Source organism: Amphritea atlantica (assembly GCF_900111095.1).
Taxonomy (GTDB): Bacteria; Pseudomonadota; Gammaproteobacteria; order Pseudomonadales; family Balneatricaceae; genus Amphritea; species Amphritea atlantica.
In genome coordinates, this window is sequence record NZ_FOGB01000018.1 from 1 (window position 1) to 57671 (window position 57671).

The 57671-nt window shown below is 51.3% G+C and carries 53 protein-coding genes (1 of these 53 running past the window's edge); 15 read left to right on the forward strand and 38 right to left on the reverse strand.

Annotation, left to right across the window (positions count from 1 at the left end):
• Positions 1–491 precede the first annotated feature (491 nt).
• The 6 genes from clpB to rluD all read right to left on the reverse strand — a co-directional run bounded on the left by clpB (position 492) and on the right by rluD (position 7348).
• Positions 492–3068: an ATP-dependent chaperone ClpB gene (gene clpB, locus BMY09_RS19795; protein ID WP_091361733.1), complete on the reverse strand. Its 2577-nt coding sequence runs from the start codon at positions 3066–3068 to the stop codon at positions 492–494.
• A gap of 137 nt (positions 3069–3205) precedes the next feature.
• Positions 3206–3370 carry a FeoB-associated Cys-rich membrane protein gene (locus tag BMY09_RS19800; protein WP_091361735.1) on the reverse strand — a complete coding sequence of 55 codons (165 nt, stop codon included), beginning with the start codon at positions 3368–3370 and terminating at the stop codon, positions 3206–3208.
• 16 nt (positions 3371–3386) lie between these two features.
• Entirely contained in the window at positions 3387–5342 is a 1956-nt protein-coding gene (gene feoB / locus BMY09_RS19805; RefSeq protein WP_091361737.1) for a ferrous iron transport protein B, read from the reverse strand.
• On the reverse strand, positions 5342–5569 hold the full coding sequence (locus BMY09_RS19810; protein ID WP_091361739.1) for a FeoA family protein: 228 nt from the start codon (positions 5567–5569) through the stop codon (positions 5342–5344). The genes feoB and BMY09_RS19810 overlap by 1 nt, the downstream gene beginning before the upstream one ends.
• An 85-nt stretch (positions 5570–5654) precedes the next feature.
• A complete protein-coding gene (gene pgeF / locus BMY09_RS19815; protein WP_091361742.1) occupies positions 5655–6383 on the reverse strand; it encodes a peptidoglycan editing factor PgeF in 729 nt (242 codons plus the stop codon).
• Positions 6380–7348: a 23S rRNA pseudouridine(1911/1915/1917) synthase RluD gene (gene rluD, locus BMY09_RS19820; RefSeq protein WP_091361744.1), complete on the reverse strand. Its 969-nt coding sequence runs from the start codon at positions 7346–7348 to the stop codon at positions 6380–6382. The genes pgeF and rluD overlap by 4 nt, the downstream gene beginning before the upstream one ends.
• A 186-nt stretch (positions 7349–7534) precedes the next feature.
• Here rluD and BMY09_RS19825 point away from each other — a divergent pair, with 186 nt between their 5' ends.
• Positions 7535–8464, forward strand: a complete 930-nt coding sequence (locus BMY09_RS19825) for an outer membrane protein assembly factor BamD (protein ID WP_091361745.1) — start codon at positions 7535–7537, stop codon at positions 8462–8464.
• Between the two features lie 161 nt (positions 8465–8625).
• Positions 8626–9459: an ammonia-dependent NAD(+) synthetase gene (gene nadE, locus BMY09_RS19830; protein ID WP_091361746.1), complete on the forward strand. Its 834-nt coding sequence runs from the start codon at positions 8626–8628 to the stop codon at positions 9457–9459.
• Between the two features lie 62 nt (positions 9460–9521).
• Here nadE and thiO read toward each other — a convergent pair whose 3' ends face one another.
• The 18 genes from thiO to murJ all read right to left on the reverse strand — a co-directional run bounded on the left by thiO (position 9522) and on the right by murJ (position 30285).
• Positions 9522–10613, reverse strand: coding sequence for a glycine oxidase ThiO (gene thiO / locus BMY09_RS19835; RefSeq protein WP_091361748.1), 1092 nt, complete (start codon positions 10611–10613; stop codon positions 9522–9524).
• 105 nt (positions 10614–10718) lie between these two features.
• Positions 10719–11123 carry a type IV pilin protein gene (locus BMY09_RS19840; protein ID WP_275991312.1) on the reverse strand — a complete coding sequence of 135 codons (405 nt, stop codon included), beginning with the start codon at positions 11121–11123 and terminating at the stop codon, positions 10719–10721.
• Positions 11120–15646 (reverse strand): pilus assembly protein, encoded by a 4527-nt coding sequence (locus tag BMY09_RS19845; RefSeq protein ID WP_091361750.1) that lies wholly within the window; start codon positions 15644–15646, stop codon positions 11120–11122. Before BMY09_RS19845 ends, BMY09_RS19840 begins: the two co-directional genes overlap by 4 nt.
• Before the next feature lie 29 nt (positions 15647–15675).
• On the reverse strand, positions 15676–16107 hold the full coding sequence (locus BMY09_RS19850; RefSeq protein WP_217647478.1) for a pilus assembly PilX family protein: 432 nt from the start codon (positions 16105–16107) through the stop codon (positions 15676–15678).
• A complete protein-coding gene (locus BMY09_RS19855) occupies positions 16104–17084 on the reverse strand; it encodes a PilW family protein (RefSeq protein WP_091361751.1) in 981 nt (326 codons plus the stop codon). The genes BMY09_RS19850 and BMY09_RS19855 overlap by 4 nt, the downstream gene beginning before the upstream one ends.
• Before the next feature lie 3 nt (positions 17085–17087).
• Positions 17088–17525, reverse strand: a complete 438-nt coding sequence (pilV, locus tag BMY09_RS19860) for a type IV pilus modification protein PilV (protein WP_091361753.1) — start codon at positions 17523–17525, stop codon at positions 17088–17090.
• 2 nt (positions 17526–17527) lie between these two features.
• A complete protein-coding gene (locus tag BMY09_RS19865) occupies positions 17528–18022 on the reverse strand; it encodes a GspH/FimT family pseudopilin (RefSeq protein ID WP_275991314.1) in 495 nt (164 codons plus the stop codon).
• Between the two features lie 227 nt (positions 18023–18249).
• Positions 18250–18738, reverse strand: coding sequence for a GspH/FimT family pseudopilin (locus tag BMY09_RS19870; protein WP_091361757.1), 489 nt, complete (start codon positions 18736–18738; stop codon positions 18250–18252).
• A gap of 20 nt (positions 18739–18758) precedes the next feature.
• Positions 18759–19187, reverse strand: a complete 429-nt coding sequence (locus BMY09_RS19875; RefSeq protein ID WP_091361759.1) for a type IV pilin protein — start codon at positions 19185–19187, stop codon at positions 18759–18761.
• Entirely contained in the window at positions 19187–21982 is a 2796-nt protein-coding gene (locus BMY09_RS19880) for a PilC/PilY family type IV pilus protein (protein ID WP_139203226.1), read from the reverse strand. Before BMY09_RS19880 ends, BMY09_RS19875 begins: the two co-directional genes overlap by 1 nt.
• A 20-nt stretch (positions 21983–22002) precedes the next feature.
• On the reverse strand, positions 22003–22587 hold the full coding sequence (locus BMY09_RS19885) for a pilus assembly PilX family protein (RefSeq protein ID WP_091361762.1): 585 nt from the start codon (positions 22585–22587) through the stop codon (positions 22003–22005).
• On the reverse strand, positions 22584–23321 hold the full coding sequence (locus BMY09_RS19890; protein WP_091361764.1) for a PilW family protein: 738 nt from the start codon (positions 23319–23321) through the stop codon (positions 22584–22586). The genes BMY09_RS19885 and BMY09_RS19890 overlap by 4 nt, the downstream gene beginning before the upstream one ends.
• A complete protein-coding gene (pilV, locus tag BMY09_RS19895) occupies positions 23318–23827 on the reverse strand; it encodes a type IV pilus modification protein PilV (RefSeq protein WP_175483608.1) in 510 nt (169 codons plus the stop codon). Before pilV (BMY09_RS19895) ends, BMY09_RS19890 begins: the two co-directional genes overlap by 4 nt.
• Before the next feature lie 98 nt (positions 23828–23925).
• Entirely contained in the window at positions 23926–24381 is a 456-nt protein-coding gene (locus tag BMY09_RS19900; RefSeq protein ID WP_091361767.1) for an FKBP-type peptidyl-prolyl cis-trans isomerase, read from the reverse strand.
• 12 nt (positions 24382–24393) lie between these two features.
• Complete coding sequence (gene lspA / locus BMY09_RS19905; RefSeq protein ID WP_091361769.1) at positions 24394–24888, reverse strand: signal peptidase II; 495 nt, start codon at positions 24886–24888, stop codon at positions 24394–24396.
• Positions 24889–24898: 10 nt separating this feature from the next.
• Positions 24899–27727, reverse strand: a complete 2829-nt coding sequence (gene ileS, locus BMY09_RS19910) for an isoleucine--tRNA ligase (protein ID WP_091361771.1) — start codon at positions 27725–27727, stop codon at positions 24899–24901.
• A gap of 38 nt (positions 27728–27765) precedes the next feature.
• The gene (gene ribF / locus BMY09_RS19915; RefSeq protein ID WP_091361772.1) at positions 27766–28698 is read right to left on the reverse strand and encodes a bifunctional riboflavin kinase/FAD synthetase; all 933 of its coding nucleotides are present in this window, start codon (positions 28696–28698) and stop codon (positions 27766–27768) included.
• A 93-nt stretch (positions 28699–28791) separates the two neighbouring features.
• Positions 28792–30285, reverse strand: coding sequence for a murein biosynthesis integral membrane protein MurJ (murJ, locus tag BMY09_RS19920; protein WP_245756642.1), 1494 nt, complete (start codon positions 30283–30285; stop codon positions 28792–28794).
• Between the two features lie 414 nt (positions 30286–30699).
• Between murJ and rpsT the strand changes: the two genes are divergently transcribed.
• A complete protein-coding gene (rpsT, locus tag BMY09_RS19925; RefSeq protein WP_091361774.1) occupies positions 30700–30966 on the forward strand; it encodes a 30S ribosomal protein S20 in 267 nt (88 codons plus the stop codon).
• Positions 30967–31084: 118 nt separating this feature from the next.
• Here rpsT and proB read toward each other — a convergent pair whose 3' ends face one another.
• The 4 genes from proB to rplU form a co-directional block, all read right to left on the reverse strand.
• Positions 31085–32209 carry a glutamate 5-kinase gene (proB, locus tag BMY09_RS19930; RefSeq protein WP_091361775.1) on the reverse strand — a complete coding sequence of 375 codons (1125 nt, stop codon included), beginning with the start codon at positions 32207–32209 and terminating at the stop codon, positions 31085–31087.
• 70 nt (positions 32210–32279) lie between these two features.
• The gene (gene cgtA, locus BMY09_RS19935; RefSeq protein WP_091361777.1) at positions 32280–33476 is read right to left on the reverse strand and encodes an Obg family GTPase CgtA; all 1197 of its coding nucleotides are present in this window, start codon (positions 33474–33476) and stop codon (positions 32280–32282) included.
• A gap of 162 nt (positions 33477–33638) precedes the next feature.
• Complete coding sequence (gene rpmA, locus BMY09_RS19940) at positions 33639–33896, reverse strand: 50S ribosomal protein L27 (RefSeq protein ID WP_091361779.1); 258 nt, start codon at positions 33894–33896, stop codon at positions 33639–33641.
• Between the two features lie 24 nt (positions 33897–33920).
• A complete protein-coding gene (gene rplU / locus BMY09_RS19945) occupies positions 33921–34232 on the reverse strand; it encodes a 50S ribosomal protein L21 (protein WP_091361781.1) in 312 nt (103 codons plus the stop codon).
• Positions 34233–34464: 232 nt separating this feature from the next.
• Here rplU and ispB point away from each other — a divergent pair, with 232 nt between their 5' ends.
• Positions 34465–35433 (forward strand): octaprenyl diphosphate synthase, encoded by a 969-nt coding sequence (gene ispB, locus BMY09_RS19950; RefSeq protein ID WP_091361783.1) that lies wholly within the window; start codon positions 34465–34467, stop codon positions 35431–35433.
• Positions 35434–35807: 374 nt separating this feature from the next.
• Here ispB and BMY09_RS19955 read toward each other — a convergent pair whose 3' ends face one another.
• Positions 35808–36440, reverse strand: coding sequence for a thiopurine S-methyltransferase (locus BMY09_RS19955; RefSeq protein WP_091361785.1), 633 nt, complete (start codon positions 36438–36440; stop codon positions 35808–35810).
• A gap of 135 nt (positions 36441–36575) precedes the next feature.
• Between BMY09_RS19955 and fabA the strand changes: the two genes are divergently transcribed.
• Together fabA and fabB are read left to right on the forward strand one after the other, a co-directional pair.
• The gene (gene fabA, locus BMY09_RS19960; protein WP_091361787.1) at positions 36576–37091 is read left to right on the forward strand and encodes a bifunctional 3-hydroxydecanoyl-ACP dehydratase/trans-2-decenoyl-ACP isomerase; all 516 of its coding nucleotides are present in this window, start codon (positions 36576–36578) and stop codon (positions 37089–37091) included.
• Positions 37092–37171: 80 nt separating this feature from the next.
• Positions 37172–38389, forward strand: a complete 1218-nt coding sequence (gene fabB / locus BMY09_RS19965; RefSeq protein WP_091361789.1) for a beta-ketoacyl-ACP synthase I — start codon at positions 37172–37174, stop codon at positions 38387–38389.
• A 58-nt stretch (positions 38390–38447) separates the two neighbouring features.
• On the opposite strand, the gene BMY09_RS19970 is transcribed toward fabB, so the two are convergent.
• The 4 genes from BMY09_RS19970 to moaA all read right to left on the reverse strand — a co-directional run bounded on the left by BMY09_RS19970 (position 38448) and on the right by moaA (position 41966).
• Positions 38448–39257, reverse strand: a complete 810-nt coding sequence (locus BMY09_RS19970) for a lysophospholipid acyltransferase family protein (RefSeq protein WP_091361791.1) — start codon at positions 39255–39257, stop codon at positions 38448–38450.
• Positions 39254–39733 (reverse strand): cyclic pyranopterin monophosphate synthase MoaC, encoded by a 480-nt coding sequence (gene moaC / locus BMY09_RS19975; RefSeq protein ID WP_091361793.1) that lies wholly within the window; start codon positions 39731–39733, stop codon positions 39254–39256. The genes BMY09_RS19970 and moaC overlap by 4 nt, the downstream gene beginning before the upstream one ends.
• Complete coding sequence (locus tag BMY09_RS19980) at positions 39730–40854, reverse strand: 1-acyl-sn-glycerol-3-phosphate acyltransferase (RefSeq protein WP_091361795.1); 1125 nt, start codon at positions 40852–40854, stop codon at positions 39730–39732. The genes moaC and BMY09_RS19980 overlap by 4 nt, the downstream gene beginning before the upstream one ends.
• 101 nt (positions 40855–40955) lie before the next feature.
• A complete protein-coding gene (gene moaA, locus BMY09_RS19985) occupies positions 40956–41966 on the reverse strand; it encodes a GTP 3',8-cyclase MoaA (protein WP_091361796.1) in 1011 nt (336 codons plus the stop codon).
• A 97-nt stretch (positions 41967–42063) separates the two neighbouring features.
• On the opposite strand from moaA, the gene BMY09_RS19990 reads away from it, so the two are divergent.
• A complete protein-coding gene (locus BMY09_RS19990; RefSeq protein WP_245756638.1) occupies positions 42064–42429 on the forward strand; it encodes a SirB2 family protein in 366 nt (121 codons plus the stop codon).
• 6 nt (positions 42430–42435) lie between these two features.
• On the opposite strand, the gene rfbD is transcribed toward BMY09_RS19990, so the two are convergent.
• Positions 42436–43368: a dTDP-4-dehydrorhamnose reductase gene (rfbD, locus tag BMY09_RS19995; protein ID WP_091361799.1), complete on the reverse strand. Its 933-nt coding sequence runs from the start codon at positions 43366–43368 to the stop codon at positions 42436–42438.
• Positions 43369–43588: 220 nt separating this feature from the next.
• Here rfbD and BMY09_RS20000 point away from each other — a divergent pair, with 220 nt between their 5' ends.
• The 6 genes from BMY09_RS20000 (at position 43589) to BMY09_RS20025 (ending at position 50502) form a co-directional block, all read left to right on the forward strand.
• Positions 43589–44245, forward strand: a complete 657-nt coding sequence (locus BMY09_RS20000) for a TetR/AcrR family transcriptional regulator (protein WP_091361801.1) — start codon at positions 43589–43591, stop codon at positions 44243–44245.
• A 273-nt stretch (positions 44246–44518) separates the two neighbouring features.
• Positions 44519–46066, forward strand: coding sequence for an ABC transporter ATP-binding protein (locus BMY09_RS20005; protein WP_091361802.1), 1548 nt, complete (start codon positions 44519–44521; stop codon positions 46064–46066).
• Positions 46063–47172, forward strand: coding sequence for an ABC transporter permease (locus tag BMY09_RS20010; protein ID WP_091361804.1), 1110 nt, complete (start codon positions 46063–46065; stop codon positions 47170–47172). Before BMY09_RS20005 ends, BMY09_RS20010 begins: the two co-directional genes overlap by 4 nt.
• A 4-nt stretch (positions 47173–47176) precedes the next feature.
• Positions 47177–48103, forward strand: a complete 927-nt coding sequence (locus tag BMY09_RS20015) for an ABC transporter permease (RefSeq protein WP_091361805.1) — start codon at positions 47177–47179, stop codon at positions 48101–48103.
• 249 nt (positions 48104–48352) lie between these two features.
• The gene (locus tag BMY09_RS20020; RefSeq protein WP_091361807.1) at positions 48353–49444 is read left to right on the forward strand and encodes a BMP family ABC transporter substrate-binding protein; all 1092 of its coding nucleotides are present in this window, start codon (positions 48353–48355) and stop codon (positions 49442–49444) included.
• A 95-nt stretch (positions 49445–49539) separates the two neighbouring features.
• Entirely contained in the window at positions 49540–50502 is a 963-nt protein-coding gene (locus BMY09_RS20025) for an isopenicillin N synthase family dioxygenase (RefSeq protein WP_091361808.1), read from the forward strand.
• Positions 50503–50538: 36 nt separating this feature from the next.
• Here BMY09_RS20025 and BMY09_RS20030 read toward each other — a convergent pair whose 3' ends face one another.
• From BMY09_RS20030 to BMY09_RS20040, 3 genes are read right to left on the reverse strand one after another with little or no spacing between them, the layout of a single operon-like run.
• The gene (locus tag BMY09_RS20030; RefSeq protein WP_091361810.1) at positions 50539–52050 is read right to left on the reverse strand and encodes a DHA2 family efflux MFS transporter permease subunit; all 1512 of its coding nucleotides are present in this window, start codon (positions 52048–52050) and stop codon (positions 50539–50541) included.
• Positions 52047–53252: an HlyD/EmrA/EmrK family protein gene (locus tag BMY09_RS20035; RefSeq protein WP_091361811.1), complete on the reverse strand. Its 1206-nt coding sequence runs from the start codon at positions 53250–53252 to the stop codon at positions 52047–52049. The genes BMY09_RS20030 and BMY09_RS20035 overlap by 4 nt, the downstream gene beginning before the upstream one ends.
• 51 nt (positions 53253–53303) lie before the next feature.
• Positions 53304–53783 carry a MarR family transcriptional regulator gene (locus BMY09_RS20040; protein WP_091361812.1) on the reverse strand — a complete coding sequence of 160 codons (480 nt, stop codon included), beginning with the start codon at positions 53781–53783 and terminating at the stop codon, positions 53304–53306.
• Positions 53784–53955: 172 nt separating this feature from the next.
• Between BMY09_RS20040 and BMY09_RS20045 the strand changes: the two genes are divergently transcribed.
• Positions 53956–54432 carry a tellurite resistance TerB family protein gene (locus BMY09_RS20045; RefSeq protein ID WP_091361814.1) on the forward strand — a complete coding sequence of 159 codons (477 nt, stop codon included), beginning with the start codon at positions 53956–53958 and terminating at the stop codon, positions 54430–54432.
• Between the two features lie 43 nt (positions 54433–54475).
• On the opposite strand, the gene ssb is transcribed toward BMY09_RS20045, so the two are convergent.
• The gene (gene ssb, locus BMY09_RS20050; protein ID WP_091361815.1) at positions 54476–55024 is read right to left on the reverse strand and encodes a single-stranded DNA-binding protein; all 549 of its coding nucleotides are present in this window, start codon (positions 55022–55024) and stop codon (positions 54476–54478) included.
• 172 nt (positions 55025–55196) lie between these two features.
• Between ssb and uvrA the strand changes: the two genes are divergently transcribed.
• A protein-coding gene (uvrA, locus tag BMY09_RS20055; protein WP_091361817.1) for an excinuclease ABC subunit UvrA crosses the window boundary here: on the forward strand, positions 55197–57671 show its 5' portion. 360 nt of this gene lie beyond the right edge of the window; only the first 2475 of its 2835 coding nucleotides appear in the window; its start codon is at positions 55197–55199; the stop codon falls past the right edge of the window.

Sequence of the window (57671 nt, forward strand, 5' to 3'; positions counted from 1 at the left end):
TGTTTGAGAATTTTAACTAAATTTTCAAACCGCCTGATCCACTTCCTGTTTTGTTTATCGCCACCTGAAAAACCGTGTAAACACTGATTTATCAAGGCGTTAAACTCAACAGCCTCACCTGTTTCAGAGACCGTTTCCGGTGGCTGTCTCAAGCGAGGAAGCGCATTCTACATTCTGGGGCAGAGGAGTCAACAGGGGATGCGAAAAAAGTTTCAATTTGATGAACAGTATTGGAGTTTTTAACAGCAAGTGGCTAGAACGCGGCTGCGCCGCTGCTAGACGCTTCGCTTGCTAGTGGTTAGCAGAGCCTTCTTTATCAGTGTTGTGAAAACCCACTTCGTACGCGCGTCCGTAGAATAAAATCTCTTAAACCTTAAACATAAAACCGCCTCGCGGCGGTTTTTATGTTTTGTCTTTGCTTTTTCTAGCAGGAAACGCAGTTTCCGTTCTCGCCACTAGCAAGCGACGAAGTCTCGTCTAGCCACTGCTCTTCACCGAAACGTAAACTTCCCGGCTTCGACATCTACTCCGATTATTGATCCTGGGAGATATTTACCCGCTAGTAGCTCCTGCGCTAAGGGGTTTTCTATCCATTGCTGGATTGCCCGCTTCAGTGGTCGTGCGCCATAGATCGGCTCGAAACCAACATCGACCAGTTTATCCATCGCAGTGGATGTCAGCGTCAACGTCAGTTCACGTTCAGTCAGACGCTTACGGAGACGGTTAAGCTGAATCTCTGCGATACCTCTGACCTGCTCTTTACGCAAACTATGGAAGACCACCACTTCATCAATACGATTGATCACCTCTGGACGGAAGTGATTGCCCACAACCTCCATCACTGATGCTTTCATCAGTTCATAATCCTCATCATCACTAAAGTTCTGAATCAGATCAGAGCCCAGATTGGACGTCATGACCACTATCGTGTTGCGGAAATCGACTGTGCGTCCCTGACCATCAGTCAGTCGGCCATCTTCCAGTACCTGCAGAAGGATATTGAATACATCGGGATGCGCTTTCTCCACCTCATCCAGCAGCAATACAGAATAAGGCTTACGACGAACCGCTTCCGTCAGATAACCACCTTCCTCATAACCCACATATCCGGGAGGCGCGCCGATCAACCGGGCGACGGAGTGTTTCTCCATAAACTCAGACATATCGATCCGCACCATCGCCTCTTCGGTATCGAAGAGGAAGCCCGCCAGCGCTTTACATAACTCGGTCTTACCGACGCCGGTAGGTCCCAGGAAAAGGAACGAGCCATTAGGCCGGTTGGGATCGGCCAACCCAGCACGGGATCGACGCACCGCATTGGACACCGCCAACACCGCCTCGTGCTGACCGATCACCTGCTTATGCAGGGCATCTTCCATACGCAGCAATTTGTCCCGCTCACCTTCGAGCATTTTTGATACAGGAATACCGGTCCATTTAGACACAACTTCCGCCACTTCCTCTTCACCAACCCGGTTACGCAGTAACTGATTCTGCTGAGGCTGATCTTCAACATCCGCGGCAGCCTGTAACTGCTTCTCCAGCTCTGGAATGACGCCATACTGCAGTTCGGACATACGACTCAGGTCACCCGAGCGGGTTGCCTGTTCCAGTTCGGTACGCGCATGATCAAGTTTTTCTTTAATCTGCTGCGACCCCTGCAACATAACTTTCTCTGCTTTCCAGATCTCTTCAAGGTCAGAGAACTCTTTCTCCACTGATTCGATATTGGTTTGCAGTTCTTCCAAACGCTTTATCGCAGCCTGATCTTTCTCTTTCTTCAGCGCTTCACGCTCCATTTTCAGCTGAATCAGGCGGCGCTCCAGCCGGTCCATACTTTCAGGTTTGGAATCGATCTCCATACGAATCCGGCTACCGGCTTCATCGATCAGATCGATCGCTTTATCCGGCAACTGACGGTCGGTGATATAACGCTGTGACAGTTTGGCTGCAGCGATAATGGCTGAGTCGGTAATATCCACACCATGATGGATCTCATAACGCTCTTTCAATCCACGCAGGATAGCAATGGTGTCCTCTTCGCTGGGCTCATCCACCAGAACTTTCTGGAAACGGCGCTCAAGCGCGGCATCTTTTTCGACGTATTTACGATATTCATCCAGGGTGGTAGCACCGACACAGTGAAGCTCACCACGGGCAAGCGCGGGCTTGAGCATGTTTCCGGCATCCATTGAGCCTTCACCTTTGCCCGCACCCACCATAGTATGCAGCTCATCAATAAAGAGGATCACCTGACCTTCCTGCTTGGCCAGCTCATTGAGCACCCCTTTCAGGCGCTCTTCAAACTCTCCGCGAAACTTAGCACCCGCAATCAGAGCTCCCATATCAAGGGAGAGAACCTTTTTATTCTTCAACCCCTCTGGTACTTCACCGTTAATAATGCGCTGCGCCAGCCCCTCAACAATCGCAGTTTTACCTACACCGGGCTCACCGATCAATACCGGATTGTTTTTAGTCCGGCGCTGTAACACCTGAATGGTACGGCGGATCTCATCATCACGGCCAATCACCGGGTCCAGTTTGCCCGATTCAGCGCGCTCAGTCAGATCAATGGTAAACTTATCCAGCGCCTGACGGCTTTCCTCCGCATTAGGGTCATTCACGCCATCTCCTCCACGCATCTGAGTAATCGCCTGTTCCAACTGCGGTTTAGTAACACCTGCGTCTTTAAGGAGTTTGCCTACGCCGCTTTTATCATCCAGCATCGCCAGTACAAACAGCTCACTGGCGATATACTGATCGCCACGCTGCTGCGCCAGCTTATCGGTAAGATTAAAAAGTTTGCCCATGTTCGGCGAGAAACGCAGCTCGCCATCATGGTTTGCCACCTGCGGCAGATCGTTGAAAAGCTGCTGTACCGATGAGCGTAACTGATTCACATTAGCGCCAGACTGAGACAACAGAGGTCTGACCGAGCCCCCCTGCTGATCCAGCAACGCCAATAACAGGTGCACCGGTTCGATATAGTTGTGATCTTTGCCAACAGCAAGGGACTGAGCATCCCCCAGGGCTGATTGTAATTTGCTGGTAAAACGTTCGGGTTGCATGATCCCCTCCTGATCTGTTTAACCCTGCCGGTTTTGAGCTTTCATTAAAGCGGACGGCGGGTTGCTTGATTCATACTACCTATAAGTATGGGTAGATCGGGCGGATTTCAAGGCTATATCAGCATTTGCTTATGTATTTATCGTGACTTAGAGGAAGACCGGTCATTCACACCACAACCAGAGCAGTTGCTGCACCCTCCACCACTGCACTTTTTATTAAAGGTGCGGTAGAGATAGCGACAGAACCACAGAACCACAAGGGCTACAACCGCCACCAGCACTATCCAGTCAAACACAGTCATAGATTCACCTTAGACACTATATCCACAGAGAGGCCAGGGTATAGACCAGCCAGGCACCGATCCAGGCCAACACCAACCCCATCATGACCGATACACCTGCCCAGCGCCAACTGCCAGTTTCTCTGCGAATGGTTGCGATAGTTGCGAGACAGGGCATATACAGCAGGGTAAAGACCATCAGCGCCAAACCGGATGCCGGAGCCAGGGCGCTACCCAGAGCCGCCTGCAATCCGGCCATGTCATTCATATCGGTTTGATAAACAACCACCAGCGATGCGGCAATCACCTCTTTAGCAATAAATCCGGAAAGCAGGGCGACCGTTTCCTGCCAGCCAAACCCCATCGGAGCAAACAAGGGCGCAACAAAGTGACCCAGTTGCTCCAGCCATGGCGTACCTTGCTGCGGAAAACTCTGCAGCAGCCAGATAAGGATTGAACCGACCAGAATAACGCCACCAATTTTGCGCAGGAAATCACCAGCCTTGTCCCACACATGCAGCAGCATTGAACGAGGAGAGGGAAACCGCCAGGGCGGCAACTCCATAATAAACGCCTCATCATGTTGCTCAGGAATCGTCCGGGCCAGCAGTGCAGCAATGGCAAACGCCACCAGAACTCCCAACATGTATAAGCCAAACAGCACAGTACCTGCATGCTCGGTAAAAAAGATTCCCGCCAACAGCACATACACCGGCAAGCGGGCAGAACAACTCATAAACGGGTTGATCAGAATCGTGATCAGCCTTGCCCGGGGCTCTTCGATGGTTCGCGCTGACATGATGGCAGGCACGTTACAGCCAAACCCCATCACCAGCGGTACAAATGCTTTGCCATGCAGACCAACTTTGCTCATCAGATTATCAGTGAGGAACGCAGCCCGGGCCATATAGCCACTCTGCTCCAACAAGGCGATGAAAAAGAATAGCAGAACCACATTCGGCAGGAACACCAACACCCCGCCGACACCAGCAATCAATCCTTCCACCAAGAGATTTTTCAGTAACGACTCTGGCATGAAAGCGCCGACCTGCTGCCCAATCCAACTGACACCCGCATCGATCCAGTCAGCGGGATAGCTGCCCAGCGTAAAGGTGGCTTCAAACATCACCCATAGCAACAGAATAAAAACCGGAATACCCAACCAGCGGTTAAGCGCAATACTGTCGAGCCAGTGATCGGCTGCAGACTGATCCTGATGCTCACTGCTGCTCTTATGCAGCAGACCATGGATATAGCCGTAGCGACCTTCAGCAACCATCTCAGCAGGAGACTCGTCATGTCGGCTGGCAAGCTGAGCCAGCGCCCTGTGCCCTTCTTCTCTCTGGTCATCACTAAGCAGCGCCACTCCCTCGCCCGCAGACTCCAGCCACCTGACAGATTGCCAACGGGTCAGTCCCGCATGTTCCAGAGAGGTGATAGCCTGCTCCAGATGAGGCTCATAGTTAATCAGTAACGGCTCTGCCTGCTGATCCACATTCTCCAGCAGCATATCCATCAACGCAGAGATATGGCTATTACTCCGTCCATCGCTGCCAATCACTGGCTTAGCTAAACCAAGACTCAGCTCGCTCAGATCAACACTATCACCCTGTTTTTCCAGCTCATCCAACATATTCAGCGCAATGACTACCGGCAACCCCTGCTCCAGAAGCTGGCTGGTCAGGGCAAGATTCCGGGCCAGATTATTGGCATCGACAACATTCAGAATCAGATCCGGAGGGGTCTCTATCAGATAATCACGGGCCACCATCTCCTCAACCCGGCTGTTCGCCAGCGAGTAAATACCCGGCAGATCGATAAAGTGAAAATCAACGCCGCACCACGTTTTATGGCCTTCCCGACTGGTGACTGTTACTCCGGCCATATTCCCGGTACGCTGTCGCGCTCCGGTTAGCTGATTAAAGAGAGAGGTTTTGCCACAATTCGGATTACCAATCAGGGCAACATTGTATGAGGAACGGGTATCGGACATCAGGATTGCAACTCCACCTCGATATAACCCGCTTCAGCACTGCGCAGGCAGATCTGTTGTTTACCAATGAAGTATATTCGCGGATTACCCAGCAAAGAGGTGGCTGAAACTGAAACCTGCAACCCTTTCAGAACGCCCAGGGCAACAAGTCGCTGACGCAGAGGCTCAGGGCCTGCGATTGCTTTAATTCTTGCCTGCTGACGGGCTTTCAGTTGGGTAAGTGTCATCGAACACCTCAAAAGTTAATGAGAACCATTATTATATGGTAATCAAAATCAATCAAGTGGACCCGGTGGATTTTATTGACACAGATCAATTTATCCAGATCACACTCGCCATCCGTCCAGTCACACCATCGCGACGATAGGAGTAAAAAAGATCAGATTGAGTGAAGGTACAATACTCCCCCCCGAAGACGTTCTGTACCCCTGCCTGTTTAAGGCGCAACCGGGCAAGCAGATAGATATCAGCCAGCCATTTTCCAGGTCGTTGCGTGGCAACAAAAGCACTCTCGGCGGCAGGCATCACATCGCAGAACTGCTGTTTGACCTCATCCCCCACTTCAAACGCCAGGGGACCGATAGCAGGTCCAAACCAGACTAACACCTCAGAGGGATCAGGAAACACTGCCAGGGTCTGTTCCAGCACGCCACCCAACAGCCCACGCCAACCGGCATGCGCTATCGCAACACGCCCCCCCTGTTTATCGGTAAAGAAAACCGGAAGACAGTCCGCAGTCATGACCACACAGGGCTGCCCCGACTCATCGGACCAGCATGCATCTGCTTCAATCACCAGTCCATTATGGCAGGCTTTAACCAGCGTGGTGCCATGCACCTGAGAAAGCCATTGCGGCTGTTTTAAAAACTTACAATGCTCAGCCAGCAGTTGCCGGTTCGCACTGACCAGATGCGGAGCATCACCCACATGATCCCCCAGATTTAAAGAGCCATAAACATCTTTACTGCAGCCACCCAACCGGGTAGTGGTAAACGCCCTGATATGCTCAGGCGCTAACCAATCGGCAGTAATCAGTTTCACTCTTCGCTCTCCTGTTGCGCGGCATCGCGTTTAAGGCTATTAAGCAGGCTCTGCAAATCATCCGGCAGGTCCACTTCCCAGGCCATCAATTCACCGCTGACCGGATGAAACAGTTCTAATCGTTTGGCATGCAATGCCTGACGATTAAAGCCCTTTAATTTTTCCAGCAGTTGCGGACTGACCCCTTTTGGCAAACGGAACCGCCCTCCGTAGAGCTGATCGCCTACCAGGGGATAATTAATATAGGACATATGCACGCGAATCTGATGCGTCCGGCCAGTCTCAAGCTTCAAACGGATATGGGTGTGTGCACGGAACCGTTTCAACACCCGATAGTGAGTAATCGCTTCCTTACCCATACCCACCACAGCCATCTTTTGACGGTTGCGTGAATGGCGACCTAATGGTTCTTCAACGGTCCCCCCCCCAGTCATAACGCCACCGACAACCGCCTCATATTCACGCCCCATGGAACGGTCCTGCAGCTGTGAAACCAGTTCAGTCTGTGCCTGGATGGTTTTGGCAACCACCATCAGTCCGGTCGTATCCATATCCAGCCGGTGAACAATACCCGCCCGCGGCACCTGTGCGATTGCCGGATAGTAATGCAGCAACCCGTTGAGCAGGGTATCTTCCCAGTGACCCGCAGCGGGATGCACTACCAGCCCCGCAGGTTTATTGATAATGATGATATCGTCATCTTCAAAGATGATATTCAGCGGCATCTCGACCGCTTTGTACTGATCAATGACATCCAGTTCAGCAGCGATCACCAGCAACTCGCCCCCCAGCAGCTTATCCCGGGGCCGCTTAACCTCACCATCGACAGTCAGTTGACCATCCTTAATCCAGCCCTGCAGCCGTGAACGGGAATAATCGGGGAAAAGTTCGGCAACGGCCTGATCTAATCGCTTGCCGATCAGATCATCGGACACTGTTGCATTAAGTTGAACCTTCTCAGTCATGATTTATCTAAGTCTCGGAAAAATTAAGAAAATATAAGCTTTATCGCAAGGAAAACGCAGAGACGCTTTGGCTTGCCATCCGGTTATGGTTAAATAGGCCGAATTAATTTTGCACAGTATACCCGAAACAAACAGTAGCCGCTGTTAACTAACGGGAAACTCTCACTTATAGCAGGATAAATGTTTATGCGCCTGGCAAAGTTGCTCGCAATTGTTTCGATCACTCTGATTGCATCTGGCTGTTCATGGTTTGGTGGTGACGAAAAAGAGGCTCCGGATGTACCTGAACAGCAACTCTATCAGGAAGCCCTGGACATGCTTGAAAGCGCCAACTATGTTGCTGCAATTGAAAAGCTGCAACTGCTGGAAGCTCGCTATCCATTCGGGCGATTCTCTGATCAGGCACAACTGGAACTGATCTACGCCTATCACAAAAATTATGAGTCTGAAGCCGCACGGGCGACCGCTGATCGCTTTATCCGACTCAATCCAAACCATGAAAATCTGGACTACGCACTCTACCTGAAAGGTCTGACTGCGTTCGAAAAAGACCGCACTTTCTTCGAGAAGTATCTGCCAATCGATGAAACCCAGCGTGATCCGGGCAGTGCACTGGAATCATTCCAGAGTTTCCAGCAACTGGTCTCCCGCTTCCCCAACAGCCAGTACGCACCCGATGCACAAAAACGGATGACCTATCTGAAAAACCGCCTGGCAACCTACGAGATGCATGTAGCCCGTTACTACGTTAAACGTGAAGCCTGGGTTGCAGCCGCCAACCGGGGGCGTTATGTCGTTGAAAACTACCAGCAAACGCCTGCCGTACCGGATGCACTTTCAGTGATGGTGCTGGCTTATAATGAGCTGGGCATGACCGATCTGGCCGCCGATTCACAAGCAGTACTGGATGCGAACTTTCCCGGCTATCAGTCCAATATTCAACTGGCGAAAAAAGAATCGCTGCTGAGCACCGCTACATTTGGCCTGCTGGGAAGCAATGACTCTCCCCGTCCGGTTCAGACCGCTAAACCGGACCAGCCAGAAACAAAAGAACGCTCATGGTTCAGCCGGCTGACTTTCGGCATCTTTGACAACGAAGCAGAGAGCGACAAATAACTGCACCAACTCTGATCAGGGCGCCAATTGGCGCCTTTTTTCTCTCTGCTTGCGCCCGATCATAGTGCAAACATTCCGCGTTACAGAAAAGCACTTCACAGCCTCCCGGACTTTCCCTTAGAATGAATAGCAGACAACGTTACAAACCACGAGAGTTAACCATGGACAGAGCTTCAATTGTTGCTGCGATGCGGGTCCAGCCGCAGATTGATACCGCTACCGAGATTCAACGGCGCATAGATTTCATTAAAAAGACCCTGCTGGCCAGTGGCTGTAAGCATCTGGTTCTGGGAATCAGTGGCGGTGTAGACTCAACCACCTGCGGTCGTCTGGCGCAGCTGTCCGTTGAGCAACTTAACCGTGAAGCAGGCCATGAGAACTATCGGTTTATCGCCGTGCGACTGCCCTACCATACCCAGCAGGATGAAGCAGACGCCCAGACCTCTGTAGCTTTCATCTCCCCTTCAGCCTGTGTCACAGCAAACGTTCAGCCGGGCGCTGATGGTGTCCACTCAGCCACCCTCAGCGCCATGGAAGCAGCCGGGCTTGATGCAGGTAGTCCGGCCCACATCGACTTTACCAAAGGCAATGTCAAAGCCCGCATCCGTATGGCGATTCAGTACGAGATTGCTGGCCTGCTGGGCGGGCTGGTTCTGGGGACCGATCACTCCGCGGAAAACATCACCGGCTTTTACACCAAGTATGGGGACGGCGCTTGCGATCTGGCGCCTCTGTTTGGCCTGAGCAAACGCCAGGTCAGAGCGGTAGCAGCGGCACTGGGGGCCCCGGAGCAACTGATTCATAAAACGCCGACCGCCGATCTGGAATGTGATACACCACAACTGGCGGACGAGGTGGCTCTAGGATTAACCTACGATCAGATTGATGACTTTCTCGAGGGTAAGCCAGTCACCCCTGAAGTCGAAGATAAGCTGATTGGAATCTACAGCCGTACCCAGCATAAACGACAGCCTATTCCAACGATCTACAACTGATCTTTAACATTCAAAAAGGCCTCATATGAGGCCTTTTCTATAGCTAAATTTTCACATCAGCGCTATACCCGTCCGAACAGCTCATAGGGCAGCGGATCAATGACCGGTTGACGCTTCAGCAAAATATCGGCCAACAAGCGGGTTGATGCTGGTGCCAGCACCAAACCATTCCGGAAATGCCCGGCGTTCAGGTAGAGATTGTCATATCCAGGCACTGCGCCAATGTAGGGAACACCTTCAGGCGAGCCCGGGCGCAATCCAGCCCAATGGTGTTCCAGTTCATATTTTTCAAGCTCTGGACAGATCTGCAACGCAGTCTGATACAGCGACGCTTTCGCTTCTTCGGTGGTCTGTTTATCAAAACCCACCCGCTCCAGCGTACTGCCCACCAGAATACGGCCATCATTTCGGGGGATCAGATAGCGCCCCTGCATCAGCACCACCCGGTTGATCAGCCCCACGGGCGCCTTGAACAGCATCATCTGCCCTTTTACCGGCTCAACCGGGAGCTCCACCTCCAGAGGCGCAAGCAGCTCACTGCTCCAGGCTCCTGCGGCGATAATCACCTGATCGCCTTGTAACACCCGATCGGCCAGACGCACCCCGGTGACCGCATAGTTTTCTATGCTCAGCCCCTCTACCCGTCCCTGCTCAATCAGGTTGATATTCGGGGTGATCTCCATACTGCGACGTAACGAACGGCCTAAACGTGGATTACGGATACTGGCCACTTCCGGCATCCACAGTGCAGAGTCTAATCCGGGCGCGAGGCTGGGTTCTTTCTGGTAGATAAAATCAGCTCCGACCTGCTCCATCGGTTTCTGATACCGCCGCCCCCAGGCCAGCGCATCATCCGCATCATCCACCCCAACCATAAACATCCCTTTCAGGCGCAACTCCGGATCCAGCCCGGTCTCTTCCAACAGTTGTTGCGCCAAATGGATATAACTGGTTTGCGACCAGGTCGCCAACGCCGTCACAGGATCAGAATAACGCCAGGGGTAAAGCGGTGAAACGATCCCACCTCCGGCCCAGGAAGCTTCCTGTGCACAGTTATTCATATCCACCAGCGTGACCTCAGCACCCGACTGCGCCAGCTCTCTGGCGGTCAGCATCCCGATCACGCCTGCTCCAATTATCAGGTAGTCAGACATAGTTGAGCCTTATGGTTGGTACAAAGAGGGTTGAGTATATAAAAAAACGCGCCAGGGGCGCGTTTTTTTTAGACAAATGCTGATTTATTGCAAGAAAACAGCGGGTTACCAACAATCATCAACAGGATCACCAGTCGTGCCTTTTTGCCCAGTATGGGTGATTGTCATGTTGCCACAGCGATCCCCCACCATACCATTTATTGGCGCAGCCTGAAGTGTATAGGTCGTCGCCGTAGACGCGGGTACTGATAAGTCATAAAACTTAGGAGTACCATCTTTTGGCGATTGCGTATAGGGCAAAACCGCCCCGGTATAGGACCCATTTTCCGTATAATACCTTTCCAGTGACTGAGCTAACGAAAGCAAACTCCCTTGCGCATCAACACGTCGACTCTGCGCCACCTGCTCCTGATAGCTGGGGTAGGCTATTGCGGAAATAATGCCGATAATAGCGACAACAATCATCAGCTCGATTAGGGTAAATCCCCGCTGGTACTTCATCTGATTCATCTGATCTCTCTCCAGCCTTTGCGGCCCTGCTCAAAACCAGAATTCAATAACATTTGAACAGGCTCTGTTCCAGCGCTCTCCGTTACATACAGATTATCAGGCTTACCACCCACTCCGGTTACAACACTATCTGAGATATTGGAAAATCCACCATCCCCCTGATTAATCATAACCCCGCTACCAGGCGCCACATAAGCTGTATTACCACCACTCGCAGGCACTGTTACTTTATCAGAATCATTGATAGCTGCATCACCATTAAAATCAAAACTTGAGTAGCCAAATCGAGATCCTGACTCCAAGTCCAGAGCCATAATCCAGCTACTTCCGCCAAAACTACAAGGATCAGCAGAAGGGATTTTTGTGGCAAAGAGAACCTGTGATCCATACAATACGGGAGAAGTATTAACCAGCTCCCCAAGAGCCCCAGGGCCTCCTTGCGTTGTTGACCACTCCAGATCTAAATACCAACCTTTATCTGTCCCTCCCAAGGAGTTATTACTCGTTACTCTTACGCCATTTGTCCCCACATTCCCCTCGTAAACAATCTCTTGTTTCAATAAGTTCGAACGATCGCTTATGGCCACCCCGATATCCCTTACACCATACAGAGTCTGCACCTGAGGTGAAGCCGCCACTTCATTATCACCACTCAGGTAGTAACTACCGGTACCAAACAACACCATATGGCGTCCCCGGCTATCATAGGTAGTCCTTATCGCGCCTGTAATCGGTTGACGCACGCCAGATGCGTCTTTGGCAACAAAGAACGGCAACGGAGTCGTACCACTAAGCAAGGCTGTTGGTGGAGCCCAGTTGCCAGAAGTAGCACCTTTAATATCAAACCTCCATAAATTCCCCAATGTATCTCCAACAATAATCCGATCAGCAATACGGTCCTGGTTGAGATCTATTACTGCGGGCTCTCCCAAGCCCCCCGTTGTAGGCACAACCAGTTCCCTGATGATCGAACCATCTGCAACATTTAAAATCCAGATATACCCCTGCGATGCCCCATGAACAAAACCACTGCTTATAACAACTCCAAACTTTCCATTAGGCAAAGCTGTTATGGTTGGCTGTTGAATCAAAGAGCCCATGTCTTTATGTTTAAATTCCCAGAGAATATCTTCTTTCGTCATACTTTCAGGGTTGCTGATATCCAACAATGAAACACCTGCTCCACCAGCTCCAGGTGTGACAGCCACAACAGTTTTCCAACCTGATGAAACGCCTGTCGGCACATCTGCAGGAGCAAACCATGCATCAGAGACCCGGGGCTCACCATCAACATAATAACGATGACCATAATTCGGATCGGTCAGCTCGTACAGATTACCGAATACACCAGAAGGTACGTAGGCAAACAGCTCCTTTCCTCCATTATTTGCTGTCGAGGAATCCGCGGTAGCATCAAACGCGTGCAGCATCCCATCATTTGCACCCACTATAAGAATAGGAGGCTTATTTACATAGTCAGAGGAAGACCGATAAGTTTTATAAGCCGTTTTTACAGCCGTACCGAATGATGTCCCTAATCGGCTATAGCCAAAGTTACTCTTGTTGGATACATATTGAGGAGATGAATTCACTATATCGCCAAGCCGACTACCGCGACGCCTGAATGGTTTAGAGCTATTTGTAAGTGTTTGCTCAAGTGCCCGGCTACCTCGTAAATAATCCAGCCTCTGTTGTGCAACAGCTTCTGTCGTTGGGGCACCACTTGCAGGTGTTGAACGTAGCATCAATTTCTGTTCAGCGGACAAGTCACTCCAGATAAAGTCAGCGCCACTGCTATTCAGTGTAATACCCGTCAGAACGTCCTCCGCAGCATATGTGCTGGTGAAAATATTACGGCTGGTCATATCAGCATCCGTAAGCGCATCCAGAATCGATGCAGCGCTCCAAAGCTCAACAAGTGATGGAGCGCCATTAGAATCAACCTCTCGGGCAACAAGATCACCTGACCATAAACTCGAATCCATCAGGGCATTAAATAGCGCTGTATCCGTATCCAATCTCGAACTATTAGCCGTCAAGGCAGCAGCAGACCCCTTAACCGATGCAGAAATAGAGGCAAACGCATCAGTTAAACCATCCACCATCTTGCGGGCATCGCCTGCTGTATAAAAGTTATCCGTTCTTTTGTAGTCACTGCCAGACTCATCGGGGTTTAATATATCTGTATTGGTGTACCACCACCATTCAGGTAACGGGTCCGTACGCAGATAAGGATCTCCCAAACTCTGATCGTCGCACTCTGTACCTGTCGGAGTGTAACTGGCCAGGGAACAACTTGGATGTTTACGTACTACAAACCCACCATACTTAGCAGTCAACCAGAACTGGTTATTTCTTAAGTTACGAAGATACTGGTTTTCAAGCACATCAACCCAGTAGGTTTGCACTGTTTGCGTACCGGCAAAGTCTACCGGGCGGATATCCATGGTATTTGCATCGTATGCCAGACCCGCCATAAAAGCGGAGTTGTTCCGTCCAGAATAGCTGCTGGCCCCGGTATCAATGGAAATACCTTCCAGTGCTGCAATCTTATCTGTGGCTGTCCTCACATTCACCGAGAGATCAGTGGACACCTCCGTAGGCTTTGTTGGCTCATCTGTTCCACTGGTATTTCCTGGAAGGTTCTTATCCCGGTGAGTATTCACATCACCAATACCCAGTACAACATTCTTCTGGCAGGCGTACTGAATAGGATCATTCCAGCTTCGAATCACTGGGAAATTATCAACCCATTTTGCAATTTCAGTATTCCCAGGGGAGGAGTTATGCGCCGGTGACTTGGTGTAGTATTCGTCGACGTTACCCTGATGCTTATAATATCTCAGGGCGGTGTAATAGAGTTCGCTAACCGGATCGTAGCTTTTAAAGTTGTTATTATTTAGTTGTCCAAACTTATTCAGGTAGTTTATGACGCCACTATCAGAAACCGTTGTACCATAATAGGATGCTGTATCCGACGCATCAGTTGGGTCTGGATTACGCTCCAGAATACCGGTAGAAGGATCCCACTCCATATTCGAATTGGCAATCTCACCGGCAGATGGATCCAGCTGTATGGGTCCAACAAACTTCTGACGAGCTCTTAAAACGCCCCCATCCCGACGGTAGTTGGAATCGTTCAGATAACCAAAAATACTGTACCTGATATTATCCGCATAGCGTTGAATCAACCCTTCCGGTTTCCAGCCACTGTCATACTGTTTACAGTTAGCTTCAACGCCAATGCTAGGGTCACACACTTTTATCCGAACAGATGTGCCAAAGGTATTAGTTGAAATCGGATCATAGGCGATAGTTCCGCCGCCTGAATATGAAGCCACACGTAATTTATCAACATAGTACTCATGGCCACCATGAACATAGAGACGGTTAAAGGTGTTATAAGAGGTATCTGCACTGGTTGTCTGAACAGACGCCAACTCTGTACCACCGTTATCGTACACCGTCAGTTTGAATTTATCGCCTGGCACACTTTCAAATACAAAACGGTACCACTGATCGGTTGGCCGGGTCCATGAGGCAGTTTCCATATTACTGGCTGAACCACCGTTTCGCTTCTCAATCTTGATAGTGCCCGCAGAAATATTAATACCATATCCATTGGCACTATTGTCAGACAACGCCAGCCGGTCAGACTGACCATTCTGAGTGCCTACTGTTGGACGATAGATCCAGCCTTCAAACACAAAGTTATCGTAGTTGGCTGATGATGAAAGATCTTTATAACCACCATGAGGGTCATTATTATTGATCTTTTTCAGTGAATATCCGCCAGACTCAAACGATTCAGTTGAGCTACGGATCACGGCTCCACTGGAATAATCGCTCCAGCCCGAGCTAAAATCGGTATCATTCAGTAACTCGGAGAAAGACGCAGCACCAGTAGTATTGCTAAAACCATGCCCTGAGGGCAGGGTAAACTGCATCTTATTGCCTAGCCCACCAATTTTTGTTTCGAAAGAGGATGTTGAGAAAGGCGTCGCATTGTTAACAACTGTAGAACCACTGATACTGCGTACATCAAAATAGTTGTTCTGACCACTATGCCGGGCTTTTTCCAGCCAGGTCTCTGTCGCTGTATCTTTAACCCGGTAACCACCGGTCAGTGCCCAGCGAAACGGATCAATCGTCTGTGTAGTAGCCCAGTTTAAAAAATTACCGCTCCAGACATCACCTGGGCATTTATAATTAGTATTGATACTAACAGGATAGAAGTGCCGCTCAGCTTCATCAGCATCATACTGATAGCGATAACATTTTTTTGGATCAAAGTAACCGATACTTTCACTATCTTCATCATAACTGCCAATATTCGCTGCGCTTAAAACTGTCGGCCACTCAACCGAGGGAACCAGAGCAAGGTTACCCGGAACATTCCCCTGTCCCAGAAACAGAGGTGTTTGCGCAACTGTGGAGGCTAGCGAGGAGGAAGAAACGGTTCCCGCAATAGAAATAAATACCAATGCCAACCAATATCTGGATGCTGATTCTAGATCTTTCATTATTAGTCCTCCGTAGCCCACTGAATAACCTAATCTTTGACTACGTAAATTGATTCTAACTGGACATCTGATTGATCAGAAAGCCCATTTGAAGACGCGGTAACTCTGATAACCACGCCCAGCTTGGCAGCAGGTAAAGTGGTGGTATTTTCAAGTATTCTAACCAATGTAGCAGTCCAGTTGGCATCGCCATAAGAACCACTGACTGAGTCACCAATATATTCTAAAGTTCCGTTATCGTAGCTATCATAAGCACTATTCTCGCCCTCTCTTAATGCTGCCTCAGCAGCATTAAATGCAACTGAACGGTCACGGAGATTTCCTGACATTTTTTCCTGCAGGGTTGTGCCCTGCATTGAGCTGACGCCAATCAACGTCAGTATCAATACGAAGATAAGCGCAATAATAAGAACGGCACCCTGCTCCCTGTTTTTAGGCATCATTAATCGCTTATTGATCATTCCAATCGATTCCTCAGCGCTACCGTTGCAGAAAAGTCCTGACTAATATTGTCCTCTGTCACAGATACTGTCACCCTAACTGCGACCACATCACCCCAATCACCAATACCATCAGCATCCGCAGAGTAATCCAGTGCCGGACCTGCTCCAGATACCACAGCATAATTTATTGTCAGGCCAGTAACCCCCTCAACCAGTACGTTATCATCACCACCTCCAGCCGTACCGTTATCGGAAACACCATTGTCATAGCTAATAAAGCGTAACGCGGTTGGTGTAGATTGCCCTTGCCCCACGTAATAAAGCGTGCTGGACAACAAAGATATATCAGTATAATCATCAGCTTTATAGGGCCTTCCAAGACCTTGAGCCGCTACGGACACATTACCAATTTTTGCAGCAGCCGTTTCAGAGCCTCGTTTCAGGTCAGCAGTGTTATTTGCCGCTGTATTCTGAAAAAGATCACAGGTTTCACCATTAGAAATAATCAGAATGGCTCCCGGTTCTTCCCCACCAACGGTCGGAAAAGTCTCATCATCCACTTCGAGGTCCATATTCAATTCAGCGGACGCCTCTCTTACAGCATGTTTGATAACGACAATATCTGTACCGGCCGTATAACCAATTAAATCGTTTTCAAAAAACTTTCCGGTGGCATCAGTCCAGCCTTTTATCGGAGCGTTCAGATCAAAGACATCTGCTTCATAGTCAGCATCGGCCGTGTCAATAAGGTTCTGCACCTTAACAAAACAATTCCCTTTATAACCTACATTACGCAGATCTTCAGTCAGAATCTCTAGTGCAAAGCGACCATCTTCCTGTACACGGGAGAGAGATTCATTACTGTTAAAGCTTGCTGAGCTGCCTATAAACACAGCCAGGACGCCACCGATAATAAACAGCCCCAGAACCAGAGCGATCATTAACTCGATTAAGCTAAAGCCCTTTTCTCGCTTTTTCAGTAACAGAGTCGACATTAATTAAAACTCCATATTATAAATAAAACTGGTGTCACCATTGTCGGCTTCATTCTCAGCCCGAATCCGGGCGCGATTATCGTTCCATTTAATTGTAATAGTCGCTGTTCTGTTAGGTTTATCCAAAACTAGCGTGCCCACAGCCCCAGAGACTAATTTAGCCGCAACATCAGCATCCCATAAAGCCCGATCTCCTCCCTGGCCATCATCATAATCGCCAGCCAAGGCGGAATCAGGTGCTGCTCGTATTCTGTCAGCCAGATCATAGGCCAGAAAAGTGGCCTGGGATCTATAATAGGCCCCCTGATTACTCTTCAGCGCCATAGTCTGAAGGGCAGCAACCGATAACAATCCTATCGATATAACTACAACAGCGATCAACACCTCTATTAGAGTTGTCCCACTCTCACCCTGGCGCCCTCTATCGTTATAGCACGGCATGATCAACACCCACCCTCTTGAACAATGGCCCGTCCACTGACGTTAACTGATAGGCAGCGACTATCATTATTATTTTGTATCTCAATACTTCCATTAGTCGTAGCCCGACCAGAGCTATTGAATACAAAGCCATTCGTCGCACCGGAAACAACAAGATCAACCGCCCCCCACTCCCGGATAACCTCTACATCGGCAATCGTTTCTAAATCCGCTCCAGTCTGCGCAACCACAACCCAACCATTACTCCAGTCAGAATCAAAATCACAGGCAGTAAACCCCGCGTTAGCACGACAAATAGCTGCGTTTTCTCTTCGGGTAAGTGCTACCGAACGAGCCAACTGGGTTGCCGTGTTCAAATCATGGGCAACTGACCGAAGCCGGTTTGACTCAATAACCGCATTAAAACTGGGAATACCGATGCCCAGCAGAATACCCAGCACGACCAGTGCCACCATCAACTCAATCAGTGTAAATCCGCGCTGCTTTACAATACGCAAAAAGACCACCCCACCCATTCATCATTGAATATTGAATAGAATTATAGAAGCAAATCCATTTGCACTCTGTATTGACTATATTTTAGTCACTCCTGCAACTATCCATACGCAAGAACTACCCAAAACAGTTACTTTAAGTCAAACAGTTGTAAGAAAAGGATAAGATTAAACCAAATCAGCAGGCTCTGTAACTGATTTGAATCTTATTTTTAGGAAATCAGCTGGAATCAGCCGTTTCTGATGCGCCCCATACCGGAAACAACAAGTGTTTTTGTTTCTTCAGAAACGGTCATGGCGAAAGTTCCATTATCTCCGGTTGTGCCTTTAGCCGTCAGCTTTATCTGGAAACAGTTCTTTTTATATTCAATAACCACCCCTTCAGGAAACTCATTCTGAAGTAACTTGGTATCTTTGAGTGGATCATAACTGTTATCACCATCCAGATCGTGATAACTGACTACTCCGTCACTCCAGTTATTACCACAACCGCCTGTAGCAATATCTAAAGGACAGAGAAACACGGGACGTTGCTGGGTAACTGCCTCGTAACGGGCCTGACTATAGCTGTCTTTTAACAGCTGTACCGTCGTATCGAGCTTTTGAGATGATACGAACCCCGCCAGAGAGGGCACTCCCACGGTCAGCAAAATCGCCAATACACTTAATGCCACCAACAGTTCGATCAGCGTCACACCCGTTTCTGTTTCATAACTCATAACTCCATCTCTCCCTAGGGTTACCAGCACTCCTGTGCTCCCGCAGTGCCCGTTGCCGTTTTCTGCCCCTGCCGGTCAATGCCTAGCTGACCACACTGGTCTGAAACCTGAGAACCCAGAGGAACCGCTTGCAAACTATACAGGGTAACATCGCCCTGAAACCGGTAACGGGTAGCCATATCTCCATCTGATGCACAATCGGAGGTCAGCAGATCATCCCGGCCATCGCCATCCGCATCACCCCATCCGCTGTACGTCAGATCCGCTGCATATTGCCGCTCGAGCTGTTGCGTCATATTCAACAAACAAAGCCTCGCTGACTCACGCCAGCTGTCCTGGATATGCTGCAGATAGGAGGGGTATGCAACGGCAGCTAGCAAACCGATAATTGCGACGGTGATCATCAGCTCAATCAACGAGAATCCCTGGTTATCCGATTTCAGCTTCATCAGTCACGCTCCTCCAGATAGCGCCAACTGGATCGGCCCGTTGCGTTGGGGTCACGCTGACGCTTATCCGGGTCACCCGGTTTATCAGGGTCACTGTCATCACCTGTACTGATGATCTGATCCTCAATGCCATCCGTCAGAATTAACGGACCATTGCCATTACCCTGCTGCTGACCTGATGCGTTCACCTTATCGCCATTTGCATCGGTGACCTTATCATCGTCGTCATACTGGCCATCCCGATTATTATCAACGGTGACATAGGAGAAGCGACTACCTGAGCTTTTATCCAGCTCCATGGTCCAGCCATTTCCGCCCGCCTTACAGGGATCAGAGGTATAAGTCCGGGTTGAGAGCAAGACACGACGATCTCTTATGCCGGGAGGGTTAAGCACGCGCTCACCCAGCTGCAGCCAGCCCCCGTTACCATCGGGTGTTTTCAAATCGATAAACCAGCCGGCCTGACTGCCGGTTAAACGGTTGTTGGTTGTCAGGCGCAGGTTGCGGGTCACACCATTAAAGTCATGACTACCCTGATAATAGATCGACTGTTCCAGTAACTGTGACCGACTCCCCGTGATCGCTGAGCCGCTATCGATCACACCATAGAAACTCTGCACGCCCATATCTGATTTATCTGCTATTTCAAAATCTTTGCCGGTACCAAAGAAAACCATATTATGTCCGTAGACATCTTCTGACACCGCCAGTCGTGAGGTAATCGGCTGAATATCGCCAGCAGCACATGGAGTGCTGAGGGTTGAGCCCTTATTTGAGCTTCGACAAGCCTGAAACAGCTTATAGTCCAGCTTCCAGTTGGCCGGGTTACTATCAGACAGATCAAACTTCCAGATATTACCATACAGGTCACCGCCATAAATCACGTTTACCGTAGCGCCATCATCACTGACGGGGGATAGCGTGGACATACCATTAGGTCTGTTCAGTCCTGCCGGTGCCTCATCTAAGCCTGTATTGGTGGAGAGCTTAATCACTGTCTGACCCGTTGCAAGATCAACCAGATAGATTACTGCATCCCCGGTTAAACTCTGATGATCATCTGCTTCGGTACTGTTATAACCATTGCCAAACACCACATACCAGTTGCCATCTTTCAGTCTGGCTATCGCCGGGCGGGCATAACTATACCCCATATCGACATCATCACTGTCGTCAAACTCCCAGCGGAAAACCTTCGCAGCCTCCGTTTCGCTAAAATCATCAGGGTCGGTAACATCCAGCACATAGACCCCTTGACCGCCCCCGTTGAGACCACCGGCAAGCATGGTGTGCCATTGATTGTTGATATATACGTCCTGTACTGTCGGGGTGCCATCGACATAATACTGATGCTGATAGTCAGTGTTAGACAACAGTGAAAGTTTTGGTAACAGAACAGAGGGAATATACGCCAGCAACTCCTCACCATCTGAGGCCCGAAAGCCGTGCAACATGCCATCATTAGCTCCGACATAGATCATCGGCTCGCGATCTGCATATGTCTTTTTAAACGCCCGATAGGAGGAGGAACTGTTAAAATTCTGCGGTGGGCCGACATAGATCGGATTCGAGTGAATAATATCCCCCAACTGACTCTGACGAGCACGAAAATCGCTTACGCTTTCGCCACGTATATAGTCCACCTGTGAGGAGTCATTATTAAATAACAGCGTTTTTTCTTCACTAGTAAAACTGTTCCAGCGAAATCCGATGCCGGTTGAGCCCCTGTTAGTGATGACCATCCGACTATTAGCAGAGGGAATACCAGACGAAGCACTCCACACCGGGACATCACTGACCTCAAGAAGCCCGGTCTGAGCGTTGATGGCTGTACTGAAAGCCGACAGTTCACCGCTCCAGCCACCCGTATTGTAGCTGGCCTGATAGATATTCAGGCCGCTGGTAATATAACCACTGTTGGCGCTCAGCTGTGTATCGCTGAACACTTTTCGACTGATATCAGCAAACACCTTTTGAAGAGACGTCAGCAGTTCAGCCTCATTACCTGCCGTAAAGTAGTCTCCATGCCCTTTCACAGCAGCATCATTAAGCATGGGAAAGTTAATATCAAAACCGATGGTATAGGTGTACATATTCTGCATACCGGCCTGATCACTCATATCGGTGTCCCAGGCGAATTTTGCCAGGTCATCCAGGTAGTACCATTTTTCAGTACTGGCTAAGCTAGTCCTGCCCCACCGGTCTCTCGTGAACTTTCTGTCATCATCGCTGGTATCCCAGTTCGGCAGATTGCTACCGGCGTCAGCGTCGTTGAGTTGACTAAAGTTACCATCTTTGGTCGGTTCGCCATCGGTAATGACAATCGTAAAATTCTTCTGACACTGACTGGTAATCGGCGAGGAGTAACGACTGCCGGTGTGCGAAAAGTGCCCCTTCATTCCCCTGAAGTAACGGGTTACCTCATAATATGCTTCAGACATCGGGGTCCAGTTATCTGCACCATAGCCATCAAGGGTTGTTAGCAGGTCGGCCTTTTTGCTGCCACAAACCTGGTCGATTTTACCCCCCTCTTCGTAGTTAAAGCTTGCCAGCCCCAACTGCATTCCGGAGCCCGATTCGATCACCGCCCGGGCAGCCGATTTGGCCTGATCGATTTTTTTCTTTCCTCGGCGCTGTCCCGCAGGAGGATCATCCATACTGCCGGAAGTGTCCATCAGAATCATGACATTCGGCTCAGCAGTTTCCGCGGCCCCAATCGGTATTGGGCTGATGGTATATTCAGCCGACAACACCGACCTACTGACAAAAACGACAAGACAGACTAGTTTGAACATCCCTGTTTTTTTCACTTTTATCACCTGAAACGCTTGCGATATTCGCTGACCAGTACGACTTCGCTATTCCCTGTCACACCGGTACTTCGGCTCAACTGACGAAAGGTTGCCACACCACTACCCTCGCCATAGACATAGCCTAGGGTTTTATCATCCGGGGTAAGCTGTACCAACTCCAGACTGACTTTTGGCTGCTCATACACCCTGGCGATCTTATTAGAATTGAAGTCACTGGCAGGTTTAGCTCTGGCTACCCAGTCATCCACGGTGCTGAGTTTTTCCAATTGATCTTTCAGTGTCGCACTGCTGGATGAGCTGCTACGACTATCAAACACAAATTCAGTGTCACCGGAGCTCCAGCCATCATAATCAGTTAGCTCAGGTTCTGCTTTCAGCGAGGCAAGCCACTCTTCTGCATACAATAGCGCAGTCTCACTCGCTTCAAATGCCACAGCCTGATCCTGCAGATTGGCAGTCATTCTCGATTGCAGCAGATTGCTCTGAATCGCCGTTGACGCTATCAACGTCATCATTAACAGCAGAATCAGCGCTACCACCAGCGCTGCACCCCGCTGGCCTTTGTATACTCCCCTTAAACTGATCATCCACCCGTTCCTTTCACGGTTAATGCATTCCTTAGCAAGGCGGTCGCTGTATAGACCTGATACAGTCGCCGGTCAGAGGTATCGATAGCATCAAATGGCACAGGTAATACCTGCGCCTGACCGGTAACACCGCTGCCAGAACTTCGCATCAAAAGGTAAAAACGGGCGCTGATCACTGACGCCCAGTCAGAGGCGGACATAGCACCAAGCTTTTGATAGCTGTCCACCAACCGATCGCCATCTGTATCAACGCCATACTCCATCACCAAAGCAGTCGCGCCTTCAATCAGCGCTGCGTTATTTCTGTAGAGGGAGGGGTTCCCCCCGGAATTGCCAATATAGTATGCCCGGCCATCGGAACCCGCGGTTGTAAGCCCGGGAAGATAAACAATCTCACTACGCACATTGTCCGGAGTAATAATCAGCGTATTATCTGCGTGAGCCAGTTCAAAGGCCTCGATCTTATCGGTGTCATTTTCAACCCCCTCTATCAGCAGGTCGCTGTCCACACCGACACCACTCTGCCGCAAATCAGTCAGTAAAACAGTCATGGCATAGCGACCGCTTTCCTGCACCTCAGACATTGCATCCTGCACCTGATATGTACGTGCGGAAGCCACATACGCGGCCAGCATGGCTGAAATAAGCAATAAACCAATGACGGTTGAAATCATCAGTTCAACCAATGAAAAACCTGATTGAGTGAGCAAACTGGACGTCACAGGCCGCTTCATAGATCGACCTCATGCTGATAACGGGATATGCCACCCTGATCCCGACGACCGTTCCAGTTGATGACAATAGTGATACGCTGACTGGACCGTTTAATTTCAGCATCCCCCTCAGGAAGACTGACAGCCACCCAGCTAAGCCAGTTATGGAGATCAGAGTAGGCCAGTTTCTTAGCGCTATCGGTCACCCCCGCGGTAGAGAAGCTCTGGGCATCCTGACTGAGCGTTAAAGCATAGTAATCGTCCAGCCCCGCCTGCTTATTGAGCCGGATACGGTCTGCCATATCATTGGCTATCGCAATGGCCTGGGTACGCAGATAAGCACTTTGATTTTGCTGCAAGCCACGCGCCTGCATAGTCATCATGCCGACCATGCCGATAGCGACCAGCACCAGAGTCACCAGCACTTCTATAAGAGAGGTTCCGCACTGACGACGGGGAATAATATAGGTAGGTAAAAAAGTGCGCGAGCACGCGCCGGGGGCGAGCCCACATCCCTGTCTGCTCATGACAACATCCATGTTGTATCAAAGAAGTAACAGATTACAAAATGAAAAAGTAATTTACCAGCAGATCATCCGTTTTACTGATCCAGAGCAAGTTCACTCTATTCGACAGCGATTATTTTTACTTCAAACTTCAGTTTCTTGCCCGCCAGTGGGTGGTTAAAATCCACGGTCACCTTATTTTCATCAAACTCGGCAATAACACCGGGCAATTCGCCGTTTGCTGCATCAGCAAAGGAGACCACCAGGCCAGGTTCCAGCACCATATCGCCGAACTGACTGCGTGGCAAGCGCTGCATATTGTTCGGATTCGCCATACCAAAGCCCTGTTCAGGCAGGATATCGATCACCGCCTCATCACCGGCCTGCATCCCTAACAGAGAGTTCTCAAAACCGTCCAGCAACTGACCATCCCCAACAACAAAGGTTGCCGGATTGCCCTCAAAGTTGGAATCGACTACCTGACCATCTTCCAGTTTAATCGCAAAATGAAGGGTTACCTTAGCATCGGGCGCTATGGCCTGTTGTGGCGTCTCTTGAGAAGTAAATTCTGACATAAATGCAGACCTTTATTTGGATTTATGACGGCTATCACTGAACCATAGCATATCGATAATCAGCATGCCTGCCCCGATGGTAATAGCACTATCGGCCAGATTAAATGCTGGAAAATAATAGCCGTTATAATGCAACGAAATAAAATCGATTACATATCCCTGTACGACCCGGTCATATAAATTTCCCAGCGCGCCCCCCAGCACCAGCGCCAGACCAGCCCCCAGCCAGTACTTATCGCGTGGAGTACGGGCCATCCAGAGCAGCAGTACAGTGCTGACAACTACAGCGATCAGAGCAAAAAACCAGCGTTGCCAGCCCCCGGCCTGAGCAAGAAAGCTGAATGCAGCACCGGTATTGTGCAGTAACGTCAGATCGAACACTGGCAGCAGAGGATGAGGCACGCCATAAGACAGCAGCGTGCTGGCCTGATACTTAGTAAACAGATCCAGCACGACGACTAAAACCACCAACCAAAGCCAGCTGAGAGCAGTACCTGCCTTGCCCATAACGATAACCTTACGCAAAACTGCGCTGTTCACCGGCACCCGCAACGTTTTCAACACAGCGGTCACACAGCTCTGGATGTTCGGGATGGTTACCCACATCTTCGCGGTGATGCCAGCAACGACCACATTTAGCATATTCAGAAGGAGTAACAACAACTTGAATACTTGCAGGCGTCTCCATTTCAGAAGATGCTCCTACAACTTTTGCTTCATTGGGAGCATTCTTGAAGTCATCAATAGATGCAGCAGAAGTAAGCATTACAAAACGCAACTCATCACCTAACTGCTCCAAACATGCCTTAGTGCGCTCATCGCAATAAATGGTTATTTCAGCATCCAAACCTGAACCAATTACTTTATCCCTTCGCAACCATTCCAGCTCTGCATTTACTGCAATTTTAGCTTCTTTTACTATCGACCAAAACTCACGCCCTAATTCAGCATCTTCTTCAAGCAGGGCCAGTTCGGTATACCAGGTCACCAACTGTACTGACTCAGCGCGTTCACCCGGCAACTCATTCCAGATCTCATCGGCGGTAAAACTAAGAATCGGCGCAATCCAGCGCACCATCGCCTCGGCAATATGATACAACGCGGTCTGGCAGGAACGACGGGCAACCGAATCAGCCTTAGCGGTATACTGACGGTCTTTGATAATATCCAGATAGAAACCACCCAGATCCAGCGAGCAGAAGTGCGACACCTTCTGATACACCTGAAGCATCTGGTACTGATCATAGTGTCCCACCAGCTCGTCCTGCAGACGCGCAGCGCGATCAACCGCCCAACGATCCAGCGCCACCATATCAGCCGGCGCCACCATATCGGTTTGCGGATTAAACCCTTCCAGGTTGGCTAACAGGAAGCGGGCAGTATTGCGGATCCGACGATACGCATCTGCTGTCCGTTTCAGAATCTCATCAGACACAGTCATCTCTGAGCTGAAATCGGTGGAAGCAACCCACAGGCGCAGAATATCAGCGCCGTACTTGTTCATCACATCCTGGGGCGCAACCACATTGCCCACTGATTTAGACATCTTGCGACCATCACCATCCACCGTAAAGCCATGGGTCAGCACCTGCTTATACGGCGCACAGCCTTTGATGGCGATACTGGTTTTCAGGGATGACTGGAACCAGCCACGGTGCTGATCCGAACCTTCCAGATACATATCCGCCGGGAACTGCAGGCCGTCGGTGCGGTCCAGCACAGAGTAGTGGGTCACACCGGAATCAAACCACACATCCAGAGTATCCAGTACTTTTTCATACTGATCCGCCTCATCACCCAGCAACTCTGCTGCATCCAGATCAAACCAGGCATCGATACCGGTTTGCTCTACTCTCAGCGCCACATCTTCGATCAGGCGAGGGGTTTCAGGGTGCAGTTCTGAAGTGGTTTTATTCACAAACAGCGCGATTGGCACACCCCAGGTACGCTGACGGGACACACACCAGTCAGGACTCTGTTCAACCATCGACTCGATGCGGTTCTGGCCCCAGCCAGGGAACCATTCAACCCCTTTGATCGCAGCCAGAGCGTCTTTTTTCAGCCCTTTCTCTTCCATGCTGATAAACCATTGCGGCGTAGCACGGTAGATCAATGGCGTTTTGGTACGCCAACAGTGTGGATAACTATGGCTGAACTGTTTCTTCAGAATCAGACGATCGTTTGCTTCCAGTGCCGCGACGATCGCACCCTCGACTTTGTATACATGCTGTCCGGCAAACTCACCGGCATTTTCTGTATAAACACCATCAGGCCCTACCAGATTCAGGGTACCGATACCGTAAGCGCGGCCCACGCTGAAGTCTTCCACACCGTGATCAGGAGCCGTATGCACCGCACCGGTACCCGCTTCAACGGTCACGTGATCGCCGAGAATAACCGGCACCTGCTTATCATAAAACGGATGATGCAGTTGCTGATGCTCCAGCGCTTCGCCCTTACAGTGACCAACAATTTTGTACTCTTCCACACCGTAACGCTGCAGCGCATCTTCAACCAGCGCCTCGACAATCAACAGTCGTTCACCACCCACCTGCACCAGCACATAATCGAGCTCAGCATTCAGTGATACCGCCTGGTTAGCAGGCAGTGTCCAGGGAGTCGTGGTCCAGATAACAACCGACGCTTCGCCCTCACCGGAAAGATCGTCAAAACAGCTCAGAAACGCCTCCTGATCAACCGGCGCAAAACGCACATCGATCGCCAGAGAGGTCTTATCCTGATACTCAACTTCCGCTTCCGCCAGGGCAGAACTACCTACCACGCTCCAGTAAACCGGCTTATAGCCTTTCACCAGGTGGCCGTTTTCTGCGATCTTACCCAGCGCACGGATAATGTTGGCTTCGGTTTCGAAGTTCATGGTCAGGTAGGGGTTATCCCAGTCACCCAACACCCCGAGACGGATAAAGTCTTTCTTCTGACCCTCCACCTGACGGGCCGCATACTCACGACATTTTTTACGAAAATCGCCGTAAGATACTTTAACGCCTGCTTTACCGATCTTTTTCTCAACATTGTGCTCAATCGGCAGACCGTGGCAGTCCCAGCCCGGTACATAGGGGGCATCGAAGCCAGCCAGGGTGCGGGATTTAACAATGATATCCTTGAGAATCTTATTCACTGCATGACCGATATGGATATCGCCATTAGCATAGGGAGGGCCATCATGCAGAATAAACTTTTCACGACCTGCGCTGACTTCACGAATCTTCTGATACAGATCCATCTTCTGCCACTGTTTCAGCATCTGAGGCTCTTTCTGAGCCAGATTGCCGCGCATCGGGAACTTAGTATTCGGTAAGTTCAGGGTCGGTTTATAATCGGTCATTGTCGTATCGCTTCTGGATCGTCTAATTTTGGCCCTGCTTACAAGGCACCTGTCAGAAAATAGTTTCTGACCTGTTTAATATCGTTATCTATCTGTTGCTTCAGTTTTTCCAGCCCTTCAAACTTCTTTTCAGGGCGAATAAAGGCTTTAAATTCGACACTCAGCAGCTGACCATAAAGATCGCTGTCCAGATCGAACAGATGTGCTTCCAGCACTGGCTGTTTGCCATTGACGGTCGGGCGCATTCCAACATTAGCAATCCCTTCTGCAGTCAGATTTTTACCCGTCACTGTCACGGCATAGACACCGTTGAGCGGGCAGTGAAACCGATGCATCCGCACATTTGCCGTGGGAACACCGATGGTACGCCCAAGCTTCTGACCATGCATCACCCGTCCAGTCACCCGGTAGGGGCGGCCCAGCAGTCGCTGCGCCAGTACCAGATCATTATTCTGCAGCGCAGTCCTGATCCGGGTACTGCTGACCCGTTCACCATCCACATCAAAGGTTTCAGTATTCACCACACTGAAACCATAACGCTCACCGCTCTGACGCAGCATGTTGTAGTCACCACTGCGATCACAACCAAAACGGAAATCATCACCAACGACAAAATGCCTGACTGCCAGTCCCTTCAGCAACAGCTCATCGACAAATTGATCTGCACTCATGGTGCGCAGACGTTCGTTAAAGGTCAGACAAAGCACCCGGTCCACGCCATTGGCTTTAAGCAATCGTACCTTTTCATCAAAACGGGTCAACCGGGGGGGGGCCTGACTACCGGAAAAGAACTCTCTTGGCTGAGGTTCAAAAATAATCACCACGGCCGGCAGCCCAAGTTCCCGCCCTTTGCGCAGCACCTGGGCTAACACCTGCTGATGCCCCAGATGCACGCCATCAAAATTGCCGATCGTTGCAACACAACCTTTATGCTTGTCACGCAGATTATGCAGACCCCGAATCAGCTCCATATCACCTCAATCTCATCAGCAAATAAAAATAAGCGCGAAATTATACCTCAGTTAGAGCAATATCCGCCATCCGTCAGCACCAATACTGGCCGATTAATGGCGCAGATGCCGCAGTCGCATCCCTGTTATCAGCAGAACCAACAGATACACAGTCGCACCTCCGCCCACCAATACCGCCATATGCGAGACCCGCTGCCACATATCAAACCGCAGCCATTGCTCAGCACTTCCCGCAAGCAGTAGCAGAAAACCGATCATCGCCAGATTGGCCACACCAACCTGCAGCAACCACTTAAACCAGCCTGACTGCCAGGTAAACACTCCCTCTTTCAGCAACCCCCGCAACAACAGTCCGGCATTCAGAAATGCCGAAAGCGTGGTCGCTAAAGCCAGCCCGGCATGGGCCAGAGGCCAGATCAGTATCAGATTGAGCACCATATTCACCACCATAGCAACAATACCGATCTTTACCGGGGTTTTGGTATCCTGACGAGAAAAATAGCCAGGGGCCAGCACCTTGATCAACATAAACGCCAGCAGACCACAGGCGTAGGCGCGCAGACTCATCGCCGCCATGGTCACATCCCGGTCAGCCATCTCACCATAGTGAAACAGGGTTGCAATCAATGGCTCAGCCAGCACCAGCAACGCCATCGCGGCGGGCAGCCCGATCAGCAGCACCATCCGCATCGCCCAATCCAGAGTGCGGGAAAAATGCTCAGTACTTTTCTCCGCATGCCTGCGTGACAGACTGGGCAGAATAACGGTCGCAATGGCGATGCCAAACACCCCCAACGGCAGCTCCGCCAGACGATCAGAATAATAAAGCCAGGAAACGCTGCCGGTCTGCAGAAAAGAAGCCAGCAACGTATCCAATAGCAGGTTGATCTGACTGACCGATACCCCAAACAGTGCCGGAATCATCAATTTAAGAATCCGCCTGACCCCCTCATCCCTGAACCCCAGGGTTGGCGCAGGCAACAACTGAATCCGCCAGAGAAACGGCAGCTGAAACAATAACTGCGCAGAACCTGCAATCAACACTCCAATCGCCAGCGCCATCACCGGCTGTTGAAACAGTGGCTGCATCCAGATGGCCGCACCGATCAGCGAGAGATTCAGCAGCACCGGAGTAAAAGCGGGTACAGCAAAACGCTCATAACTATTCAGAATACTGCCCGCCAGAGCGGTCAGGGATATCAGCAGCAGATACGGGAAGGTGAAACGCAGCATATCGACCGCCAGCCCGTAGCGTAGCGGATCGTTCATATAGAAACCCGGCGCAAAGATCGCCGCCAATACCGGCGCGCCCAAAACCCCCAACAGGGTCACCACAATCAGCACCAGCCCCAGACTACCGGCTACCCGGTCAACCAGATGCTTGACCGCAGCCAGATCTTTAAGGCTACGATATTCCGACAATACCGGCACAAACGCCTGAGAAAACGCTCCTTCAGCAAACAGACGGCGAAGAAAATTAGGAATTTTAAAGGCAACAAAAAAGGCATCAGCACTACTGCCAGCGCCAAAATAATTCGCCACCACGACATCCCGGATCAGCCCCATAACCCGTGAAAGCATAGTCATCAACCCGACCAGCGCACTGGAACGCAGCAAGCCGCGGGCTTTGGGAGCTGCGTCTGGCGGCTCTGGGCTATGAGGGCCAGGGGTATCGGGTTGAGAGCCTTGCGGCGATGTTTCTGTATTGCTCAAGAGGTGCTTTCCTGCCAGCCAAGTCGATGGTGCAGATAATACCGATTAAGTGGGCAAAATGCTTGCGTAAACCTTTCGTAAATATAGCCCCGCCCTGGACCCTCCGCTACAGCACCCGGACAATCGCCACCGATTTATTCACACTTAGCTATTGACACTTGCCGGGCAAACATGAATAATCTCGCGTCTTAATTTTCGATGCTCAGTAGTTATAAATGAACGCCGGGGCATCACAATATCGATTAACTTACATCGATTAACTTTTACCTAGTTTAGAGGAGTCGGATTGTGGCAAATTCCGCAGGATCCCGTAAACGCGCTCGCCAAGCCGAGAAGCGCCGTCAAAATAACGCGAGTCTGCGTTCCATGGTTCGCACTTACGTTAAAAAAGTAGTGGCAGCTATCGAATCTGGCGACCACGCAGCTGCATCTGCAGCATTCGTTACCGCTCAGCCATTAATGGACAGCGCTGTAACTAAAGGCATTTTCAACAAGAACCAGGTTGCCCGCAAGAAGAGCCGCCTGAATGCCTCTATCAAGAAACTGGCTGCCTAATCTCCCAGAGATTCGATTTGAGGCGTAAGCCTTTAAGACGTAAGTAGCGATAAAAAAACCGGCCATGGCCGGTTTTTTTGTTTCTTACTTTTTGCTTCTTACATCGATGAGACCAGACTCATGCCAGCACCAGATTATCCCGGTGCACCAACTCCTGCTCCCCGACAAAACCAAGCACTGTCTCAATATATGAGCTGGGGTGACCGATAATCTTCTGCGCATCTTCAACGCCATAATTCACCAAGCCCCGGCCAATTACCCGACCATGCTCATCCGATATCACCACCATCTCACCACGGGAGAATGAACCGGTCACTGCACGCACTCCCGCCGGCAGCAGACTCTTACCCCGATCAACCAGAGCGGTCACTGCCCCCGCATCCAGAGTCAGCGTACCCCGTGCCTGCAAATGCCCTGCAATCCACTGCTTACGGGCTGCCATCGGCGATTGCTCAGGCACCAGCACCGTTCCCAGATGATCCGCCTGCCGCAACTTCAGTAAAACATCATCCTCACGACCACTGGCAATCACAGTGACAGCACCCGAACGCGCTGCCAGCCTGGCAGCCCGCACTTTAGTCGCCATCCCCCCCTGACCCAGCCGACCACCCGTACCAGCCATAGCATCAAGCGTACTATCACCCGCCATCGCTTCAGAGATCAATGTCGCATCAGGATTACTCCGGGGATCTGCGGTATACAAACCGCGCTGATCGGTGAGTAAAATCAACGCATCAGCCTCGACCAGGTTTGCCACCAAGGCACCCAGTGTGTCGTTATCACCGAAGCGAATCTCTTTAGTGACCACCGTATCGTTCTCATTCACCACCGGCACCACACCCACCGACAGCAGCGTCTTCAAAGTCGCCTGAGCATTAAGATAACGCTTACGATTGGAATGATCTTCATGGGTGAGCAGAATTTGAGCCGTCAGAGTGTTATGCCGCTTAAAATTGGCCTCATAGGCCTGCACCAGCCCCATCTGCCCCACCGCCGCTGCAGCCTGCAACTTGTAGACTTCATGGGGACGGTTTTTCCAGCCCAGACGAACTATACCCTCCGCAATAGAACCAGAGGAGACCAGCACGATCTCAACTCCCTCACGCCGCAGCTGAGCCAACTGATCAACCCAGCGACCAATCGCCGCCAGATCAAGCCCCTCACCATCATTTGTAAGTAACGCACTACCAATTTTCACCACCCATCGCCGGGAGGTTTTTAGCCTATTACGCGCTTGACTCACTGACTTCACTCTCTTGAAAGACCCGCCCCATCCTGGGTTCCAGCCTCAGCCAGGACAACCTGAGCAGGTATTAATTTTTCACATATTCGACTTCAACATCGTAATCATCATCGTCAAAGTCATCAAAATCATCATCGCCACGACGCTTAGCACGGATCTCAGCACGCATCTGCTCGATCCGCTCACGACCTTCGCGGTCGATAGACCGGCGCACCTGAAGCTCAGCTTCAGCCAATTCTGAATCTTCCGCCAACTGCACCGCCAACTGATCAAGAAACACCTGGATATCCCGTACCAGCTGCTGAGTCCCCATCTTGTTGATCGCCGATATACGATAGACAGGACCATCCCAGCCCAAGGCATCAACCACCGCCTGACAGCGCTCTTCCTGCTCAGCTTCCGGCACCATATCCAGCTTATTCAATACCAGCCAGCGGGGCTGTGCCGCCAGAGTCGGACTAAACTTTTCCAACTCTCTGACAATCACCTGAGCAGAATCAGCTGGCGCCACACCATCCCAGGGCGCCATATCAACAAGATGTAGCAAAATACGGTTACGTGCCAGATGCTTCAGAAACTGAATCCCCAGTCCGGCCCCCTCTGCAGCACCCTCGATAATGCCGGGAATATCGGCAATTACAAAGCTCTTATGCTTCTCAGTACTCACCACCCCCAGATTTGGCACCAGGGTTGTGAAGGGGTAGTCAGCAACTTTAGGGGTCGCCGCAGAGACCGAACGGATAAAGGTCGATTTACCCGCGTTCGGCAACCCCAGCAAGCCAACATCCGCCAACACTTTCAGCTCCAGCTTGACGTTACGGGTCTCACCCAGACTGCCGCTGGTTGTCTGACGCGGTGCCCGGTTGACACTACTCTTAAAGCGGGTATTACCCAGGCCATGAAAGCCACCCTGAGCAATCTTCTCAACCTGACCTACCTTAGTCAGATCTGCCAACACCTCATCGGTATCGATATCCACCACGGTGGTGCCTACCGGCACCTTCATAATCAGGTCGTCACCCTTGGCACCGGTACAGTTTCTACTCTGCCCGCCCTTACCATTCTGAGCGCTATAACGGGGCTGAAAGCGATAATCTATAAGTGTATTCAGCGACTCGTCCGCTTCCACAAAAACCGACCCGCCATCACCACCGTCACCCCCATCAGGGCCACCCTTAGCGATAAACTTTTCCCGGCGAAAGCTCATGCAGCCGTTGCCGCCCTTACCCGCCTCTATTGTGACCGTCGCTTCATCTACAAACTTCATTCTACACCCCCAGCTATACTGGTAATCTGTGCACACCACCTGCCAACAAACTGGCTGTTGATAAGACCCGTATCGAAGACCTTTTCAACAACTAGCTCAATCAGCCACTAAAAACAAAAAAAGCCCCGCAACCGCGGAGCTTTTTTTAGCATAAAAGCCTTATTAAGCGGTTTCTACAGTAATGTATTTACGCTTTTGCGGGCCTTTAACAACAAACTTAACAACGCCGTCTGCAGTTGCAAACAGAGTATGGTCTTTACCCATACCTACGTTTTCACCAGCGTGGAACTTAGTACCGCGCTGACGAATCAGAATGTTACCTGCTGTTACAACCTGACCACCGAAACGCTTAACACCTAAGCGTTTCGACTCGGAATCACGACCGTTACGGGTACTACCTGCCGCCTTCTTATGAGCCATTTGTCACTCTCCTCTCAAACAGTCTTAGGCATTAATGCCAGTGATTTTTACTTCGGTGAAGTGCTGACGGTGACCCATCTGCTTCATGTGGTGCTTACGACGCTTGAACTTCATGATATGAACTTTCTTAGCGCGACCGTGGCTAACAACCTCAGCTGTCACCTTAGCACCTTCAACAACCGGCGCACCGATCTTAACATCATCACCGTTAGCTACCAGCAAAACACGGTCAAATTCAACATTTGAACCAGCTTCTACAGCCAGCTTTTCCAGCTTCAGCGTGTGGCCTTCCTGAACTCGGTATTGCTTACCACCGCTCACAATTACTGCGTACATTTTAATCTCCAGTTTAAAACCCGCCCTGCTACTAAATAAGACGCCTACTTCTAATGGATATTAATAACCATATGGTAGGGAGCGAATTTGGATGGGTTAGGGCGCGAGATTATATAGAAACATAACAAACGACTCAAGTATAAATATAGATAATAACCTGACTTTCTTGACACCCGGATAAGCACCCCCTAGCATGCGCCCATACAAATTTCAGAGTCTAGTATCAGTCCCCATGCTGCCACATCAGTTAAATCCAGTTATTGAGCCGCAATTCGAAGCGGTAAACAATTATATTATCAACCACTTACACTCAGGTGTACCGCTGGTTGAGAAGATCGGACATTACATTGTAGAGAGCGGCGGCAAACGGATCAGACCGCTACTGGTACTACTGGCAGCCAATGCCGCCGGTTATAAAGGCGAGCATCATGTTCAACTGGCGGCAGTGATTGAGTTTATCCACACCGCTACCCTGCTACACGACGACGTCGTTGATAACTCAGAGCTGCGGCGTGGCAATGATACCGCCAATGCCAAGTGGGGCAACGCCCCCAGCGTTCTGGTGGGTGACTTCCTCTACTCCCGTGCTTTTCAGATCATGGTTGAGATCAACAAGATGGAGATCATGAAAGTGATTTCCAACGCCACCACGATTATCGCCGAAGGCGAAGTGATGCAACTACTGAACGCCCGCAACCCAGACACCACCGAAGCCTCATATATGCAGGTTATTCTGGGGAAAACCGCAATGCTGTTTGAAGCGGCTACCGAGACCGGTGCCATTCTGGCGGACGCAGAACAAGAGCAACAGGAGGCACTGCGCCTCTATGGCCGCCATATCGGTATCGCCTTTCAGATCATTGATGATGTGATGGACTATCTCAGCAGCGCTGAAGAGATGGGCAAAAATGTCGGTGATGATCTGGCCGAGGGCAAAGCAACCCTGCCACTGATCCACGCCATGCGCGAAGGCAACGACGAGCAGCGCGCACTGATCCGCCAGGCGATCCGCAAAGGCGGACTCGACGACCTGCAACCGATCATGGAGATCGTCCATGCTACCGGCTCAATCGATTACGCCCGTGATATCGCTTACGGCGAGGCGGATAAAGCGATTAAAGCACTGGATGTCTTGCCGGACAGCTCATTCAAACAGACCATGATTCAACTGGCAGACCTCGCAGTTAAGCGGAGCAGTTAAGAGCAGTGGCTAGATCGTCGCAAAAGGCGCGACTGGCTAGTTGTTAGAAAAAACCTTCTTAATGGGCTTTGATAAGAACGTGGATAGTAAGTGAGGATGGTCGCTCTTTATTCTTATAACTTACAAGCAGCCTGATAACTGCTTTGAGTTTGATTTTTCTATCAAGCGAAGCGTCTAGCTAGAACGTCACAAAAAACGTGACTTACTAGTTGTCAGAAAAAACCTTCTTAACAAGCTCTAATGATAACGTGCATAGTAAGTGGGCACGGCTGATTTGCTCTTATAACTCAAAGCGGCCTGATAGCTGCTTTGAGTTTGATTTTTCTAGCAAGCGAAGCGTCTAGCTAGTCACGTTTTTTGTGACGATCTAGCCCCTATCTCCTATCCCTCATGATATAAACCGACTCCACCTCTGCACGTCCGCTCCGCCCCATCCCCGTCTGCGCCGTAAGCTTTTCAATACTAAAGCGATCACCATAAAGTGCCTGAACCTCCTCCTCGGTTACGGAAAAGGGCGGGCCTTCAGCATCATCGAATTCAAGGGTTATCAGCAACATGCCGACGCCTGCGGGAAGCTGCTCAGTCAGCGTCTGGGCATAGCGTTTACGCATCGGTTCGGGGAATGCCACCAGCGCGGCGCGATCATAGACCCAATTGATTGTCTTAAACTCTGCGGCGGGCAAGGTAAAAAAATCACCACACAGCAAGCGCAACCCATCTTTCTCTCGCAGACTAAAATCACCTGTCTGCTGCACCGTTACGGGCACTTCTTGCTCATCCCAGAACGCCTGACAGGCCAGTTCGTTCAGCTCGACACCGGTCACCTCATGCCCCTGCTCCCGCAGCCAGAGCATATCGATGCTTTTACCGCACAGCGGCACAAGGACTCGTCCCGCACCATCAGCCTGTAATTCAGACCAGCAGTGTTTGAGCAGGGGGTTAACCTGCGACTGATGAAAACCGATACGGCCGCTACGCCAACGTTCGTGCCAAAATTCGCTGTGCATTTTCTTTAAAGCCCTCAAAAACGACCTAATCTGGCCGAATTTTCCGTTTTTGGTGATACAGGTCGTGATCCCAGACCACTAACCCGGTATAATCCCCCGATATTTTGGCTAAAAAAAAGTGGATATACAGCTCAAATGACAAAACCTTCCTCATTCAATCGAGAAGAACTTCTTCAGTGCGGTCATGGCGAAATGTTCGGCGAGGGCAATGCACGACTGCCCGTCGGCAACATGTTAATGATGGACCGCGTCACTATGATCACCGGCGAAGGTGGAAAATATGGCAAAGGCTATATCGAAGCGGAGCTGGATATCCATCCTGACCTGTGGTTCTTCGACTGTCACTTTCCAACTGATCCGGTAATGCCTGGTTGCTTAGGCCTGGACGCTATGTGGCAGATCGTTGGCTTCTTCCTGGGCTGGCGTGGCAATAAAGGTCGCGGTCGTGCACTGGGTTGTGGTGAAGTGAAGTTCACAGGCCAGATTCTGCCAACAGCAAAAAAAGTGACCTACCGTATCGATCTGTCACGGGTTATTGAACGTAAACTGGTGATGGGTATCGCTGATGGCTCCGTTTCAGTCGATGGCCGCGAGATATACACTGCGAAAGATCTGCGTGTAGGCCTGTTCGTATCTACCGATAGCTTCTAATCTTATAAGCCTGAATGCAGGCTTTAGCTCTGCTGTAGATCTATACTTACAATGTTTTTACTGAATAAAAGAGGCATCCTATGAGACGTGTCGTTGTTACCGGAATGGGTATCGTATCTTGCCTGGGTACTGATAAAGAAGCCGTCCTGGACTCACTGAAAGAGGGCCGTTCCGGCATCAAATTTCAGGAAGAGTATAAAGAGATGGGGTTTCGCAGCCAGGTAGCTGGCAGTATTGATCTGGATTACACAGACCTGATAGACCGCAAACTGGTGCGTTTCATGGGTGATGCTGCAGCTTATGCGTATCTGTCTATGGAGCAGGCGATCAAAGACGCTAACCTGAGCGAAGATATGGTATCTAACGTGCGCACCGGCCTGGTGGCAGGTTCCGGCGGCGCATCCTCTGCTGATATCGTTGAAACGGCAGATATTCTGCGTACTAAGGGCGTTCGCCGCGTTGGACCTTACCGGGTAACCCGCACCATGGGATCTACCGTTTCGGCCTGTCTGGCAACCCCTTTCAAGATTAAGGGTGTTAACTACTCCATTACGTCTGCCTGTGCTACCAGCGCCCACTGTATCGGTAATGCGATGGAACAGATCCAGCTGAACAAGCAGGATATTGTTTTCGCGGGTGGCGGTGAAGAGCTGCACTGGTCCCTGAGTGTGATGTTTGATGCCATGGGCGCTTTGTCCAGCAAATATAACGACACTCCGGAGAAAGCGTCCCGTGCCTATGATGCCAACCGTGATGGTTTTGTTATCGCTGGCGGTGGCGGCATGCTGGTTCTGGAAGAGCTGGAACACGCCAAAGCCCGTGGCGCCAAGATCTATGGCGAACTGGTCGGCTATGGTGCCACTTCCGATGGCTATGACATGGTTGCCCCATCTGGTGAAGGCGCTGTGCGCTGTATGCAGCAAGCGATGAGCACCGTTGATGGCAGCATCGATTACATCAACTCCCACGGCACCTCTACACCCGCGGGTGATATTCAGGAGCTGAAGGCGATGAAAGAGACCTTCGGTGATCAGATGCCACCTGTCAGCTCTACCAAGTCACTGACCGGTCATTCTCTGGGCGCTACCGGTGTTCAGGAAGCGATCTACAGCCTGCTGATGATGGAAAACAGTTTCATCTGTGCATCAGCCAATATTGAGGAGCTTGATCCTGCAGCAGAAGGCCTGCCGGTTGTCACCGAACGTCGTGACAATGTTGATCTGCAACGGGTGATGTCTAACAGCTTCGGTTTCGGCGGTACCAACTCGACTCTGGTGTTCCAGAAATACACCGGCTGAGTATTTTAGCCGATAAAAAAACCCGCCTTCCGGCGGGTTTTTTATTTATTCCTGTCTGTTAAACAGACTCTTCATCGACCACCTTCAGGTCTCGCATCTGCGCTTCCAGCCAGCCGATTGAGTCAGCGTGAATCTCATCAACGGAACGATCCGCCACCGGCACAGGAGTGCCCACCCGAACCGTAATTGTCCCCGGATATTTGATATAACTTTTGCCCGGCCAGAAGAGCCCGGCATTATGCGCTAACGGCACAACCGGCACCTGAGCACTGGCCGCCAGCATCGCACCGCCTTTATTGAACTTACCCAGCTTGCCGGTTTCGACCCGGGTCCCCTGAGGAAAGATAACGACGTTAATCCCCTCTTCGAGACGCTCTTTACCCTGAGTCAGCAACTGTTTTAAAGCCCCCCGACGTTTACTACGGTCCAGCGCAATCGGCTTTAACATCCCCAGAGCCCAGCCAAAAAAAGGAATTTTTAACAGCTCCTGCTTCAACACCGCACTCTGCGGACGAATCAGGGTCTGCAAAAAAAATGTCTCCCATTCACTGGAGTGGTTAGCAACCACCACATAGGCCCCTTCACTCCCTGAAGGCAGGTTTTCCCGCCCCTCAACCCGGTATCTGACGCCACAGGTGAGATAGAGCCATAACATGGTGAAGTAGTTCATCAGCGTGAAGAGCTTAAAACGGGGACGAAAAGGTAACGCCCAGCCCACCAGCAGACAGAACGCGGCAAACACCAGGGTGACCGGATAAAAAACAATATAAAAGAGCGTCGCCCGCAGGTATAAAAACAGTGAGGGTTTTCGCATCATCGCCTGATCTTCCTTTTGGGCACTTTCATCAATGTTTACAACAGGTTTCAAGGGTTCACCTGCCAGTGGCCACTTTTCCCGCCACGTTTCTCTAACAGTTTTACCTCAGAGATAACCATCCCTTTATCCACCGCTTTGCACATATCATAGATAGTCAGGGCGGCAACCGATGCAGCGGTCAGCGCTTCCATCTCAACCCCGGTCTGGCCTGCCAGTTTACAGGTCGCCAGAATCAGCACCGCATCTGACTCCGGCTGAGGCGTCAGCTCAACAGAGACCTTACTCAGCATCAGCGGATGACACAAAGGGATCAGATCAGAACAGCGTTTGGCCGCCTGAATACCGGCGATTCGGGCCACCGCCAGCACATCACCTTTTTTATGCTCACCCGCCGTAATCATATGCAGCGTTTCGGGCAGCATCTTAACCACAGCCTGAGCTGTCGCTTCGCGGGTGGTGACGGCCTTATCCGACACATCAACCATATTCGCATGCCCTTTCTCATCCAGGTGCGTCAGACGGCTCATGCAACCTCCTGCGGTTTCTGTTTATTCAATACCGGATTGGCATACATCTGTCGCAAAATTTTTGCCGCAGACTCGGATAGTCCCTCGGTACGGGCTGTAAACAGCGTTTTCTGCTCATCGCTGATGCTGTCCTGATCGACTCCCGCTGCCAATAAATTGGAGGGATGCAGATAATAGTTGTCAATAATCTGCCGGTCGATCTCCGCTGCCAGCTCTTCGGGGGTATTCTTAGCGGTGATTACGTCGCCAAACGCAACGTGCACATGACCCTTGTTGCCGGTAATCCCGGTAACAATACTGTCGATATCCTCAAACTGAGCTTTCTGATATTCCCCCCCCTGGGACTTGCAGTCCAGCTCCTGCGCCTTGGCCCGGTCACAGGGGTCATACTCATAGGAGATTGAAACAGGCACGATTTTTACCCGCTCAAGAAACTCTGCAAAGCTACGCTGTTTGCGGTGCGCCATATAGAACATTTTCAGGATAGCGGGGTCGGTAAAATCGTTACCATCCTTAGCCCGCCCTTCCCGCTGCGCAATCCAGACACTCGCCTCATCCTGCACCAACGAATGGTCAATATAAGCGGACAACTGACCTAAAGCGGTGAGCACCTCCCGCCCTTTCGCCGAACGGTTGACAATAAAACTCTTATTCAGACGCATCAGATCAGACACATAGGGCTTGCGCAGCAGGTTATCACCAATAGCGATACGCAGTGTATCAAAGCCGTTCTGATACAAAGCCCAGTTAACAAATGCCGGGTCCATCGCTATATCCCGGTGGTTTGACACAAACAGGTAGGCCTCATCCTGTTCAAGATTTTCAATACCGCTGCAGGAAAGACGGCTAGTGGTACGTCCAATCATCTTGGTCATATAGCCGGCAATCAGCAACTGGAAGTCCTGAATGCTTTCGATCTCTCCGGTTTTCTGCGCCAGATATATACGTACTGCGGGTTTCAGCAACCAGCCAAACAGAGATGCCATCTGGGGAAACTGATATCGGGTCAATACTGAGATAAGTTCATCGTCATGGATCAGCCGGTTCAGAACATCACTTACCTCGCTATCATGGTAGGGGCGGATATTCTGAAATGGATCATTGATAGAGCTGGCTGCCATTCTGCCTCCTGAGGCACTGCGAATATTAAGGCGGGTATTTTACAGGGAGATAGGAATAATTTCAGCGCACTTTACCAATTCTTTAAATTAATCGATCCAGCTCAGCCTCCGGTCATATTCATAAACCTGACAATCTGTGGTGTTTCATCAGCCAGATCAAAATGGTGCTGCTCGGGTTTCAGCTCCATTGCCTGTATCAGGTGCTGTTTCAGCACCTCAATATCGTTGGGATGCTCCCGGACCACCCGGCGCAGATCCATAGAGTGTTCATTGCCCAGACAGAGCAGCAGTCGCCCCTCCACGGTCATCCGCACCCGGTTACACTCACTACAGAAGTTGTGGCTGTGAGGGGAGATAAAACCTACCCGGCTGTCGCTATCGGCCATACGGTAATAGCGGGAAGGCCCGCCGGTTTTCTCATCACTGTCGATCAGTGCATACTCAGCCGAGATCATCTCCAGCAACTCATCACTGGAGCAATACATCTCGGCACGATCATGTTCGGTGATCGCCCCCAGCGGCATCTCTTCGATAAAGGTAATATCCACACCTTTGTGACGGGCAAACGCGATCAGATCCAGTACCTCATCATCATTACGCCCTTTCAGCACCACCGCATTGAGTTTAATCCGCTTAAACCCTGCAGCTATCGCCGCATCAATCCCCGCTAATACCTGTTCAAGCCGCCCGGTGCGGGTTAAGCGTTTAAATTTATCCGGCTGCAAACTATCCAGACTAATGTTCAGCCGATCCACTCCCAGCCGCTTGAGATCAGCAGCCATACCAGATAACTGTGAACCATTAGTGGTGATCAGTAACTCAGCCGGTAGCTGACCCAGCTGTTCCACCAGCGTCAGGATCCCCCGCCGTACCAGCGGCTCACCACCGGTAAGACGGATCTTATTCACCCCTAGTTCGACAAAAGCCCGGGCCACCAGATACAGCTCTTCCAGCGATAAAACCTCGCTGCGGGGTAGAAACTGCATCTCCTCAGCCATGCAGTAAACACAGCGGAAATCACACCGGTCGGTGACCGACAGACGGATATATTCAACTTTCCGGCCAAACCGGTCGACCAGTTGAGTGGCTCTGCTGTTCTGATTTATCTGCATACCTGGGTAGTATCTCTTGCGTATTTAGGTAAGAATATACCTGATTATTTTAGTCAGTTATTCAATCAATTGTTAGGCGAGTTTTCAAGCAATGTACATGGCACTTAAGCACACCCACATCACCTTTGCCGCTCTGAGCATACTTTTTTTCACCCTGCGCGGGTACTGGATGCTTTCAACACCGGAAAAGCTGCAACAACGCTGGGTCAGAATTACACCACATATTATCGACACCCTGTTGCTGATAAGCGCCATCGCCCTCACCATTACCATCAGCCAGTATCCCTTTACCCATAGCTGGCTGACAGCAAAGCTGATCGCACTGATCGCTTATATAGTGCTGGGCACAATCGCCCTGAAACGAGGGAAAACTAAAGGAATCCGCACACTGGCATTTGTTCTGGCGCTGACCTGTGCAGCCTATATCGTCTGGGTAGCACTGCACCACGCTGCGTTTCCCTGAGATCGGCTATGCGGTGATATCGTTAATCTCTTCATTCTGATACTGCTCACGAATCATCGCCACCAGTTGACTGCGCCAGGGCAACTGGCGGATACCAAAGTGATTCAGCAGCTTGGTACAGACCAGTACAGAGGAGGCCGGGCGTTCAGCATCACTGCCCAGCTCGGAAGAGCTGATAGGAATCAGCTTCTCGACTTTCAGTTTTTCATACTGGCCGGCAGCGGCCAGCACCGCTTCCGTAAAACCGTATCGGGTGGTGATCTCTGCACAGCAGTAGTGATAGGTACCCCAGTTTTCGGCACCATTATGCAGCTGTTTCAGTATCGCAACGATCACCCGGGCAATATCGCTGGCGGAAGTCGGGCAGCCCCGGCGGTCATCCGCGGCAACGATCTCCTCTTCCTGGCGCGCCTGAAGCAGCGCCCGGCGCATAAAATTATCGCCAATAGTGCTGAATACCCAACTGACCCGGAGAATCAGATGGCGCGGCAGCGTGGCGCGCAACACCTCTTCACCCTCCCATTTACTGTCACCATAGAGCCCCAGGGGGCGTGCCTGGTCATCCTCTTTATAACCACTCTCGTAGTGCCCATCAAAAACATAGTCTGAGGAGAGATGGATCAGCGGAATAGATAACTCGCCACAGGCCATCGCCAGATTCTCTACTGCGTCCCGGTTCAGCGCATAGCAGCGCTCAGACTGAGCTTCAGCCTGGTCAACCGCATTAAACCCGGTGGTATTGATCACATAGTCCGGCAGATGCTCATCCAGCCGTTTCTGCACCTGTTGACGATTGCTGATGTCCAGTTTCGCATCGGTGAAGGCCACCACAGAAAAGAACGGATCATTCTGGGTTGCCTGATTTAAAAAATAGCCAATCTGTCCATCCGCTCCGGTAATTAAAATTTTCGCCGGCGTGGTCAGAAAATCCTGTGTCATTAAGTTACAACTCCAGCAGTTTTGCTTTCAAATCAACGATACCATATCAAAACCATAGCGAAACCAAAAAAAGCGACCGGGATGATAAAGTTTTCTCAAAAAGATCAGAACCGGGAGCACGGTTTCGGCTATGGTTGCAAAGAGTCAGAATATATCACCGGACGAAAGATTCTTTTACGTTATAATTCTGACGCAACGTTTGGTAATACGAGACCGATTCATGCTGTTAGAGATCAGCTCACATAAGAGCGAAAAACCTGCAGGGCGAATTCGCCAGCGCAATGAACAACGGATTCTGGCAGCCGCCGAGCATGAATTTGCTGCCTGTGGCTTCAAAGGGGCCAGTATGCGGGAGATCGCCGCCCGGGCTGAGCTGCCAAAAGCAAATATTCATTACTACTTTAAAAATAAGCTGGGACTCTATTTCGCCGTGCTCAGCGATATTATCGACCTGTGGGATAGCACATTAAGCAATCTCAAAGCGGAGGATGACGCAGCTCAGAGCCTGACGCAGTATATCCGCAAAAAAATTGAGTTCTCCCGCGATCACCCTCTGGCCTCGCGAATTTTTGCCAGCGAAATTATCAGTGGCGGTCCGAACTTACAGGCTTACTTCAGTGAAGGCTATGAGGAGTGGTTCCGCTCCCGGACTGCGGTATTCGAGCAGTGGCAACAACAGGGAAAACTGGATGCCAACATCACCCCAAGCCATCTTATTTTCCTGCTGTGGTCCAGCACTCAGCACTACGCTGATTTTGCCCTGCAGGTTTCGTCGGCACTGGGCAAAAAAAGCCTGGATGATCAGGACTACGAACAAGCGATTAACACCCTCTGCCACATCATTCTCAAAGGCAGTGGCATCACCAGGGATCTGTGAGGCTGCCCTCCTGCGTCACGCCTCTGCTTGCATGCCTTACAAGAGTGCAGCGTTATGACACTGACGAACCGGTCTGGTGCATTGCGACAGTGCATGTTGTCACTGTTCCACACACCACTCCCCACAGGATTGTTCAGTGCGAATAGTGATCGGTCAGTGAAACAAATACTGACCATCTGGCCAGGTTTTTGCTTAACTGTAAGATATACAAGACTCAACCGGCTTGTTTGAGTATAGTTTTCCTTTTCTTCTATCATCGGCGAGGTAGCCCACGTGAAGCAGCATTCACCGCCCCCACGACTCTCCCTGCGCGGCATTACCAAACAATACCCCGGCTGTCTGGCTAACGATGATGTCCACCTGGATATCGCACCCGCAGAGATTCACGCCCTGCTGGGCGAGAATGGCGCAGGCAAAAGCACGCTGATGAAAGTGATCTACGGGCTGGTCAAACCGGACCGTGGCGAGGTGCTCTGGGATGGTTTACCCATCGAAGTAAAGGACCCGGCTCAGGCCCGCAAGATGGGTATCGGCATGGTATTTCAACACTTTTCGCTATTTGAAACCCTGACCGTGACTGAAAATATCGCCCTGGCACTGGGTGATGATGCCGGCGCACTGGATCAACTGGCAGAAAAAATTCGTACGGTGTCCGAAAAATACGGTATGACGATCAATCCAGAACGGGAGATACATACCCTGTCGGTCGGTGAGCGGCAACGGGTAGAGATCGTCCGCTGCCTGGTTCAGAACATCAAACTGCTGATTCTGGATGAACCCACCTCCGTATTAACCCCTCAGGAGGTGGATAGCCTGTTTATTACGTTGCGACAACTGGCCAGTGAAGGCTGCTCAATCCTGTTCATCAGCCATAAACTGAACGAAGTCAAAGCACTGTGTCATAACGCCACCGTACTGCGGGCGGGCCGCGTTTCCGGCGAGTGCGTTCCCGCAGAAGAAGATACCACCAGCATGGCTAAGCTGATGGTTGGCGATGATACACCGGTCAGCACCACCTACCCCAAAAAACTGGGGAGTACACCGCTGCTCTGTATCTCTGACCTGAATCTGCACAGCGATGATCCGTTTGGGGTGCATCTGAAACATATCAACCTGACAGTGAATGCCGGTGAGATAGTGGGCATCGCAGGGGTCGCCGGTAACGGCCAGGAGGAGCTGCTGGCAAGCCTGAGTGGCGAACACCTCTGCCCGGATGGGAAAACCATCACCTTTGCAGAAGATGCTGTGGCTGACCTTCCGCCGGATCAACGACGCCGGTGGGGACTGGGGTTTGTCCCCGAAGAGCGCCTTGGCCGTGGCGCTGTACCGGAGATGAGCCTGACCGAGAATGCCTTACTGACAGGGTTTCTCTCCGGACTGCTCAGCAAAGGGATGGTGGCCTGGAAAAAAGCCGAAACATTTGCCGACCAGATTATCGATCAATACCGAGTCAAAGCCGCTGGCCGCCATGCTCAGGCTGATAGTCTGTCCGGCGGTAATCTGCAAAAATTTATTATCGGCAGGGAGATCATGCAGAACCCCAAAATTCTGATCGCAGCCCACCCCACATGGGGGGTCGACATCGGTGCAGCAACCGCCATTCACAAAGCTCTGATTACCCTGCGTGATCAGGGAGCAGCCATTCTGGTGGTATCGGAAGATATCGACGAACTGTTCCTGATATCAGACCGCATCGGTGCAATCTGCAATGGCGCCCTGTCTCCGGTTAAGCCCACACCCGAATCATCAATACAGGAGCTGGGACGGATGATGGCCGGCGATTTTAGCCAGTCCGCCCATGAGGGGAGTGCTACCCTATGATTAAACTCGAACCCCGCGGCGAACGCTCTGCCACCATGGCCTATCTTTCACCGGTATTGGCGGCGTTACTGACAATGCTAACCGGTTTACTGTTGTTCACCCTGCTGAACGTTGATCCTGTGGAAGCACTGATCACAATTCTCTACGTTCCGATCTCTGATACCCACGGGATTGCCGAGCTCTGTGTTAAAACCGCACCGATACTGCTCTGCGCCATCGGCCTGTCGGTGGTTTTCAAAGCAAAAATCTGGAATATCGGTGCCGAAGGGCAACTGTTGATGGGCGGACTGTTCGGCAGTTATATCGCCCTGCAGCTGATTGAAGCAGAGGGCTTCTGGGTTCTCCCCATCGTCCTGATCGCCGGGATCCTGGGCGGTATGTTCTGGTCGGGTATCGCGGCAATCCTCAAAGTACGCTTCCATACCAATGAGATCCTGACCACCATTATGATGAACTATATCGCCCTCAATATTCTGCTCTGGGCGGTTCATGGGCCACTGAAAGACCCGGAAGGATTCAACTTCCCTGAATCAGCACTGTTTGGTGATTCTGCCCTGTTACCGGTTTTAATTGAGGGCACCCGGGTACATTTTGGGATGGCGCTGGCGCTGTTCGCAGTGGTTGCCGTCTGGGTTCTGATGAGTCGCAGTTTCTACGGCTTTCAGATCAAAGTGATGGGGATGGATGCCGGAGCCGCACGGCTGTCGGGCTTTAAAGAGAAACGACTGACCTACTTTGCGCTATTGCTGAGCGGTGGACTAGCAGGCCTGGCGGGCGTCGGCGAAGTGACCGGCCCCATTGGCCAACTGATCCCGCAGATCTCTCCCGGATACGGATACGCCGCCATTATCGTTGCCTTCCTCGGCCGCCTTCACCCTCTGGGCATTCTGTTAGCCAGTCTGCTCATGGCTCTGCTCTATATGGGTGGCGAGATGGCACAGATCAGTCTGGGATTACCTCTGGCACTCACCGGACTGTTTCAGGGTATGCTGCTGTTCTACCTGCTGGCCTGCGATGTACTGATCTCATTCCGGATACGCCTCAAACCCAGAAAAGTAAAAACCAGTACGCCCTTAACACCTTTAGCGTCTGAGACCCGAGGATAACCCCATGGATATAGATCTGATTACCAATATACTCTACGCCATGATCCGTACGGGAACACCGTTGCTAATCGTGGCGCTGGGAGAGCTCGTGTGTGAAAAAAGTGGCGTGCTGAATCTTGGCCAGGAGGGCATGATGCTGATGGGGGCCGTGGTCGGCTTTATCGTCACCCTGCTGTCTGGCAGCCTCCTGCTTGGATTTATTCTGGCGATGGTGGCAGGTGTTCTGATGTCACTTATTTTCGGTCTGATCACCATGGAACTCAGCGCTAATCAGGTTGCTACCGGACTGGCGCTGACCATCTTTGGAACCGGTTTGTCAGCATTTATCGGCAGTGAATTTGTTGGCAAACCCATTGAGGGTCTGGACCCTGTCTTTATCCCGGTACTGACCGACCTGCCCATCATCGGCCGGATGTTGTTTGGCCAGGACCTGATCGTCTACCTTTCCTTTATTCTGTTTGGTGCGGTTTACTGGTTTATCAACTACTCCCGCCCGGGGCTGGTCCTCAAAGCGGTGGGAGAGAACCCTCACGCCGCCAATGCCATCGGTCTGCCGGTCTTTAAAACCCGCTATCTGGCGATCATCTTTGGCGGGGCGATGGCGGGGCTGGCAGGCGGCTATCTTTCGCTGGCCTATACGCCTCTGTGGGCCGAAAACATGTCTGCAGGACGCGGCTGGATCGCCCTGGCACTGGTAGTGTTTGCCAGTTGGAAAGCGGAACGCGTACTCTTAGGGGCATGGCTATTTGGTCTGGCCAGCATCCTGCACCTGGTATTTCAGGGACTCGGCTTTGCGGTTTCGCCAAACCTGCTGGCGATACTCCCCTATTTGGCTACAGTGGTGGTACTGGTGATTCTGTCAAGCAATCAGACCCGTAGCCGCCTGGTGGCACCGATGTCGTTGGGGAATCCGTTCCATGCCAGAGGCTGACCGTCTGAATTTAGCTGCGCTCTGTTTTTGTGATCTGAATTAAAGCAATCACAGAGCCCATGCACCAGAATAAGGCAACTTTACCTATTCGATGATACCCTCGACAGATCCGATTCAGCAGGATGAGAGGATAACAACGGGATAACCAAAATATGACTAATTGGTCAGATTTTTGCTTAAACAGTTACAACTGACCAATAGGTCAACTTTTTGCCAGTCAAACCAAATGACTCAACAGGAGATGGACGCATGAAACGTCGTCAATTTAACAAACTGGTTACCGGTCTTGCTGCCGGTGTGTGCTTGTCAGCACTCTCCACCCTTTCAGCTCAGGCCGCCGATCCGCTCAAAGTTGGCTTTGTCTATGTCGGCCCGATTGGTGACCACGGCTGGTCATATCAGCATGATCAGGGACGTAAATCCGTTGAAGCGGAGTTTGGTGATAAAGTGCAGACCACCTATGTGGAAAACGTTGCCGAGGGAGCTGATGCGCAGCGGGTGATTTATAATCTGGCGAAAACAGGCCACAACCTGATCTTCACCACCTCGTTCGGCTTTATGAACCCGACGCTGAAAGTAGCTAAGCAGTTCCCCAATGTTGTCTTTGAGCATGCCACTGGCTACAAGATGGCGAAGAACCTGGGCACTTATATCTCCAAGACTTTCGAAGGACGTTATGTTGCCGGTTACGTCGCCTCTCAGGTGACCAAGAGCAATAAGATCGGCTATATTGCCTCCTTCCCTATTCCAGAGGTTATTCGCGATATCAATGCGGTACAGCTGGCACTGAACAAATACAACCCGGAAGCGGAACTCAAAGTCATCTGGGTAAACAGCTGGTTTGATCCGGGTAAAGAGGCTGACGCGGCCAACGCCATGATGGATCAGGGAGTTGACGTTATTCTGCAGCATACGGACAGCCCGGCAGCGATGCAGGCAGCAGAACGCCGTGGTATCTACGCGGTAGGCCAGGCCTCTGATATGTCCTCCTTCGGCCCCCACGCCCACCTGCTGTCGGTAGTTGATGAGTGGGGCCCTCACTACATCAGAACCGTTAAAGCCGTTATGGATGGTACCTGGGAAGCAAAAGCCAATGTCGAAGGGATGAAAGAGGGATCGATTGTTATCCCAGGGTTTAATGAAAGCATCCCAGCAGATGTTGTTACCCATGCAAAAGAGCTGATTGCAGGCATCAAAGATGGCAGCGTTTATCCGTTTGCCGGACCGATCAAAAATCAGGCAGGCGAGCTGGTTGTTGCTGAGGGCGAACGCCTGAACTATGAAGATCTGGAAAAAATGAACTGGTACGTTGAGGGCATCACCTCTGAGATCCCGAAGTAAGACCCGCCTGATTATTAAATAGCGACACCAACAACATCCCCCGCTATCACCGATAGCGGGGGGCTGGACTCACCAACCGTTGTTTACAAACCCTTATGAATATTCCTCTGATCGATATATCCAGTTTGTACTCTGATAATGAGACCGAGAAACTGAAAGTAGCTGAGGCCATCGATGCCGCATGTCAGAACAGCGGCTTTTTCTATATTCAGGGCCACCCTATCAGCAACGCCCGCATAAACGAGATGCGCGAGCTGTCGAAAGCGTTTTTTGCACTCCCGGAGGCGGAGAAGGTAAAAATCGATATCACCCTGTCTGCCAACCATCGCGGCTATGGCAAAATGAAAGCAGAGCAGCTGGATCCAGAGCGTCCTGGCGATATTAAAGAGACCTTTGATATGGGGCTGAATCTTGCGCCAGACCATCCGCTGATCGGACCTGATCGACCACTTTATGGACCCAACCAGTACCCGCAACAGCCGGCTGACTTTCAGCAAAAAATGGAGCGCCACTACTGGGATATGCTGGAACTGGGTAAAACGGTACTCAGCGCCCTGGCAATAGCCTTAGGCATCGACAAGGATTTTTTTGCCAACAAGTTTGAGCACCCACTGAGCGTACTACGTTTTATCCACTATCCGGAAGTACCGCAGGTTAATGGCGAAAAACATATTGGCGCAGGCGCCCATACGGATTATGGCTGCATTACCATTCTCTGGCAGGATGAAACTGGCGGACTGCAAGTACAGGACACAACCGGTAAATGGATAGACGCACCACCCATTGAGGGCGCATTTGTTATCAATATCGGTAATATGATGGCCCGCTGGAGTAACGATCGTTACAAATCCACCGCCCACCGGGTGTTCAGTCCCAGTGGACGGGAACGCTACTCCATGCCCTTCTTCGTCGAACCAGATTTTGATACCGATGTCAGCTGTCTGGAAAACTGTTGTGCCCCGGGCGAGACGCCGAAGTATGAGCCGATTTCCGCCGGTAACTGGATGATCTACTGCTTCAACAACACCTACGCCTACCGGGCTGAAGAGACCGCCTGAAGTGATCTTCGGTGTGATCCTTCTGCCGCGGTAAGATTAACGCCCTCTGGCAGAACTGAACGGCGGTTTGGCAAACCAGACCGCTGCCATCAGTGCCAGAAAGATCCATCCCAACAGAGCAAAATAATCCACGGTCGAGATCATATAAGCCTGCCCCTCAATCAACCGTTCAATACGGGCATAGTTTTGTAGCGAGGGTCCGCCGAGCAGATCCAGATAGTGCTGGGTTTGAGGACTATAAGCGGTGACATGCTCTGTCAGCAGCGCATGTTCAACCGCCGCCTGACGGTGCCACCACCAGGTGGTCAGCGATGATGCAAAACTCCCGCCCAGTACCCGTAAAAAGGTCGCCAGCCCCGAGCCATCAGCGATCTCATCATGTGACAGACTGGAGAGCAGAATGGTTGTCGCTGGCATAAAGAACAGCGCCACCCCCAACCCCATCCCCAGCTGTACCATAGCGATATGGTAGTAATCGATATCGATGGAAAACGCCGCCCTGGCAAAACTCGACAGTGACATCGCCAGAAACGCCAGACTGGTGAGCAAGCGCATATCCACCCGGTGACCAAAACGGCCCACCACCGGTGACAGAATGACCGGCACAATACCAATCGGGGCCGCGGCCAGCCCGGCCCACACCGCGGTGTAACCCAGCTGCGTCTGCAACCATACGGGCAACAACAGATTAAGACCAAAAAAAGCGGAATAGCCGAGCACCAGAGCAATGGTGCCAAAAGTAAAATTACGGTGACGGAATAAGCGCAAATTGATCACCGGATGCTTTTCGGTCAGCTCCCAGATCACCATAGCGATCAGTGACACCACGGCGACAGCCGCTCCATAGAGCACAAAGTCTGACTCAAACCAGTCCAGGTCGTTACCTTTATCCAGCACCACCTGCAGCATCCCGACTCCCAGCACTAACAGCGCCAGTCCAACATAGTCAATCGGCACTTTTTTGGTTTCATCCGGACGTTTGCCCAGCTGCGACCAGACAACCAGCATGGCAAACAGGCCGATGGGCAGATTGATAAAGAAGATCCACGGCCAGGAATAGTTATCGGTAAGCCAGCCCCCCGAAATAGGCCCCAGAATCGGTGCCACAACGGCCACCATCGCCAGCAGTGCCAGCGCCATTCCCCGCCGGGCTGGCGGATAGATCGATATTAGCAATGTCTGGGCGATGGGATAGAGGGGACCGGCAACAAACCCCTGCAATGCACGGAAAAACACCAGTTCGGGCAGCGATGTTGCGATCCCGCACAAAAAGGAGGTAAAGATAAACAAAAATACCGAGCCAATAAACAGTCGGACCTCACCAATACGCCGCGCCATCCACCCCGTCAGCGGCAGTGCTATCGCATTACACACCGCAAATGAGGTAATCACCCAGGTGCCCTGCTCACCGCTGGCACCCAGGTTGCCGGTAATCGATGTCAGGGCAACGTTGGCGATGGTGGTGTCCAGCACCTGCATAAAGGTCGCCAGCGCCAGTCCGATGGTGCAGAGCACCCGGTTTGACGGCATAAATCCGGCGTTACTCATTGGGCCTGTGTCACCTCAGCAGCAGGGTGCAGGTCAGCACTATTGTCCCGAATCAGCTGAGCCGCCAACAGATCTGCTTCCTGAAGCAGATGTTCATAGACATCGGTGGTATAACGGGCTTGGCGATGGGGCGTTGTTGCCAACACCTCGCCATCCTGCAGGCGCAGATCAACCTGTACCTGAGTCGACATCCCCATACGTAGCGGATGCTGCTGCAGTTCATCACTTTTCAAACCAATTCTCACCGGTACCCGCTGAACGATTTTAATCCAGTTACCGCTAGCGTTCTGCGCCGGCAACAGAGAGAAGGCACCTCCGGTACCCACCCCCAGGCTCTCGATCCGTCCCTGATAGTGGACCTCATCGCCATACAGATCGGCAACCACATCAACAGACTGACCTATCTGCATCTTGCTCATCTGAGTCTCTTTGAAGTTTGCGCTGATCCATAACTGATTCAGTGGAACCACCGCCATCAGCGGCTGACCCGGTTCAATCCGGGAACCCGGCTGGACATTACGCATCGCCACATAACCACTCACCGGTGCCACCAGATGCGTGCGGGCATGATTGATATACGCCTGTTGCAGCGCGGCTGTCGCTGTCTGCACGGAAGGGTGAGTGGCAACGGTTGTCCCCTCTACCAGCGCCAGCGTACTGTTTAACTGTTGCTGAGCGCTGGTCAAAGCATTTTCCGCCTCACCGAGCGCATCACGGGAGTGCGACATCGCCTCCTCTGACAGCGCCCCCGCCAAGCCCAGTTTACGCCGCCGGTTAAAATCACTGCGGGCCTGTTGTAACTGGAGTTTGCGGGTTTTCACCTGCGCACGGTAATTATCGACACTGGCAAACAGACCACGCACCTGGCGTACCGCGGTTGCCAGATCGGCTTTGGCCTTCTCCAGAGCGATCGTTTTATCGCTGGGGTCCAGCTCAACCAACACCTGCCCCTGCTCCACATAATCGCCATCATCGACATTGATACGTACCACCGTACCGCTTATCTGCGAGCCGATCTGTACCCGGTCACCATCAACATAGGCGTCTTCTGTATCCTCATAAAAACGGCCATAGAAGTACTCATAACCAAACACCCCTGCAGCAGCTACCAGCACCATCAAAAACAGGCTGCTCAATAGCACCCGGCGGCTCTTTTTTACAGACTCAGGCTGCTTTTCCGCCTGCTCTATCGCTTCACTCATCTCATCTGTTCCACTTAATTCTTAACTCTGACGCTAGCGCTTCGAACAGCGTCACTCAGGCTTGGCCTCTTTACTCCACTCGTCCATCAACCCGGTAGGCTCCAGAATTTTGCGTATGATGCGATACAGTTCACTCAGCTCATCACTGCTCAGCTCACCAGTCAGTTCATTCAGCAGATCCGCAGCCAGCCCATGCACTTCCTGACTCAGCTCTATGCCCTCTTGCGTCGGTTTAAGACGTACCTGTCGCCGGTCATTGGGGCAGCGCTCCCTAACCAGCAAGTTGCGTTGCTCAAGCCGGTCAAGCATGCGGGTCATGGCACCACTATCGATCGAAAGCAAACGGGTCAACTCTGAAGGGGTATCCACCTGTTCCACCATAATCAGCCGCATCACCCGAAACTGAGCACCGGTGATATTGAAAGGTTTGAGGTATTTCTCCAGCAACCGGTCCTTATGCTGGTTCAACAAAAAGATCAGATGGGCAATACTCAGGCGGGTGGGTACGCTGTCTTCGGTGTAGTGGATCATCGTTTGCTCTCTCAAAAAAAACCGATATATCTGCCTAGGCAGACATTGTAATGACAAATACTGCCATGGCAGCTAATATTTGTCAAAAGAAGCAGCCACGAAACCGATCCGAACAACACAATGAACTAAGTCGGAGGTTCACTTGTCTACCCGATGTAATGGAGAATGTACGATGATGACAAAGTTCATGTCTTTTCTGGAAACCTTCCTGCCACCAGAGAGCGACGCTCCCAGCGATCCACAGGCGGTTATCTCTCTGGCATCGGCCGCGCTGATGGTTGAAGTGCTACTGTCAGATTATGAGCGCAAACCTGAAGAGCAAAAAACGCTGTTGGAAGTTCTGAAAACAAGTTTTTCCCTGGATCAGATCACTGCAGACGAGCTATTGAAACAGGCAGAGAAAGCACAGCGGGATGCCACCGATTACTTCCGCTTTACCTCACAGATTAATGAGATATGCACCCCTGGAGAGAAGATCTCACTGATCGAGAACCTCTGGCGGGTGGCCTATGCCGATGGTGAACTACATCACTATGAAGAGCACGTAATCCGGCGCATCGCCGACCTGATCTATGTTACACACACGGATTTTATTGCCGCCAAACTGCGGGTTATTGAGTCTGTAGGACAAGGCCTGAGCAACAGATAAAAAAAACCCGCGGATGCGGGTTTTTTCTTCTGATCAGTGCAACTCAGAACGGGATGTCATCATCAAAATCATCCAGCCCCGGAGCAGGCTGCGGTGCAGGATTCTGCCGTGGTTGTTGTGGCGGCTGCTGGGGTTGCTGATAATTTTGTTGTGGTGCCTGTTGTGGCTGATAGTTCTGCTGTGGCGCCTGTTGCGGTGCTTGCTGATAACCACCGGCCTGAGGCTGTTGATAACCACCGCCGCTGCCGCCGTCAGAACGACCATCCAGCATCTGCATCTCACTGGCGACGATCTCTGTCGTGTAACGGTCCTGGCCCTGCTGATCCTGCCATTTCCGGGTGCGTAACGAACCTTCCAGATAGACCTTAGAGCCTTTATGCAGGTATTCCCCGGCGATCTCCGCAAGACGGTTAAAAAATACCACCCGGTGCCATTCGGTCCGTTCCTGCTGCTGACCGGTTTGCTTATCTTTCCATGACTCAGAGGTCGCCACCGTGATATTGGTCACCGCATTGCCACTGGGCATATATTTTGTTTCAGGCTCATTGCCCAGGTTACCAATCAGGATGACTTTATTAACACCGCGTGCCATTGATTTCTCCAATTTTCTTTAACTTTTCGCAACGGTTGCTGCACATTTTTTACAGCCAATGCATTGGGGTAAAGCATATCATAAATAACCGTGGAAAATATCTTCAGATCAGGTGTTGGCGACCGGCATAACTCTTTATACTTGTGCTTTTGCATTGGACACGGAAACAACGATGGACAAGATAGTGGTTCGCGGCGCGAGAACACACAACCTGAAAAATATCGACCTTGAGATCCCCCGGGATAAACTGGTTGTTATTACCGGGCTGTCCGGCTCGGGCAAATCGTCACTGGCATTCGATACGCTCTACGCTGAAGGCCAGCGCCGTTATGTTGAATCCCTCTCTACCTATGCCCGGCAGTTTCTGTCAATGATGGAAAAACCCGATGTTGATCATATTGAGGGGCTCTCTCCGGCCATCTCAATCGAACAGAAATCAACCTCCCACAACCCCCGCTCCACTGTCGGCACCATTACCGAGATTTACGATTACCTGCGTCTGCTGTTTGCCCGTGCCGGCGAGCCCCGCTGTCCGGATCATGATCTGCCGCTGGCAGCCCAAACCGTCAGCCAGATGGTCGATCAGGTGCTGGCATTGCCGGAAGGCACTAAGCTGATGTTGCTGGCACCGGTTATTCAGGGGCGCAAGGGTGAGCACTTACATACTATCAGTGAGCTACGGGCTCAGGGTTTTGTCCGCGTCCGTGTCAACGGCATCGTCTGTGATATCGATAGCATCCCAGAACTGGATAAGAATAAAAAACACCATATTGAAGCGGTGGTTGACCGCTTTAAGGTGCGCGATGATCTGCAGATCCGCCTGGCGGAATCGTTTGAGACGGCTCTGGCGATGACCGACGGCATCGCCACCATCAGCTATATGGATGGCGATGGTGAAGAGCTGGTATTCTCTGCCCGCTTCGCCTGCCCCAAGTGTGGCCACAGCATTCAGGAACTGGAACCCCGGATGTTCTCGTTCAACAACCCACACGGTGCCTGCTCATCCTGTGACGGCCTGGGCGTGAAGCAATTTTTTGACCCCCGAAAAGTCGTTTCCGATGACTCGCTGACACTGTCCGAAGGGGCTATCAGAGGCTGGGATCGCCGGGCACTCTATTATTTCCAGCAACTCAAAGCGGTGGCCGAGCATTACGGCTTTAATATGGACACACCGTTTCGGGAGCTGACATCCAAACAGCAAAAGGTGATTCTGGAAGGTAGCGGAAAGGATAATATCGCCTTCCGTTACCTCAATGACCGTGGCGATGTCATCAGCAAATCTCACCCATTTGAAGGGGTACTGAACAACCTCTCACGCCGCTATCGCGAGACAGAATCCGATATGGTGCGTGAGGATCTGGCCAAATATATCAATATGCAGGAGTGCCCCGCCTGTGATGGTAGCCGACTGCGACGCGATGCTCGCCATGTGTATATTGATGAGAAAACCCTACCGGAACTGGTACGTCTGTCCATTGGGGACAGCTGCGATTACTTCGACAACCTCCATCTGACCGGTAAGCAGGGAGAGATCGCTGAGAAAATTCTCAAAGAGATCCGCCTGCGGCTTGAGTTCCTCGTCAATGTTGGCCTGGATTACCTGTCGCTGGAGCGCAGTGCCGAAACCCTGTCCGGCGGTGAAGCACAGCGGATTCGCCTGGCCAGTCAGATCGGCGCGGGCCTGGTCGGGGTGATGTATATACTTGATGAACCCTCTATCGGCCTGCACCAGCGTGATAACGACCGGCTGCTGAAAACGCTGATCCACCTGCGGGATCTGGGTAATACCGTCATCGTGGTGGAGCATGATGAGGATGCGATCCGTCTGGCGGACTATGTTATCGATATCGGCCCCGGTGCGGGTGTTCATGGCGGTGAGATTATCGCCCAGGGTACCCCGGCAGAGCTGATGCAGTGCAGCGAATCGATGACCGCCGACTATCTGTCGGGTCGACGCCGGATTGAAGTGCCAACTGAGCGTCATCAGCCGGATGGCCGCTGGTTACAGCTGCATGGTGCTACTGGCAACAACCTTAACAGCGTCAATCTCGATATACCGCTGGGGTTGCTGACCTGTGTCACCGGCGTTTCCGGCTCAGGCAAATCCACGCTGATCAACGGCACCCTCTATCCGATTGCAGCCACCGAACTGAATGGTGCCACAACCCTGGATGCCGCCCCTTATAAAGAACTGAAAGGGATGGAGTTGCTGGACAAAGTGATCGATATCGATCAAAGCCCGATCGGCCGGACACCAAGATCCAATCCTGCCACTTACACCGGCATCTTTACCCCGATCCGTGAACTGTTTGCCGGCACTCAGGAAGCCCGTTCCCGCGGTTATAAACCGGGACGCTTCAGCTTTAACGTTAAAGGCGGCCGCTGTGAGGCCTGTCAGGGCGATGGCGTTATCAAGGTAGAGATGCACTTCCTGCCGGATATCTATGTCCCCTGTGACGTCTGCAAGGGCAAGCGTTACAACCGGGAAACCCTGGAAGTTAAATACAAAGGCAAAAGTATCCATGAGGTGCTGGAGATGACCGTTGAAGATGGTCGTGAATTTTTCGACGCCATCCCAGCCCTTGCCCGTCGCCTGCAAACCCTGATCGATGTGGGTCTCTCCTATATCCGTCTGGGACAAGCGGCC

Bases quoted from the DNA above. Each gene is read 5' to 3' on its own strand.
- BMY09_RS19800 (WP_091361735.1), bottom strand. From the start codon at position 3,370: ATGACTGTGTTTGACTGGATAGTGCTGGTGGCGGTTGTAGCCCTTGTG.
- BMY09_RS19890 (WP_091361764.1), bottom strand. From the start codon at position 23,321: ATGAAGCGGCCTGTGACGTCCAGTTTGCTCACTCAATCAGGTTTTTCA.
- BMY09_RS19885 (WP_091361762.1), bottom strand. From the start codon at position 22,587: ATGATCAGTTTAAGGGGAGTATACAAAGGCCAGCGGGGTGCAGCGCTG.
- BMY09_RS20010 (WP_091361804.1), top strand. From the start codon at position 46,063: ATGATTAAACTCGAACCCCGCGGCGAACGCTCTGCCACCATGGCCTAT.
- feoB (WP_091361737.1), bottom strand. From the start codon at position 5,342: ATGTCCGATACCCGTTCCTCATACAATGTTGCCCTGATTGGTAATCCG.
- fabB (WP_091361789.1), top strand. From the start codon at position 37,172: ATGAGACGTGTCGTTGTTACCGGAATGGGTATCGTATCTTGCCTGGGT.
- rpmA (WP_091361779.1), bottom strand. From the start codon at position 33,896: ATGGCTCATAAGAAGGCGGCAGGTAGTACCCGTAACGGTCGTGATTCC.
- ribF (WP_091361772.1), bottom strand. From the start codon at position 28,698: ATGGAGCTGATTCGGGGTCTGCATAATCTGCGTGACAAGCATAAAGGT.
- BMY09_RS20020 (WP_091361807.1), top strand. From the start codon at position 48,353: ATGAAACGTCGTCAATTTAACAAACTGGTTACCGGTCTTGCTGCCGGT.
- BMY09_RS19990 (WP_245756638.1), top strand. From the start codon at position 42,064: ATGGCACTTAAGCACACCCACATCACCTTTGCCGCTCTGAGCATACTT.
- BMY09_RS20030 (WP_091361810.1), bottom strand. From the start codon at position 52,050: ATGAGTAACGCCGGATTTATGCCGTCAAACCGGGTGCTCTGCACCATC.
- BMY09_RS19875 (WP_091361759.1), bottom strand. From the start codon at position 19,187: ATGAAGCTGAAATCGGATAACCAGGGATTCTCGTTGATTGAGCTGATG.
- pilV (WP_091361753.1), bottom strand. From the start codon at position 17,525: ATGCCGTGCTATAACGATAGAGGGCGCCAGGGTGAGAGTGGGACAACT.
- BMY09_RS20015 (WP_091361805.1), top strand. From the start codon at position 47,177: ATGGATATAGATCTGATTACCAATATACTCTACGCCATGATCCGTACG.
- rplU (WP_091361781.1), bottom strand. From the start codon at position 34,232: ATGTACGCAGTAATTGTGAGCGGTGGTAAGCAATACCGAGTTCAGGAA.
- BMY09_RS20035 (WP_091361811.1), bottom strand. From the start codon at position 53,252: ATGAGTGAAGCGATAGAGCAGGCGGAAAAGCAGCCTGAGTCTGTAAAA.
- lspA (WP_091361769.1), bottom strand. From the start codon at position 24,888: ATGGGCAAGGCAGGTACTGCTCTCAGCTGGCTTTGGTTGGTGGTTTTA.
- ileS (WP_091361771.1), bottom strand. From the start codon at position 27,727: ATGACCGATTATAAACCGACCCTGAACTTACCGAATACTAAGTTCCCG.
- BMY09_RS19900 (WP_091361767.1), bottom strand. From the start codon at position 24,381: ATGTCAGAATTTACTTCTCAAGAGACGCCACAACAGGCCATAGCGCCC.
- BMY09_RS19825 (WP_091361745.1), top strand. From the start codon at position 7,535: ATGCGCCTGGCAAAGTTGCTCGCAATTGTTTCGATCACTCTGATTGCA.
- BMY09_RS19855 (WP_091361751.1), bottom strand. From the start codon at position 17,084: ATGTCGACTCTGTTACTGAAAAAGCGAGAAAAGGGCTTTAGCTTAATC.
- moaC (WP_091361793.1), bottom strand. From the start codon at position 39,733: ATGAGCCGTCTGACGCACCTGGATGAGAAAGGGCATGCGAATATGGTT.
- BMY09_RS19980 (WP_091361795.1), bottom strand. From the start codon at position 40,854: ATGGCAGCCAGCTCTATCAATGATCCATTTCAGAATATCCGCCCCTAC.
- fabA (WP_091361787.1), top strand. From the start codon at position 36,576: ATGACAAAACCTTCCTCATTCAATCGAGAAGAACTTCTTCAGTGCGGT.
- BMY09_RS19840 (WP_275991312.1), bottom strand. From the start codon at position 11,123: ATGAATCAGATGAAGTACCAGCGGGGATTTACCCTAATCGAGCTGATG.
- ssb (WP_091361815.1), bottom strand. From the start codon at position 55,024: ATGGCACGCGGTGTTAATAAAGTCATCCTGATTGGTAACCTGGGCAAT.
- rfbD (WP_091361799.1), bottom strand. From the start codon at position 43,368: ATGACACAGGATTTTCTGACCACGCCGGCGAAAATTTTAATTACCGGA.
- pilV (WP_175483608.1), bottom strand. From the start codon at position 23,827: ATGAGCAGACAGGGATGTGGGCTCGCCCCCGGCGCGTGCTCGCGCACT.
- BMY09_RS19850 (WP_217647478.1), bottom strand. From the start codon at position 16,107: ATGATCAATAAGCGATTAATGATGCCTAAAAACAGGGAGCAGGGTGCC.
- BMY09_RS19845 (WP_091361750.1), bottom strand. From the start codon at position 15,646: ATGAAAGATCTAGAATCAGCATCCAGATATTGGTTGGCATTGGTATTT.
- clpB (WP_091361733.1), bottom strand. From the start codon at position 3,068: ATGCAACCCGAACGTTTTACCAGCAAATTACAATCAGCCCTGGGGGAT.
- BMY09_RS19810 (WP_091361739.1), bottom strand. From the start codon at position 5,569: ATGACACTTACCCAACTGAAAGCCCGTCAGCAGGCAAGAATTAAAGCA.
- rluD (WP_091361744.1), bottom strand. From the start codon at position 7,348: ATGACTGAGAAGGTTCAACTTAATGCAACAGTGTCCGATGATCTGATC.
- BMY09_RS19955 (WP_091361785.1), bottom strand. From the start codon at position 36,440: ATGCACAGCGAATTTTGGCACGAACGTTGGCGTAGCGGCCGTATCGGT.
- BMY09_RS20000 (WP_091361801.1), top strand. From the start codon at position 43,589: ATGCTGTTAGAGATCAGCTCACATAAGAGCGAAAAACCTGCAGGGCGA.
- ispB (WP_091361783.1), top strand. From the start codon at position 34,465: ATGCTGCCACATCAGTTAAATCCAGTTATTGAGCCGCAATTCGAAGCG.
- BMY09_RS19880 (WP_139203226.1), bottom strand. From the start codon at position 21,982: ATGTTCAAACTAGTCTGTCTTGTCGTTTTTGTCAGTAGGTCGGTGTTG.
- thiO (WP_091361748.1), bottom strand. From the start codon at position 10,613: ATGTCTGACTACCTGATAATTGGAGCAGGCGTGATCGGGATGCTGACC.
- moaA (WP_091361796.1), bottom strand. From the start codon at position 41,966: ATGCAGATAAATCAGAACAGCAGAGCCACTCAACTGGTCGACCGGTTT.
- murJ (WP_245756642.1), bottom strand. From the start codon at position 30,285: ATGACTATGCTTTCACGGGTTATGGGGCTGATCCGGGATGTCGTGGTG.
- cgtA (WP_091361777.1), bottom strand. From the start codon at position 33,476: ATGAAGTTTGTAGATGAAGCGACGGTCACAATAGAGGCGGGTAAGGGC.
- BMY09_RS20025 (WP_091361808.1), top strand. From the start codon at position 49,540: ATGAATATTCCTCTGATCGATATATCCAGTTTGTACTCTGATAATGAG.
- BMY09_RS19870 (WP_091361757.1), bottom strand. From the start codon at position 18,738: ATGAGTTATGAAACAGAAACGGGTGTGACGCTGATCGAACTGTTGGTG.
- BMY09_RS20040 (WP_091361812.1), bottom strand. From the start codon at position 53,783: ATGATCCACTACACCGAAGACAGCGTACCCACCCGCCTGAGTATTGCC.
- nadE (WP_091361746.1), top strand. From the start codon at position 8,626: ATGGACAGAGCTTCAATTGTTGCTGCGATGCGGGTCCAGCCGCAGATT.
- BMY09_RS20045 (WP_091361814.1), top strand. From the start codon at position 53,956: ATGATGACAAAGTTCATGTCTTTTCTGGAAACCTTCCTGCCACCAGAG.